Source organism: Telluria sp. BA11 (genome assembly GCF_056680305.1).
Window position 1 is genome coordinate 3149113 of record NZ_CM155275.1, and the last position, 57305, is coordinate 3206417.

Consider the following 57305-nt stretch of genomic DNA (forward strand, 5'->3'; position numbering starts at 1 on the left):
ACCTGGGGGAGCGGGGCGAGGCGCACGCCTGGGGTCACGGTTGTGGCACGTGCCCGGCGTGCGCCCTGCGTGCGCGGGGTTACGCGCAGTACGTGGCGCGCTAGGCTTTTACGCTGCCGCGGCCTTGTCCAGCGTGACCGGGCGCGGCCGGCGCATGGCGTACCACACGAGCGCCACGACAAGTACCAGCGGCAGCAGCAGCGGCGACATCGCGAGCGCCAGCACGAGGGCGCCAATCGCCAGCGAGCCGATCAGGATCACGCCGACCCCGGCAAACACCACCGCCAGCACCGCCACCGTGATCACCGAGATGAACATGGCCAGCAGCATTCCGCCACCCGTGAACAGCGTGGCCAGCAGGAAGCCCAGCGGGCCGTCGATCTGGTCGCCATCGAGATTGACCGTCATGTCGCCGCTCCAGGTAAACAGATTCCACAGCATGGCGGCAAACAGGAACAGGATGACGTAGGGGGCGTATTTTTTCATGGCAGTCCTTGCGAATGGTTGGGTTGAGCTGTTTGGTCTTGCATGCTCGAACTGTATGCGCGGCGCGCGCGTGCAGCCAGCCGCGTGCGACAGGCTGCATGTTTTACGGGATGAAATGTGCATAGGCCGGGTCAACCAGAATCGCCGCGAATTCCGTCCTTGTAATCACGGCAGCGTTTCCTATACTGACAGCCTGCTCTGTTTCAGGGGGACCCCATGTACGCTGTGCCCAATGCCTTCCATGACGTGGCCCATGCATCGGGCGGACCGAAGGATCCGCCCTCGGCGCCACCGGCCATTCCGCCCATCATCATCACGCCGTTCAACCGCGATACGCCGGCGCCCAACGGCGATCCACGCCCGATCCCCGTTGGCCCGCCGATCATGCCGCCACCCGGCCCGTCGTGGCGCTGTCCACGCATCGTCGACGATTGTCCGGCTTAGTTACCGACTATTTCAGCCAATCGCCCGCAGCAGCGTCGTGCGGCCTTTTTCATGGGGCCGGTTTCCTCTATGATCGTGGTTTTGGGCGCGCAAGCGCCGAGGACACCGACCCATGAACGACCAGATGCTGGACCACGACAGCGACGACGGCAGCGAGGACACCGGCCCCGTGCAGCAACCCCGGCTGTGGCAGGGCAATGGCTGGACCGCGCGCGTGATCAAGAACGACGACGATGAAGGCTGGGCCGTGGCGATGTACAAGGATGGCGAGCCCGAACCGGCGCTGGTCGGTCCCTGGACCATGGGCCGCGACAAGAAGAACCCGAAGCCGCTCGACACCAATGCCTTCAATACGCTGATCAAGACGGCGTCCGAAGTCATTCGCCGCCATGAGCAGCACATGCACGCGATCCTGCACAAGAACCTGTACATCTTCACCGAGCAGGGCGAACTGAAGGTCACGCTCGATATCGTCCCGGACGACGATGATCCGTACGCGATGCTGGCCGCCACCGACGAGATGGGCGAGCAGGTGGCGCGCGTGCGCGTGGCGCCGACCTTCAAGCTCACCCCGAGTTCGGCGCAGGCCTGGGTCGAGAACGACTTCCGCGCACCGCGCTAAAAAGCCACAGCCGGGCGCGGCAAGCTGCTGCGTCCGGCCCCAAGCTGCTACTATTTCCCCTACGCATCATCAGATGCATTCTGTGAACAGGTGGGGAAAGTATGGAACGTCTTGACCGGCTGGAAGCGGTGCAGTCGATGTTGCTCGATATCGGGCAACTGTCGACCAGCTGCAGCGATATCACCGCATTCATCCGGGCCGTGCACGGCGCGCTGGGCCGCATCATGTACGCGGCCAACTTCTATGTGGCGCTGGCCGACCGCGAAGACGGCACCGTGCGCTTTCCCTATTTTGTCGACGAAGCCGACGGCGCGCGCGATCCGCTCGAGCGCATCCGGCTGGCCTCGCCCGACCAGTCGCCCACGGCCTGGGTACTGCTCAACCGCCAGAGGCTGGTGCTGACGGCGGCCGATTTCAACGAGCGCCATCGAAAGGCGGCCGGGCGCTGGGGCAATGGCAGCACGCCGGAGCATTTCGTCGCCTGTCCGCTGCTCGACCAGAACCACCAGGCGCTGGGCGCCATCGTCATCCAGAGTTACTCTGCCGACCAGACCTACAGCGAGGAAGACATTGCGCTGTTCGGGCTGATCGCCAACCACGTCTCGAACGCGCTGCAGGGCCTGCAAAGCATGGACCGGCTGGAACGCGCGGTCTCGGCGCGCACGGCCGCGCTGGCGCACGAGGTGGCCGAGCGCCGCCGCGCTGAAAAGATCCAGCACGCGCTGTACGAGATCGCCGACCTGTCGGCGCAGGCGCTCGACACCGACCAGCTCAGCGCCAGCCTGCACCGCATCATCGGCGAGCTGATGGTGGCCGACAACTTCCTGATCGGGCTGTATCACGAGCGCACGCAAGAGATCAGCATTCCGTACTTCGTCGACCAGAAGGACAGCGCGCCACCGCTGCTGCGCTTCCCGTTCGGCAAGGCAATGTGCTCGCACATCCTGTCGACCAAGCAGGCGCAGCTGCACGACGTGGCCAGCTTCAGGGCGCTCGTTGACGCCGGCACCGTGGCCGAGCCGCTGGGCAGCACGGAGATTGCCAGCTGGATGGGCGCGCCGATGCTGGTCAACGACCAGCCATACGGCGTGATCGTGGTGCAGAGCTACGACCCGGCGATCGTCTACAGCAAGGCCGACCTCGACCTGCTGGCGTTCATGGCCAGTCACGTGGCCGTGGCGATTGCGCGCATGCAGGCCGACCGCAGGATCCGCAAGACCAAGGAAGCCCTCGAGCAGCAGAACGCGGCGCTGAACGACGCGCTGCACGCGCTGCAGGAGGCGCAGTCCGAGCTGGTGCGGCAGGAAAAACTTGCCTCGCTCGGCCGCCTGGTGGCCGGCGTGGCGCACGAGATCAACACGCCGCTGGGCATCTGCGTAACGGCCACGAGCCACCTGGTGCAGGAACTGAAACTCACGCGCGAAGAACTGGCGGCGGGTGAGATGACCGCAGAGAGCCTGGAAAGCTTCTTCGACATCGTCGACCAGTCGCTGCGCATCATGACCACCAACACCCAGCGCGCCGCGAACCTGGTGCGCAGCTTCAAGCAGGTGGCGGTGGATCAGTCTTCGGACGATATGCGCAGCTTCAACCTGGGCGCGTACCTGAACGAGGTGCTCCTGTCGCTGCACCCGAAGCTCAAGGGGCGCCCGGTAAAGGTCGCGGTCGATTGCGCGCCCGACCTGATGCTCGACAGCTTCCCGGGCGCCGTGTCGCAGATCCTCACCAATATGGTCATGAATTCGCTGGTGCATGGCTTCGAGCACGAGCAGGCCGGCAACATCACGCTGCGCGCTGCGCAGGAGAGCGATGGCTGGGTGGTGATGGAGTACGCCGACGACGGGGCAGGGATGGATGCAGCGACGCTCGACAAATTGTTCGATCCGTTCTTTACCACGCGGCGTGGGACGGGCGGCAGTGGCCTGGGCGCGCACATCCTGTACAACCTGGTGACCGGTGCGCTGGGCGGGACGGTGCGGGCCACGAGCGCGCCGGGGCAGGGGCTGACGTACCACCTGCGTTTCCCCCGTTCGCAGCGCAAGGAAAAACTGGCGGCCTAAGGCCACGATCGAGCGGGCACGTGCGGCGCCGTACAGATCGGTTGCTGCAGGTTCTCTACGCTTGGCTCCCCATTTGGAGAGTCCATGAACGAAAACAAGCAAGACGCGCCACGCCAGGGCTCGCAAAAAGTCATCTATGCGGCAATCGCCGCCAACCTGGGCATCGCGGTGGCCAAGTTCATCGTCGCCGGCATTACCGGCAGTGCGGCGATGGTGGCCGAGGGCATCCACTCGGCTGTCGACACCGGCAATGAATTCCTGTTGCTGCTGGGCGAACGCCGCAGCGCTCGCGCGCCCGACCGCAAGCATCCGTTCGGCTACGGCAAGTCGCTGTATTTCTGGGCGCTGATCGTTGCGCTGTCGGTGTTTTCGCTGGGCGGTGGACTCTCGATCTACCACGGCGTCGCCGCGCTGCAGAACCCGCCGCCACTGGAAGACCCGATGTGGAGCTACGTCGTCCTTGGCGTGGCTGCCCTGTTCGAAGGGTATAGTTGGAACGTGTCGCGCAAGGAGCTGAACACGGCGCGCAAACCCGGTGCGACGCTGTGGCAGGCCGTTCGTGCGAGCAAGGATGCATCGGTCTTCACGATCTTCATCGAGGATTCCGCCGCGCTGCTGGGCCTTGGGATTGCCGCCGCCGGCATCGGGCTGGGCCACTATTTCAATAATCCGTACCTCGATCCGGCCGCTTCGATCGTGATCGGTCTGCTCCTGATCGGCGCCGCCTTCATGCTGGCGCGCGAAACCGGTGGCCTGCTCGTCGGTGAAGCGATCGACCACGACGAGCTGGCTGCATTGAAGGTGCTGTTCCTGCGCGAGCCGGCGCTGGACAGCGTGGCCAGCCTGCGCACGATGCAATTGGGGCCGGAAGAAGTGCTGCTGGCCGCGTCGGTCCAGTTTCGCCGGGGGCTGTCGATCGACAAGGTGGAAGCGGCGATCGGCCGCATTGAAACCGCAGTGGCAGCCGAACATCCGGTGATCCGTCAAATCTATTTCGATGCGTCGGCGCTGCGCGCTGCGCTCAAGTAAGCGTCAGGCGATCCGGAGTACCGCTCAGTCGGGCCACTGCGCGTTGATTGCCAGCGCCTTGTCCATATTCCGGATCAACAGATCGACATAGGTCGGGTCGAGGTGGTGCCCGGCCACCTCGCGCAGGTGCTCGGTTACCTTGGCGGCCGGCCACGCTTCCTTGTAGCAGCGCGCGTGGCTCAGCGCGTCGAACACGTCGGCCACTGCCACGATGCGCGCGTACGGGTGGATGTCCTGCCCGCGCAATCCTTGCGGGTAGCCGGTGCCATCGAATTTTTCGTGGTGCTGGTGCGCGATCACCGCCGCCGCCTTCAGGATTGGGCGCTGCGAGCCGTCCAGGATCTGCAGCCCTACGGTCGGGTGCTGCTTCATGATGGTCCACTCGGCGTCGGTCAGCTTGCCCGGCTTGAGCAGCACCGCATCGGGCGTGGCGATCTTGCCGATATCGTGCATCGGCGCGGCGTGCATCAGCACCGTCGTCTCGTCTTCGGGCATGCCCGACGCCTGGGCCAGCATGTAGCAGACCTGGGACATGCGGCGCACGTGGTTGCCTGCTTCGTGCGAGCGCGATTCGACGACGTCACCCAGGCGCAGGATCAGCTCGGCCTGGGTATCGGTGATTTCCTGGTTCAGCAGGATGTTGTCGAACGCGATGGCCACGCCCGAGCAGAATACCTCGAGCATTTGCGCATCGATGTCCGAAATCTCGTCCACACCCTTGAGCACCAAGAGCGATGCCTTGCCGCTGTTGTTCGGGAAATAGCCGACATAGGTGTCGCCGTGCAGGCGCGAGATGCGGTTGTGGCGCGCGTCGTCCAGCTGGGCTACCAGTTCCGGGCCGATTTCGTCGCCTTCCATGTCACCGATCTGGGCCAGCACTTCATACTGGCTCTGGCCGGTGATCACGCTGGCAGCCTTCAGGCGCAGCAGCATGCTCTGTTCCAGGCGCAGCAGGGCCACGACCTGCAGCAGCAGGCCGTTGGCGAAGTCCTTCAGGTTGCGTTGCTGGAAGATATGCGCAGATGCGGCGATCACGCGTTCCAGGCCTTCGCGGTAGGTTTGCTGGACGCGGCGCGATTCCTCCACCTTCATGATGTCGCGGTAGGCGCGCAGCGCGGCGAACGTCGTCGTAAACAGCTTGGTGCGATCGAGTTCCGTCTTTTCCTTGTAGTCGTTGATGTCGTAGTCGACGATCACGCGTTCTTCCGGCGCCTGGCCGGGCTGGCCGGTGCGCAGCACAATCCGGGTGAACTGGTTGTCCAGGTCCTGGCGCATCCAGCGCGCCACTTCAAGGCCACTGTCTTCGCGTTCCATCACCACATCCAGGAACACCAGTGCGATGTCTTTCTCGCGCGCCAGGATTTCCTTGGCTTCGGCGCCACTGTAGGCATGCACGAATGCGAGCGCCCGGCCGTCGAGGCGAAAGCGCGTCAGCGTCAGCTTCGTGATGTCGTGGATATCGGGCTCGTCGTCTACCAGCAATACTTTCCAGGGTGCGAGTTTGGGCGCAGCAGACGACAAGAAGGACATGGACGATTCCGATTCGTGGGGGAAGCCAGGGTTAAGCGAGCAGACTATTTTTTTTCACAACAAAAGTAGCTCGGAGTCAAGCCGATTGTAGTACGGCGCATGACCCTTAACAAGAAGCAATATTAAAATTGTGACGGGCGGATGTAACATCTGCCTTGCTGCGTCGGGAATGCTGTTGCAGCGGCGTGACACGGTGCGTCACGTATAGCGTTTTTGGCAACGCTCGCAGTAGAAGCTGCGCCGGTCCGAGGTGCCGAGCTTGGCTTTTGAATAGGGGATGTCGCAGCGCGGGCAGATCTTCTTGGCGTGGGCCAGCCAGTGCTCCTTGAGCGTGAAGGCTTTTTTCCAGCCCAGAAAATCGAAGCTGTATTGCCGCGCTTCGTCCACCAGTGCGCGCAGCTTGGGCGCGGGCAAGGCGCCCATCGTCGAGAGGGGATGCACCCGGATCCTGAACAGCACCTCGTTCTTGATGATATTGCCCACCCCCGAGAAGATCTCCTGATCGAGCAGCGCGTCGCAGGCCAGCATGTCGGGCGCGGCGCGCAGCTTCTTGCGCGCCTTGACCGGGTCCCAGGTCGCCCCCATCACGTCGGCGTTGAAGTCGTAGGCGTCGAAGGTGGCGCGGTCGATCTCGCGGATCGCACAGGCATAGAAGTTCATGGCGCCGCCGTCCTCCACGCCGATGGACAGGCGCGGCGGCTTGTCGCGGTCCTCGTCGATACGGTAGGTGCCGAACAGCAGAAAGTGGATGCGCAGGATGACGTCGGGCGTCTCGATCAGGAAGTGCTTGCCCCACGTGTGCAGGCCGGTGATGCGCTGGCCCACGAGGCGCGCCGGATCGAGCGTCTTCAGATTGCCGCTGGCGCGTACAATTTCTTGTCCCACGAAGCGCGTGGTCTGTTCCTTGAGCATGTACAGCGTTGGACCTTCTGGCATGGTGGCCTCCTTGATGCATTCTTATATGGCACCATCTTTTGGTCATGTTCGGGGCCTAACATTTGGATACAAGTTCCAACGTTTCGCCACGAGCAGAACAGTGCGAAGCGGCGTATATTGGTAAGCGAAGACCGCATACGAGACGCATACAGAAGGAGAGGCAACAATGAAATCCACCCTGATAAAAACCGCCCTGGCAGGCCTGTTCGCGCTGGCCGCCGGCGCCGCCTCGGCGGGCGTGACCGTCACCTACATCGAGTCCGATAAATTTGCCGACCTGCCATTTGCCCCGTGGGAGCGCAAGCAGGTGCTGGAAGAACTGAGCACGTACTTCACCAAGCTTGGCGAGAAACTCCCTGCGGGTCAGGACTTGGTGATCGAAGTTACCGACATCGACCTGGCCGGTCGCGAGTACCCGAATGTCAGCAACGGGCGCGATCTGCGCATCCTGAAAGGCACGGCCGATTGGCCGATCATCAACCTGCGCTATTCGCTGACGCAAAACGGGCAGGTGCTCAAGGGCGGCGACGCACGCCTGGCCGACATGAACTACATGCAGCGCATCGGCCGCTTCAGCGACAACGACAGCCTGCGCGCCGAGAAGCGCATGATCGATGAGTGGTTCGATGAAACGATCATCGGCAAGAAGCGCGGCGGCTGAAGGTTGGCTGTGCACCCTGCGAAATCGTAGGGTGGACGGCTGCGCCGTCCACGCGTTCAAATTAATCTGACACCGTGGTGTGCGAAGTCGAGTTGAACTGGCTCCGTGGTGTGCACAGTTGGGTTGAACGCGTGGACGGGAAACCCGTCCACCCTACGCCAGCTGGTTACCAAGAAAAACGGCACCCATCAGGGCGCCGTTTTTCTTTGGCCTAATCGACCCGGTTGACATGCTCGAACCTGGCGCGAAACTCGTCAGGCATCGGGCATACCCGGCCCGCCTTGTAGTCGTAGAATACAAAGCCGGTCTTGGCCATGGCGATCAGCTTTTCGTCACGCGGACGCGTGATACGGTAGATCAGGTCGCCACCATACTTGTTGAAGTCCATGACGCCCACGTCAAACAGCAGTTCGTCGCGGCGATACGCTTCGGCGCGGTAGATGGTGGCCAGGTCGGTGACAATGATGCCAGGGCCATCGAGGCTGGTTTCCGGCACGCCGAACTCGAACAGGAAGCGCGACCTGGCCTCGGAAACCATCGCGATCATCGATTCGTTGCCAACGTGGTTCGCCGCATTGATGTCGGTGGCCCGCACGGTGAGCACGGTCGAGAAGTAGAACTGGTCGTCGGGAAAGTCGAGCTGTACGCGGGGCATGGGCGCATCCTGGTGATGGGCAGACAGTCGCGTTGGATAGCGACAGAAATGTGGGGATTGTGCCAGTGATCAGCGCTGCGGTCGAGACGGCGCACGCATGCTGCGCCGCCTCGACCGTGGGTGGTGCGGAAGTTAGACTTTCGCTTCCACGCCCGGCGTTGCCGAGCGCGTCAGGAAGGCCTGTGTGACTTGCGGCAGGTGCTCCAGCAGCCAGGCCGCCATTGCTTTTTCTTGCACCAGAATCTGTTCGCACGAAGCGGCAGTGGCGCTGTCGCCAGCCGCCTTGGCCGCTGCGATCAGCGACGTGTAGGTGGCGATTTCGAGGTTCTCGAACACGTAGCCTGCCATCGCGCCCTTGACCACTTCATCGCTGACGGTCATGCCGCCAACAGCCTGACCAAAGGCCATCAGCTTGGCGCCGATATCCTTGACCACCGAATTGCTGATGTCGCGGCGCGCCAGGATCTCGTCCAGCACGCCACGCTGCCAGCGCGTTTCTTCGATGTGCTGCACGATGCGCGCGCGCAGCTCCGGATAGTGTTCGAGGCGGTCCGCTTGCGCGTTGAGCATCTTGTCTGCCTGCTCTTCCATTGCATGGGCGTCACGTAGCCAGTCGTTCAGATTGTCGTCGATTGCAGTTGCCATGAAATTCTCCGCTGGTGAATAGGTGCAACCAGAATGGCAGAATTGATGGATACCGTTTGTTAGCTATGACACATTCGCGCGTTATTGGTTCACAAAAAAGATCAGCGTGCCGGAGCTGGCGCGCGCGTGCGTGTTTTTGCGACCACGCCGGCCGGATCGATCAGCACAACGAACTCGGCAAACTGGCCAGCGCCCGCCGGCGACTGGTAGACCCAAGCTTCAAAGCCGCTGTCGAAGCGCACGTTTTTCGTGGGTCCGAACGCGGCCAGCAATTGCGCCTTGGTGGTCTGGCCGGCGATGACGGTCTGTTGCAGCCGCTCGGCCGGCACTTGCGCGCCGGGCGGCGCGGCATTCTGCGTGGCACAGCCAGCCAGGAGCGCAGCGCACAGGACTAGAAGCGCCCTCATGGCGTCATCCCGGCCGGTGGATCGATCATGTACGTGAATTCAACGAGCGTATCGTCCGGCCAGCTGGCATCCCACAACGGCACGTAATAGGTGTGGTCGAGCAGCACCTGGCAATCGCAGAACGGCAGCATGTCGGGCGTCTGGTCGCCACCGGCATACAGCATCGAAAACGGCAGCGTCTCAATGCGTTCACCAGCGCGCAGCGTGACCGCGAAGATCGGGCGCTCGGCGAAGAACAGGTAATTGCCATCCGGGCTCGTGCAGACGCCTTCGGGTGAGTCGAGCGCGTCGGAGATCCAGCCGAACAACGGCGAGCTGTTGGAGACGAGGCCAGCTTCCTTGCCCACGCGGCATTCCAGGCGCAGGTCGCCCAGGCGGCGCATGCCGGCCGGGACGCCCGGCGTTTCGATGCGCGCGCGCCAGGTCATGCTGGCCGTCTTGCGACTGGCGAGCACGGCCGCGTCTTCCTGCAACGCTTGCGCGTTGCGGGGCAGGACAAAGAAATTGTTGTCGTCGACAGGGACGGGCACCGACACGGTATCGCCCGCCACGCGCAGCGTGATGCCGCGCATGTCGACGTTCGGCAGGCGCGGCAGCAGCTGGAAGCGCAGGGTCGCGTTCGGTGCGAAGGCGCGCTCGCGCTCGAAGCGTTCCATGCCGCGGATCATCTTGCGGTACGACTTGTCGACCGGGTCGCGCGTTGACTTGACGGTGACGGTGCTCTGACCGGCGGCATGCGCCGGCAGGCTTGCGGCCGCAGCCATGAACAGGCCGCTCATGGCCAGTCCGGCAACGACACGGACGATGGACGGCCGCATCAACCGATTACCAATACCGCACGCGGCCGGTATCCATGTGGACGAACTGCGAGCTGGCGTAATAGCCGACGCCGCCGCCCTGGAGCGACATGGCCGCCTTTTGCAGGTGGCGCAGATCGGTGCCCGGCAGGCGGATGTCGATGGCCTTGCCTTCCATGTGCAGGCTGCGCTTGGCGACGCCGCCGCTGCCATGACCACGCAGGAACGCATTCGATTCCGGCGCGCGGTAGCCCGAGATGATGTGCAATTCCTTGCTGTTGCCGAGCTTGCCATTGAGCTGGCCGAGCAGCAGAAGCAGTTCGGGATCGATGTCGGCAATCTTGTTGGTGCGGTGATCGCGCAGCACCTTGTTGATGTCGCCCAGCGCATCAGGGATGAACTCGCCTTGCTCCCAGAACGTGCTCGTCAGCTTTTCACCCGTGTGCGTATTGTAGAAACGCAGACAGCAATCGCCGGTGGCAATCGATGAATTTTTGGCAAGGGTGGGAAGGCTGAGGGAGGATGCTGCGAGGAGGAGACCGCTTTTGAGGATGGTACGTCGTTGAATCATTGAAGGGAGTCCTTGCGCTGGTTCAGTGAGCAATCGATGATACGCCATTTGCCGCAATCGTGCATGCAATGTACAGAAAATCGCGACATTTCAGCTACGATGTCAAGTGTTTAACTGTTTTTGGGAGATTTGCGTATGCTGACGCCGGCAAGCCGGTTGGGAGCGGCGCGGCCGAAGCGCAGCTCAACCGCCTGGCCAGAATGCACAGCCACGGTTACCACACTGTGCAGGGCCTGGCGCTCGATCCGAAAACCGGCCATGTCCGGGCCGACGAACAAGGCCACACGCTGGCGATCCCATGCTCCATGCGTAACGCACGATGCGCCCCGCATGGTTTGTCTCTCCGTGAGACATGCATACGCTGTTTTGTTTGTTGACTAACTGAAACGTGCCTAGAATGGTTCTTTCCCGACCCATTCAGGAGGCGCAGCATGGCAGTTCCCGTTCGTCGCACCACTTACCTCGCGGCAGCGCTTGCGCTGATGTTCGGTGTATCCACGCTGCAGGCCGCGCCAGTCTCCCCAGCCAGCACGCCGGACATCCCGATCCCGGACATCAAGTACACCAAGTTCACGCTCAAGAACGGCTTGACCGTGCTGGTGCACGAAGATCGCAAGACGCCAGTGGTGGCCGTGAATACCTGGTACCACGTTGGCTCGAAGAACGAGCAGCGGGGCAAGACCGGCTTTGCGCACCTGTTCGAACACCTGATGTTCAGCGGCAGCGACAACTTCAAGAAGACCTACCTGAATGCGATGGAGCAGGTCGGCGCGACTGACCTGAACGGCACCACCAGCCAGGACCGCACGAATTACTTCCAGAACGTGCCGACCTCGATGCTCGACTATGCGCTGTTCGCCGAGAGCGACCGCATGGGTTACCTGCTGGGCACGGTCGACAAGACGAAACTCGACATCCAGCGCGGCGTCGTGCAGAACGAAAAGCGCCAGGGCGAGAACCAGCCCTACGGCATCGCCTACGAGCTGCTGGTGGAGAACACCTATCCGGTCGGCCACCCGTATTCCTGGACCGTGATCGGCAAGATGGCCGATCTCGACGCGGCCTCGATGACGGACGTGCAGGACTGGTTCAAGCAGAACTATGGCCCGAACAACACGGTGCTGGTGCTGTCGGGCGATATCTCGCCGGAAGAAGCGCGCAAGAAGGTCGAGCAATACTACGGCGCGATTCCGCCGGGCCCGCCATTGGCCAAGCACGATACCTGGATCGCCAAGCGCACCGGCACGCACCGCACGCTGGCGCAGGACCGCGTGCCGCAAACGCGCATCTACCGTACCTGGAACGTACCGGGCGCGAACACGCCCGAAGAAGCGCTGCTCGACCTGGGCGCGCGCGTGCTGGGCGGCGGCAAGACGTCGCGCCTGTACAAGCGCCTGGTCTACAAGGATCAACTGGCCACCAGCGCTACGGCAAGCGACGATTCGTCGGAAATTGGCGGCCAGTTCGACCTGACGCTGACGGCCCGCCCCGGCGCCGATGTGAAAAAGATGGAACAAGCGGCCGACGACGAACTGCGCGCGCTGATGAAAAGCGGCCCGACGGACGCCGAGCTGCGCCTGGCCAAGACCACGATCCTGGCGCAGTACACGCGCATGATCGAGCGCGTTGGTGGCTTCGGTGGCAAGAGCGACCTCCTGGCCTCGTGCCAGACCTTCACCGGTAACCCGGACTGCTACAAGGTCTATCTGCAGCGCATCAAGGACGCCACGCCGGCCACGGTGAAAAAGGCGATGAACGACTGGCTCAGTGACGGCGACTACGTGCTGCAGATCGATCCGTTCCCGACCGGCCTGGCCGCCACCGACACGGGGCTCGATCGCAGCAAGGAACCGGTCGCCGGCAAGGCGATGTCCCTCAAATTGCCGCCGATGCAGCGCATCACGCTGTCCAACGGCCTGAAGGTCGTGCTGGCCGAGCGCCATGAAGCACCGGTCGTCAATCTGCAGATGATGGTCGACAGCGGTTATTCGGCTGACAGCGCCGCCTTGCCGGGCGTGGCCAGCCTCACGCTGCGCATGCTCGAAGAAGGTACGGCCACGCGCAAGTCGCTCGAGATCGGCGAAGAACTCGAACGCCTGGGCGCGACCTTTGGCGCCAGCATCAATCTCGATGGCGCCTTTGTCGGCATGAATTCGCTCAAGGCGACGCTGCCGCAGGCGCTCGGCCTGTACGCGGACCTGGTGCGCAACCCGGCGTTCCCGCAGAACGAATTTGCGCGCCTGCAGAAAGACCGCCTGGCCGCGATCGCACGCGAGAAGGTCGATCCGCAGGGCATCGCGCTGCGCGTCGTGCCGGCGCTGATGTACGGCCAGGGCCACGTGTATGCGCGCACCGCCAACGGTACCGAGGACGCCGTGGGCCGCATGACCCGGGGCGACCTGGCCAATTACCACGCAACCTGGTTCAAGCCGAACAACGCGACGCTGCTGGTCGTGGGCGACACGACGCTGGCCGAGATCACGCCGCTGCTCGAGAAAACGTTCGGCGGCTGGAAGGGCGGCGAGGTGCCGAAGAAGGTGATCGCCACCGTGCCTGCACCGACCAAGCCGCTCGTGTACCTGATCGACCGGCCGGGCGCGCTGCAAAGCGTGATTGTCGGCGCGCAACTGGCGCCGCCGCGTAACAGCCCCGAGTCGCTGCCGCTGGAAATCGTCAACGACGTGTTCGGCGGCACCTTCAGCTCGCGCATCAACATGAACCTGCGTGAAGACAAGCACTGGTCGTATGGCGTACGCAGCCTGGTGCAGCCGGCCGTCGGCCAGCGCACGTTCATGAGCATTTCGCCGGTGCAGACCGACAAGACCGGCGATGCGCTCAAGGAACTGGTGCGCGAATACAAGGGCGTGGCGGGTGAGCGCCAGATCACCGGCGCCGAGCTGAAATTCGCGCAGGACAACCGCACGCTGCGCCTGCCAGGCAGCTTCGAGACGGCCGGCCAGCTGGGCGGCGCCTACACGACCATCGTGCAATACGGTCTGCCGGACGACTACTACAACACCTACACCGAGAAGGCGCTGGCGCTCACGCCGGAGCACGCCAATACCCTGGCCGCGCGCAGCTTCCTGACCGATCGCCTGGTGTGGGTCGTGGTGGGGGACATGAGCAAGGTCGAGAAGGATGTGCGCGCGCTGAACCTGGGTGAGGTGCGCCGCATCGATGCGGATGGCAAGCCCTTGTAATCACGTGGCATGAACATAAAAAAGCCCACCCGGCACGCGCCGGGTGGGCTTTTTTATCGTTGAAACATCAGCGCTGGTATCAGCTGTTGCGCCGGATATCGGCCGTGATCTCGTACGCATGCAGGCGCGCTGCGTGGTCGTAGATCTGCGACGTGATCATCATCTCGTCCGGCTTGGTCTTGTCGATGAACGCGTGCAGCTGGGCGGCCACGGTGTCGCGCGAGCCGATCGCCGAGCAGGCCAGCACGCTGTCGAGCATCATGCGCTCGGGCGTGTCCAGCGCTTCCAGGTAACCGCTGACAGGCGGCTTGAGTTTGCCCGGATTGCCCGTGCGCAGGGCAACAAACGCCTGCTGCATCGACGTAGCCAGCAGATGCGCTTCTTCGTCGGTGTCAGCTGCGAACACATTAAAACCGAGCATGACGTACGGCTCGGCCAGCTGCGCCGATGGACGGAAGTTGCTGCGGTACATGTCAATCGCCTGCATCATCATCTGCGGCGCGAAGTGCGACGCGAATGCATACGGCAGGCCGAGGTGCGCCGCCAGTTGCGCGCCGAACAGGCTCGAACCGAGAATCCACAGCGGCACGTCCAGGCCTGCGCCCGGCACGGCAAGCACCTGCCGGCGGCTTGAACCGGCGAAGTAATCCATCAGTTCCACGACGTCCTGCGGGAACTCGTCGGCATCCGACGCCAGGTTGCGGCGCAGCGCGCGCGCCGTGGTATGGTCGGAGCCAGGCGCGCGGCCCAAGCCAAGATCGATCCGGCCCGGATGAAGCGACGCGAGCGTGCCGAATTGTTCGGCGATCACGAGCGGTGAATGATTCGGCAGCATGATGCCGCCGGCGCCCACGCGGATCGTGGACGTGCCGGCCGCCACATGGGCGATCAGTACCGCCGTGGCGGCGCTCGCAATGCCCGGCATGCCGTGGTGTTCGGCGAGCCAGTAACGGTTGTAGCCCCAGCGTTCGCCATGCTGGGCGAGGTCGAGGGAGCTTTTGAAGGAAGTTGCCGCATCGCTGCCTTGAACGATCGGCGAGAGGTCGAGTATCGATAAAGGGATCATGGAACAATGATACGCCGATGCGAAAAAACGCGTGCAACGGTGCCCAAAACTGCACTCGTCGCTTGTCAAACCATGTCGTCATGAGCGTGCAAAAAGGCTTCAACAGGCATCATCTGGCTGCAATCGACGCTGCCATCGGTGCTGCCATCGCGGCCCGCTCGCTGCCCGGCGCAGTGTATTGGCTCGAACGCGGCGCCGCACATGTCGAGCGCGCCTACGGGCGGCTCGACTTCGGGCCGGCTGCCGTGCCCGTCACTGTCGACACCGTGTTTGACGTCGCCTCGCTGACGAAAGTGCTGGTGACGGCGCCGGCGATCCTGCTGCTGCACGAAGCTGGCCAGATCGACCTCGAAGCGCCACTGCTGCGCTATCTTCCTGACTGCGCAGGCGGCGGCAAGGACACGATCACGGTGCGCCAGTTGCTGACGCATACGTCGGGCTTGCTGGCTGGGTTACCGGCCAGTCCGGCGTGGCAGGGCAGGGAGGCGGCGCTGCTGCTGGCCTCGCTCGAGCGCGTGACGCATGTGCCAGGCAGTGTCTTTCGCTATTCGGACATCAATTACATCCTGCTTGGCCTGCTGGTCGAACGCGTGGCTGGCATGCCGCTGGATGCGTTTGCCGAGCAACGCATTTTTGCGCCACTGCGCATGCCGGACACCGGCTATCGGCCGCTGGCGCGCGGCGATGGGCGAACGATCGCACCCACCCAGCGTGGTGCGGTAGATGCCAATGCCGTGCTGTCGAAAGCGCAGCGCGGTCTGGCGCCCGGCGCCGTGCTGCAAGGCCAGGTGCATGATCCGACGGTGCGCCGGATGGGCGGCGTGGCCGGCTCGGCCGGTGTATTTTCGACCGCGCGGGATGTCGCGCGCTTTGCCCGCATGCTGCTTGCGGGCGGTGAACTCGATGGCGTGCGCGTGCTGCATGCCGACAGCGTGCGCCGGCTCTGCACCGCGCAGTCGCCACCAGGCGTCGCCGCCCTGCGCGGCATGGGCATGGACATCGATTCGCCATTTGCACGCCGGCCGCGGGGCCGGCATTACCGGCTGGGCAGCTACGGGCACACGGGCTTTACCGGCTGCATCCTGTGGATCGACCCACAATCGCAAAGCTTTTATGTTTTTCTATCCAATCGGGTGTATCCGGACGATCGCAACAGCATCCTGCCGCTCTACGCCGAGCTCGGAACGCTATCGGCAGAAGCCGTATTATCAGCTCAACAATAAACAAAAAAATGCGTGCAATTGGAGGCAATTTGCATGATGTTGGGCGACGATTTAATATTTCCGAGCGGTATTGTGCGCGCCCATATTGACGGTCACCGTACACTGATTTCATGACTTGACGCAATGATGTGTCGGGCACGCGATACAAAACATATTGAGGAGAACACCATGAACAAGCTACTCAAAGGAATGATCGGCGCATCGCTGACGGTTGCCATGCTGGGTGCTACTGCAGTCCATGCACAGACGAGCACCACCGCAGGCGCCACGGGTCGCACCGGCACTGCAACCGGCGCCACCACGGGCACCGGCATGGCAGGCACGTCGGGCCAGGTCGGTAGCCAGACCGGCAGCAGCATGCAGGATTCGACGGGCCGCTCGTCGATGAGCGCCACCGGCACCAGCAGCATGACGCCGCAAAACGATCGCCGCAGCAGCACCAGCCCGATGACGGGCACAACCGGTTCGGCGGGCGTCGTTGACAGCCGCGCAGGCACGGTCGGCGCCACGGGCCGTACCGGCACCAGCGGCACCACGGGCGTGACCGGCAGCACGAGCGGCGCAATGGGTAACAGTGGCATGACCGGCGTGACCGGCAGCGCTACCGGTACCACTGGTACCACCGGCGTGACGGGCAGCACCAGCGGCGCGACTGGCACCACCGGCATGACCGGTACGATGGGCAACGGCACGACCGGCGTGACCGGCAGCACCAGCGGTGCAGCAGGCACTGGTACCACTGGTACCACGGGCACGACCGGTACTGGCACCGGCACGACCGGCACCGGTACGGGCACCACCGGCACCACCGGCCGCGGTTATTGATAGCACCAGCAATGCGTCAGCAATAAGGGTGGCTTAGCCGCCGCCAGCACAACACCGGCCTCGCGCCGGTGTTGTCGTTTCATCTGTGGTATCCGTGCCGCATCGGTTGTCAATATTGTGGTGCGGGTGATTTTCCAAGGATGTTGTGGCGTACCATTCATAATTATTGCTATACGGAACTAATTATGATGCACCCCGACGCGCCGCAGGAGATGCTGGCCCCCAGCGCCATGAAGCTCTCCGAGCTGATTGGCGCGTTGAGCTATGCGCTCGACATTACCGAAGGCCAGCCTGCTGGCCACTGCGTGCGCTGCTGCTGGATCGGAATGCATATCGGCCGTGTTGCGGGCCTGAATGACGACCAGTTGTGGGAGCTGTATTACACGCTGCTTCTGAAGGACCTGGGCTGCAGCAGCAATGCCGCCCGCATCTGCGAGCTGTACCTGACGGACGATCTCGACTTCAAGCGCAGTTTCAAGACGGTGGGTGACAGCCTGCCGCAGGTGCTCGGTTTCGTGCTCAAGCACACCGGCCTGAAAGCCGGCCTGGCAGAACGGTTCCGCAGCGTGATGACCATCCTGCGCGACGGCCCCGAGATCGCCCAGGGCCTGATCGCCACCCGCTGCCAGCGTGGCGCCGACATCGCGCGTCTGTTGCGCTTCCCGGAAGGCGTGGCCGAAGGCATTTATTCGCTCGACGAACACGTGAATGGCAAGGGCAAGCCAGCCCAGCTCGCGGGCGATGCGATCCCCGTGTATGCGCGCATTGCGCTGCTGGCGCAAGTGATCGACGTATTCCACACCGATGGCGGGCGCGAGGCCGCGCTGCACGAAGCCACCGCGCGCGCCGGCAGCTGGTTCGATCCGCGGCTGGTCGCGGCGTTCGAGCAGGTCGCGCTGGAGGATGCCTTCTGGCGCAAGCTGGCCGCGCCGGACCTGGATCGCGCCGTGTTCGCACTGGAGCCGGCCGGCCACGAAGTCGCGCTCGACGAAGACTACCTCGACGATATCGCCACCGCCTTCGGCCAGGTGGTCGACGCCAAGAGCCCGTACACGAGCGGCCACAGTGCACGCGTGGCGCTGTACACCGACATGATCGGCGAGGCGCTCGGGCTGTCGGCGCAGCGGCGTCGCTGGCTCAAGCGTGGTGCGCTGCTGCACGATGTCGGCAAGCTGGGCGTGAGCAACAGCGTGCTCGACAAAGCTGGCTCGCTCGACCGCGACGAATGGACCGCCGTGCGCCAGCACGCCGAATACACCGAAACCATCCTGGGCCGCATCGCGGCGTTTGCCGAACTGGCGTCGATTGCCGGTGCCCACCACGAGCGCCTCGACGGCAATGGCTACCCGCGCGGGTTACATGCCGACGACATCCGGTTGGAGACGCGCATCATCACCACTGCCGACATTTTCGACGCCATCACCGCCGAGCGCCCGTACCGCGGCGCGATCCCGATCCCGCAGGCGCTCGAGATGATGGAAAAGACCGTGGGCACCGCGCTCGACCCGGCCTGCTTCGATGCGCTCAGGCGCGGGTTGGCGCTGGTGCCGTTCCCGACGCCCTGAATCTGCCGCCAGGTTCCGCCTGCCACAGTCACATGTCAGTGTGATGAATTCCTCTTCCGGATAGCAAGATTTGACAAACACGGCATCCCGGATGCCACCACAATGCGCTCACTGAGAGCCTGTCCGGATTGCTTGGGACAGGCTCCAATACCCGATAGCCAACCTGGTTTTTTGGAGCGCACATGAATGAGTTGAAGGCACGGCAGTATCAGCGGACCGCGATCGCAGCGGCAGTGACAATCCTGGCGATGAGCGGGGCAGGCGCGCAGGAAGCGCCGGAGCTGGCGCCGCAGACCGTGGTGGTGACGGGCGTGCGTGCTGCGCTCGAACAGTCGCTGCGCCAGAAGCGCGACAGCGATGCCGTCGTCGAGGTGGTCACTGCGGAAGACATCGGCAAGATGCCCGATAAAAACGTGGCCGATGCCATCTCCCGCCTGCCCGGCGTGAACACGCAATCATCCGCCGGCGGCGAAGGCGGCTTCGGCGAAAACGACCGCGTCAGCCTGCGCGGCACCAGCCCGAGCCTGCAGCAGACACTGTTCAACGGCCACGCGATCAGCACCGGCGACTGGTTCGTGCTGAACCAGATCGGTGGCAATGTCGGTCGCTCGAGCAGCTTCTCGCTGCTGCCGTCCGAGCTGGTCGGCTCGATCGTGGTCCAGAAAAGCCCGACCGCCGATCTGGTCGAAGGCGGCGTTTCCGGCGCCATCAACGTCATCACGCGCCGCCCGCTCGACTTCCGCCAGCAGCTCACCGTCGAAGGCTCGGTCCAGGCCAACTACAACGACTTGTCCGGTGAGACCAAGCCGCATCTGTCGGGCCTCGTGAACTGGAAGAACGCCGCCAACACGGCCGGTATCCTGATCCAGGGGTTCTCCGAGAAATCATCCGTGCGGCGCGATGGCCAGGAAATCCTTGGCTACACCCCGATCAGCGCGACCAGCGCGGCGGCGCTCGCCAACCCGGCGCTGGCCGGCGTGGTCGTGCCGACCTTCATCGGCGCCGCGCTGTTCGAGCAGGAGAAGAAGCGCGAAGGCGGCGCGTTCGACATCGAGGTGCGCCCGAACCGCGACCTGACGCTGGACTTCAATGGCTTTTATTCGAAGCTCGAAGCGCCGCACCAGAACACCAACTGGCTGGCCGCGCCGGCCAACTCGATCAACAGCCTGAACCTGATTCCCATCAATCCGGTCGTGCGCAACAACACGCTGGTGGCGGCCGAATTCACGCGCAACGCGGGCGAGGTCGACAACATCTACCGTCCGGATGCGGGCGGCGAATCGTGGTATCTGGACTTCAATGGCAAGTGGCGCGTCAACGAGCGTTTCTCGCTGTCGGGCAAGCTGGGCAAGACCCACGGCGTGGGCTGGGACCGCGACGACGTCTACTACCAGAACAATGTCGACGGCGGCATGGTGTACGGCTTGAACGGGCTTTCGCCGGCATCGGTCAGCTACCCCGGCGGCAACACGGTCTCGCCCGGCTCGACTGCCTGGGCCGGCGGCGGCGAATCGCAGTCGGTGGACAAGGAACAGTACGCGCAGCTCGACGGCGAACTGCGCCTGGACAATCCAACGTTCCAGGCCGTGCGCTTTGGCGCGCGCTGGACCGATCACCAGCGCACCGCCGAGCATCCACTGGAAACCCGCCCCGGCCCGCTGGGCTTTTCCAATCCGGGCCCGGCCTGGAACGGCCAGCTGTACCCGAGCGACTTCGCCAGTGACCTGGGCGGCAATCTCGCATCGAACTACTTCAAGTACGACGGCGCAGCATTGGGTGCCTGGGGCGCAATCCCCGGCAACCGTCTGCTCGACTACGTGCTGCGCCATAACTGGATGAACGAATTCGAAGTGGGCGAGAAAACGGCGGCGCTGTACGGCATGGTCGACTTTGGCGGCGACGGCTGGAGCGGCAACGTCGGCCTGCGCGCTGTCGAGACGCGCCAGAACACGATCGTCAGTCTGCCGGGCGGTCCGGCGCCGATCACCGGTTCGGCCTTCGGCGCCTACACGCCGACGACGTTCAAGCGCACCTACCGCGACTACCTGCCAAGCGCCAACCTGAAGTACAACGTGACGCCCGACCTGGTACTGCGCACGGCGCTGGCCAAGACCATCGCGCGCCCTGACTACAGCGCGCTAGGTGGCTCGGTGTCGCTGAACGACGACGCGCTGAGCGGCAACGGCGGCAACGTCAATTTAGAGCCGGTGCGCTCGACCAACTTCGACATCGGCGCCGAGTGGTATTACGCGCCAAAGGCGCTGCTGTCGGCGGGCCTGTTCTACATGGACCTGCGCTCGATCGTGGCGCAGGGCACGTCCACCGGCACCTATTACAACAACAAGCGCAGCACGCTGACCGAGTACCAGATCACGTCGCCGTACAACACGAGCGGACGCAATCGCGGCGTGGAGCTGAGTTGGCAGCAGCCGGTGGCGCGCGACTTCGGCTTCCTGGTCAACTACACGTTCGCCGACGGTGAACTCGACGATGGCGGTGAACTCATCAACTCGTCGCGCAACACCTACAACGTGACCGGCTACTTCGAGAACGAACGCTTCTCGGCGCGCCTGGCCTACAACTGGCGCTCGAAGTACAAGGCCGGCGTGGACCGTGGCGCGAGCCAGCACGTGGACGACATGCCGTCGCTGGCCGGCTCCGTCAACGTCAAGCTGAGCGATCGCTTTACGCTCACGTTCGACGCGCTCAATCTCACCAACGAGACCATCAAGATGTACGCCGAAAACGAGGACCGGCCACGCGCCTTCTACTCGAACGGCCGTACCTTCTACCTCGGCCTGCGCGGCAAGCTGTAATCAGCCCAGGGGCGGCTTCGGCCGCCCCGCCTTCACCTGGATACCCATGACGGACCGATCCGATGGCGGCCCGGCGATCCACATCGCCTGGGAATGCCTGAGCAATTTCATACGCGACGACGCGTTCAGCGCGCGTCTCGTGCTGCGCAACGATGGCGGTGCGCCCATCGCACCCGGCTGGACGCTGTGCTTCAACACCTGTCGCAAGATCCTGGCCGAGACAGTCAGTGCCGGTTACACCATCGCGCACGTCAATGGCGACCTGTTCGCGCTGTCGATGCCGGGGGGCGATGCCTGGCTGCCGGGGCAGACACACACGCTCGACTACGAAGCGCTGCACTGGGCGATCAGCATCACCGATGCACCGCTGGGTTTTTACCTGCTGCCGGGGCAGGGCGGCGCGGCCGTCGATCTGGGTGACCCGGCCATTGCGCCGTTCGTGCGGCCCGAACAGCGGCACCGCAAACGGGGTGACACGGTGCCCACCGCTGATGCGGCCTGGCGCTTTGCGCAGAACGCGGCGCTGTCGACTCTGCCCGAGGCCGAGGTCGGGCGCATCACACCGCGTCCACGCTCGGCGCGCTTTACTGGCGGCCAGTATCGTCTGGGGCGCGACGCGTCGATCGTGCATGGAGCAGGGCTGGACAATGAAGTGCGGTTCCTGCGCGCGTTGCTGGCCGACCTGCCGCCGGGGGAGGGCGTGGTGACGCTCGCCATCGGGCCGGTCGCTGAACCCGGGCACGAAGCGTACTCGCTCGAGATCATCGATCAGGGCGTGGCGCTCACGGGTGCCAGCGCGCACGGCGTCTTCAACGGCCTGCAAAGCCTGGCGCAGCTGGCGTCGCCCGATGGCGCGCTGCCGCTGGGCGCGGTGCAGGATGCGCCGCGCTACGCCTATCGGGGCATGATGCTCGACGTTGCCCGCCACTTCTCCAGCGTCGACACCGTGCTGCGCCTGCTCGACTGCATGGCCGCGTATAAACTCAACCGCTTCCATTTTCACCTGACCGACGACGAGGGCTGGCGCCTGGCGATTGCCGCCTTGCCGGAATTGACCGCCATCGGCGCGCATCGTGGCGTCGGAGATTGTTTACCACCGTCGTTCGGCTCTGGCGCCGCCGTCGATACATCCAGCGGCAGCGGCTTTTATACGGCCGACCAGTTCGTCACGATCCTGCGCCATGCGAAAGCGCGCCACATCGACGTCATCCCCGAATTTAATCTGCCGGGCCACGCGCGCGCGGCGGTCGAAGCGATGCGCGTGCGCCATGCGCGCCTTGTGGCAGCGGGCGACCTTGCCGGCGCCGAGGAATATCTGCTCAGCGACCCAGCCGACACGTCCGCCTATGAATCGGTGCAGCTGTGGCACGACAACGTGATGTGCATCGCGCTGCCGTCGGTCGACCGCTTCATCGACACCGTCGTCACTGAAGTGGCGGCGCTGTACCGCGCAGCAGATGCACCGCTGCAGGTGCTGCACACGGGCGGCGACGAAGTCCCTGGCGGCGCCTGGGTCGGTTCGCCCGTCTGCCAGGCCAGCATGCGCGCGCATGGGTGGACGGATGTGCGCGCGTTGCGCGACGACTTCCAGGCGCGCTGCCGCACGATCCTGGCGCGTCATGGCATCGCGTTTGCGGGCTGGGAAGAAACGGCACTGACACCCCGCGCTGATGGCATGCTGGCACCCGACTGGCGCCAGGCCGGGCGTGATTTTCACGTCTACGTCTGGAACAACGGCGGCTTGCCGCACGAACGCGATTGCGCCACCGAACTTGCCGCTGCCGGTTTCGACGTCGTGCTGGCCAATGCCACCAGCCTGTATTTCGATTTCGCCCACGCCAAGCATCCGCTGGAACCGGGCTACTACTGGGCCGGTTTCGTCGGCACGCGCGATGCATTCGACTTGGCCCCAAGCGCCGGCATCACGGGCCTGCAGGGCCAGCTCTGGGGCGAGAACGTGTGCTCGCGCGCGCGGCTCGAGTATCTGGCGATGCCGCGCCTGCTCGGGCTGGCCGAACGCGCGTGGTCGCCACCGGAGAGTCATCCGGACTGGAACGAATTTGCCAATCGCCTTGGCCGGCGCGAATTGCCGCGCCTTGATCGCCATGGCTGGCACTACCGCCTGCCGCCACCGGGCGCCCGCGTGGAGAACGGCATGCTGCAGGCGAATACCGCCTTTCCCGGCCTGGGCCTGCATTACACTGTCGATGGATCCGACCCTGATACCACCAGTCCGCGCTACGCCGACCCGGTGCCTGTGCGTGGCGTGCGCGTCGTGAAACTGGCCAGCATCGACACGCACGGTCGCGTGAGCCGCATCGTCACCCTACATCTGGAATCGCCATGAACGAGACGCTGGTCGCTGCCCCGGTCCACCATGCGCCACGGCGCCATCCGCTGTCGTGGGTACCCACGCTGTACCTGGCGCAGGGCTTGCCGTTCTATGCGGTGGCGCTGGTCGCCGGCCAGATGCTCAAGAGCATGGGCGTGCCGAACGACCAGATCGCCCGCTGGACGGGCCTGCTTGGCCTGGCCTGGGCCTTCAAGGCGCTGTGGAGTCCGTTCCTGGAACTGGCGCCGAGCCGGCGCATGGCCGTCGTCACCTGCCAGATCTTCGGCGGCGCCTGCCTGGCAATGGTTGCGCTGGCCCTGCAACTGCCGATGTGGTTTGCCTTGTGCCTGGCGCTGCTGGCGATCGTGTCGCTGGCCTCGAGCACCCATGACATCGTCGCCGACGGCATCTATATCAGCAGCCTGACAGCGCGCGAGCAGGCGGCCTATGCCGGCTGGCAGGGCGCCTTCTTCAATGCCGCCAAATTTCTCTCGCTCGGTGGCCTCTTGATCCTGGCGGGCGAACTCGAAGAACGGTTTGGCATCGCTTCTGCCTGGACCGTCGTGTTCCTGCTGCTCGGCGGCCTGATGGTGACGCTGGGCCTGTACCACTGGCACGCGCTGCCGGCCACGCCCAAGCTCGCGGGGCGGATCCGTCATGCGCGCGACGTGCAGGCCACGCTGGTCGACGTGTTCAAGACATTCTTTGCCAAGCGCGGCATCTGGATGGCGATCCTGTTCATCATCCTGTTTCGCGCCGGGGAAGGGCAGATCCAGTCGATTGGCCCATTGTTCCTGCGCGACGCGCGCGAGGCCGGTGGCCTGGGGTTGACCACCGCTCAGGTGGGCTGGGTGTATGGCACGGTGGGCACCGCGGCCTTTTTGATTGGCAGCATTGCGGGCGGCTACTTCACGGCCTGGCTGGGTCTCAAGCGCGCATTGCCACTGCTGATCCTGGCGATGAACGTGCCTAATGCCGTGTTCTGGTACCTGAGCGATGCGCAACCCGTCTCGATGCCGCTGATCGTCAGTGCGCTGGGGCTCGAGATGTTTGGCTACGGATTCGGCTTTGTCGGCGTGATCCTGTTCATCATGCAGGTGGTGGCCAGCGGCCCGTACCAGGCGGCGCACTACGCGCTGGGCACCGGTTTCATGCAACTGGGTTTTGTGCTGTTTCGCACGATCAGCGGCGACATCCAGCAGGCGCTGGGTTATCGGGATTTCTTTCTGTGGGTGCTGGTGGCGGCGCTGCCGGTGCTGGTGCTGAGCCGCTTCATGCGCATCGAGGCGCCGGATAACGCGGTGGAGAACAACTAGCGCCGCTTGACCGGCAGGGCCAGCCAGCCCTGCCACCGGCCATCTTCGGTGCGCGCGACCTTCTGGACATGGGGCCGCGTCGCATCGAGCCGCCACACGCTCTGGTGCTCGAGCCAGTCTTCGTACATCGCCCGAAAGCGCGGCCACTCGCCGTGAAATTCAAGGATCGCTACCATCCCGGCCGGCAGCACGCGCAGCCCCAGGCCCGGGTCGGCCAGCACGCCGGCGTCAAAGCCGAAGTCGTAGCAGTATTCGCGCTCGCCCGTAAACCCCGGATCTTCGTCAAATACGCCGTACCACGGCGCCCCGCGTGGAATGCCGGCGCTTTCCTGTGCGCAGATGAAGGCATTGCAGGCCAGCGACAGCGCCGCGCCGGACTGGCCGAAGAAGCGCTGGTAGCGCAGCTGCAGGGCCGGCAACTGGCGCAGCGTGACGCGCGCGGCAACGCTGCCCGGTACGGGCGCGCAGTAAGGGGTGTTCAGCGCGGTGAGTTCCCCCGGCTCGGCGACAAAAAAACTGACATCGCTTTCGCGCCCGACCTGGGCATCCATGTAGATGCGCCAGCCGCCGTCGCGCCAGGATTTGGCCGGCATGCCGAACTGCTGGCGGAAGGCCTTGGCGAACGCTGCATTGGACGGAAAGCCGCAATCCTGCGCGATGCGCCCGACCGGTACGTCCGGCTCGTGGCGCAGCAGGTGGGCGGCGCGGCGCAGGCGCCGCTTGCGCTGGTACTCCACCGCCGAAAAGCCCGTCAGTTCACGGAAGATGCGGTCGAAGTGGTAGCTCGAATAACTGGCTGACGCGGCCAGGCTGCCCAGGGCCAGCGGATCGCCGACCGAGTCGAGCATCAGGTCCATGACTTCGTACAGGCGCGACAGACGCGAGACCGGCACCCGGGGCGCCACGCAGGCGGCAGCAGGTGACATGCGGTGCGTAAGGGTGGCGTGGGCAGCGTGGGTCAGTGGCATATCGAAGATCGTCATGACAGCGTTGATGAATTATGCGACCAAACCCGCTGCCGTGGCGAACTATGTGTAGCCTGGAAAATACAGTCTGCGCCCGCTGCGTCTCATCACTCCCAGGGCTGGTAAGCGATGCCCTGGCCGATCAGGTCTGCCACTGCCGCGACGTTTTCACCGCTTTCGCTGAACGAGGCCAATACGCCTGCCACGTTATCGCGGCCCGAGTCGAGGACGTCGAGCCAGAAGGCGAAGCCACTGTCGTCCGGCGCACGGTCCAGCACATTGCGGTAGAGCAGACCGACCACGGCCGCATTGCTCGGCGCCGCGCCGTACATGTCACGGAACTCCCGCGAATCGGCAAACCCGCCGGCGACGGCGCCGAGCGAAGCGCCGCGATCGAGTGCGGCGATCCAGTAACCCAGGCCAATCTCGTCGGGCGCGCGGTCAAACGCGGCGCGGTAGATGCGGTATGCCTGGCCGGCTGCGCCGTCCAGGTCCAGGGCCAGCGTGCGGTTGGCAAATTGCACACGTTCGATGGACTCGAGCTGGTCGCGGTTGTCGTTCAGGCCGGCTACCCGTTCATGAATGGTCCAGGTGCCGGTCGCGGCCGAGCCGGCAATCGTATAATTGTCGCGCCCGGCCGTGTAACGGACGGTGTCGATCCCGGCGCCGCCATGCAGCAGGTCGTCGCCGGCCCCGCCAATGAGCACGTCGTTGCCGTCGTCACCATACAAGCGGTTGTTGCCCTGGTTGCCGTCCAGGACGTCGTTACCGCCGCCGCCGTGCAATTCATCGTTGCCTTCATTGCCGTTCAGGAAATCCCTGCCATCGCCACCCTCGAGCACGTCGTTGCCAGCGCCACCGTCGATGGTGTCATTGCCAGTCAGGCCGCGCAGGAGATCGTCTAGCCGGCCACCGAAGAGGCGATCGTCGAGCAGGCTGCCAGCGACCGTCTGGCCGCGCGACGAGCCGTCCGGATGGCTGCCCTCATGGAAGTTGTCGGACGTGAACGCACTGACCGTCGTGTTCTCGAGCACAACTTGGGTCGCAAACGTGCGTGGACCGGCCACGCCGTCTGCATCGATCTGGAGCAGCACGTGGCTGCCATACTGCACCATGCGCGCGCCGCCGCCCGTGCCGAAAGGATTGTCGGCGCGGTAGTAAAAGAAGGAGAAAACGTCCAGCATATCGCCGCCGGCGCCGGTCTGGAAATCACGGATCGTGAGCACTGCGGCCGGATCGTTGAATTCGTTGAACCTGTAATGGTCGCTGCCGCTGCCACCCGTGACGTCGATCCGGCGCGACGTGTCCAGGTACTGGAACCTCATCGTATCGTCGCCCTCGCCGCCATCGATCTGCAGGCCTGGCGCGTCGGCGGGTTCGCTGCCGTGACTCAGCGTGATCTCATCGTTGCCGGCGCCGCCGATGATCTTTCTGACCGCGCTGCCGCCGACGTCGATCCTGTCGTCGCCGGCGCCGCCATCGAGCAGCGATCCGGCGCCGCTCAGCCAGAGGCCATCGTCACGCAGCCGGTCGTCGCCTTCGCCGCCGCGCAGGATGTTCGCGCCCTGCGCGTCCCTGAGGTCGTCGTTGCCATCGCCACCCTCGAGGGTATCGTCCCCGTCGCCGCCGGACAGCTGGTCGTTGCCTGCGCCGCCCTGCAGCAGGTCATTGCCAACGTTGCCGTCCAGCGTGTCGTTGCCCGCGCCACCGCGCAGGGTGTCGTTGCCGGCGCGCCCGTCGAGCTGGTCATCGCCATCGCCGCCATCGATCGTATCGTCCTGTGTGTCGCCTACCAGCACATCATTTCCAGCGGTGCCGGTCTGCACGCTGCCCTGGCTGCTGCCATTGGGGTGGTAGCCGTTGACGAACTGCGTGCTGCCGAGCGATGCCAGCGAGACGTTGGCCAGGACGGCCGCCAGCTCGGGCGCATGCGTGCTGCCCGCAACACCGTCAAGATCGATGTACAACGCGACGTCCGCGCCTTCCTGGCGTGCGTTCAGATAACCGGCAGCGCCGAACGGATTGTCCGTCAGGCCATACGGAAGACCACGGCTCAGGTCGATGCGGTCGGCGCCGCCAAAGTCGGTGATGATCAGGTTGGTACCGGTTGCGAGGACCTCGAACAGGTCGGCGCCGGCCCCGCCGCTGGCACGGATCGCCACGGCGTTGCGTGTCTCGTCGAACACCAGGGTGTCGTTCCCATCTCCGCCGTCGACGGTGATGGTGCGGCCCGGTGCACCGGTTCCGCGCAGGTTCAGATAGTCGTCGCCGGCGCCTGCCAGCATGGTGTCGACGCCGCTGCCACCGGACAGATAATCATTGCCGATGCCACCCTCGAGCAGATTGGTGCCTTCCGAGTAGCTCTCGAGCCGGTCTTTGCCTGCGCCGCCGCGCAGGACGTTGTCACCGGCACCGTCGCGCAGCGTGTCATCGCCGTCGCCACCGTCGAGCATGTCGTTGCCGGCGCCCCCGAACAGAGCGTCGTTACCGCCCAATCCCAGCAGCCGGTCGTCGAGGACCGTGCCGTTGAGCGTGTCGTTACCGGCAGTACCGGTCAGGAGCATGCCGGTGGTGCCACCGCGCGGATCGAAACCATCGACGAAATTGGCTGCGCCGACCTGCCCGGGCGTGACGCCCCGCAGGGTGACCAACGTGAGATAGAGCGCAGGATCGCCCGTGCTCTGTTTTTGCAGCAGGGTGTCGGCGCCGGACGCGACCAGTCGCAGGATACCTGTGTCGAAGGGATTGCCGACCGGTTCGAAGTTGAACATTCGGCGGATGTCGATCTGGTCGCCGCCCGCGCCGGTCGTGAAGTCGGTGATCACGATCTCTTGCGCTAAATTAAGCGGACCAAACTGGTTCAGGACGAAGCGATCGCTGCCGGCACCACCGGCCAGGCTGCCGGTGCCGACCATGACGCCCGCGATATCGATTGCAATGGTGTCGTCGCCGGCGCCGCCATCGGCAACGGTTGCCACGCCGTTCGTGAACCAGCTGATCTGGATATAGTCGTTGCCGGCGCCGCCAGCGTAGGTGCTGCCGCTAGAACCGGTCAAGGTATCGTTACCGTTGCCGCCGAAGAAGTGGTTGGCGCCGAGGCTGTCTTCGATCCGGTCATCCCCGTCGCCGCCTTCGATGCGGTCGTCTCCGCCGCCGCCGCGCAGGTCGTCATTGCCACCGTAACCGTAGATCGTGTCATTCCCCTCACCGCCATCGATATTGTCGCGCTGGTCGCTGCCATGGATGGTGTCATTTTGTTCAGTACCGGTCAGGTTGACGGGGACGGGGCCGGGGCCGGTGCTTTGGAGCAGGGCATTGATCATGCGAAAAATCCAGTGAATATCGTAATGGCCGTGACTATTGCGGAACTACACATCCCTGTCCAGATAATTGACGGCCTGATGCGTTTTGCATACAGATCGCGCACGCCATACAGTTGCTGAGCCGCAGCAAATTTACAAATCACTTACAATTGCGTGGTCATTTAACTATCACAACGCCCCGCGCGTTCTGTCTCTGGAGAAACTATGCAGACAGCATTATCGGCGGGCTTCATCCTCGCCATCGTTCTGTGGGGCGTCATTTCGCCCGACACCATGGGTCCGCTGTTCGAGACCGCACTTGCTACCGTCACCCGTAATTTCGGGTGGTTCTACCTCTGGGTCGTGCTGGGCATGGTCGTGTTCGTCGCGTTCCTCGCCTTCAGCCGTTACGGCAACCTGAAACTCGGCGGCGAAGACGACGAGCCGGAATTCGCGCTCGGCAGCTGGTTTTCGATGCTGTTTGCCGCCGGCATGGGCATCGGCCTCGTGTTCTTCGGCGTGGCCGAGCCGATCTCGCACTACATCGAAGCGCCACCCGGCACCGTGTCGAGCACGCCGGAAGCGGCGGGCGCCGCCATGCGCTACACCTTCTTCCACTGGGGTATTCACCCGTGGGCGGTGTACAGCGCCGTGGCGCTGGCCATTGCCTTCTTCCAGTACCGGCGCGGCGGTGTCGCCCTCGTCAGCACCGTGACGGACGCGCTGCCATGGCCGATCGTCAAGCACATGGGCGGGTTCTTCAACGGCCTGGCCGTGGTGGCGACCGCCTTTGGCGTGGCAGCGTCGCTTGGCGTGGGCGCGCTGCAGATCAACAACGGTCTGAATACCGTGTTTGGCCTCGAGGTAAGCGAAGCCTCGCAGATCGGCATCATCGTGCTGGCCACCGTCATGTTCCTGGGCTCGGCCGTTACCGGCGTCGCGCGCGGCGTCAAGATCCTGTCGAACGCCAACATGACCGTGGCCGCGCTGCTGGCGCTGGCAGTGTTCATTCTCGGCCCGACCGTGGCGATCATCGATACGCTGACCAGCACCCTGGGCAACTACGTCACCGAATTCGTCCGCATGAGCCTGCGTGCAACGCCGTTCCGCGACAGCACCTGGGTCGGCAGCTGGACCATCTTCTACTGGGCCTGGTGGATTTCATGGTCGCCATTCGTGGGCCTGTTCATTGCCCGCGTCTCGCGTGGCCGCACGATCCGTGAATTCATCCTGGGCACGATGCTGGCGCCGACATTGGCCGCGTTCATCTGGTTCTCGATCTTTGGTGGCACTGCATTGCACATGCAGATCTGGCAGCAGATTCCGATTGCCGACGCCGTGCGCGCCGACACGGCCACTGCGCTGTTCGCGATGTTCGACGCGATGCCGTTCGGCATGCTGATGTCGGGCGTTGCCACGCTGCTGGTGGTGGTGTTCTTTGTCACATCGGGCGATTCAGCCGTGCTGGTGCTGAGCATGATGAGCAGCGGCGGCAATCCGAATCCATCGACCCGCAGCAAGCTGCTGTGGGGCGGCCTGATCGCCGGTATTGCGATCAGCCTGTTGCTGGCAGGGGGACTAAAGGCGCTGCAGACCGCGACCATCGTGTTTGCCGTGCCGTTCTCGCTGGTCATCATCCTGATGCTGATCTCGCTCTGGCGCGGGGTGCGCGAAGATTGGGCCGCGCACGAAAAGCAGGAGCGCGAACTGCGCCGCCGCGTGCGCCAGATCGTCGAGAAGTAAACGTCAATCTCGTACGACACGAACGGCCAGCCTCACTTGTGGGCTGGCCGTTTTTTCATGCACTAATGCTCCAGCGAGCAGTCAAATTTCCTTTTGTTATCGACTTGGCGTGCTGATGGACAATGTCACGTAGGCGCATGCGCCGCTGCCGCCCGGTTTGTGACCTGGCGAACAGAGCATCAATCGTGCGACTCCCAAAGTAGGTGTTTTATTCACCGAACGCCTCACGAAGGGAACCCAATGAAAGCACTTGTCTACAACGGACCATGCGACGTCCAGATCAAGAACGTGCCGGATGCCACGATCGAGAAGCCGACCGATGTGCTGGTGCGCATCACGACCACCAACATCTGCGGCTCTGACCTGCACATGTACGAAGGTCGCACCAGCATGGAAACGGGCCGCATTCTCGGTCACGAAAACATGGGTGAAGTCATCGCCGTCGGCAAGGCCGTCGACCGCGTCAAGGTCGGCGACATGGTGTGCCTGCCATTCAATATCGGTTGCGGCTTTTGCGAAAGCTGCGAGCGCGGCCTGACCGGCTTTTGCCTGACCTGCAATCCGGGCAGCGCGGGCGCGGCCTACGGCTTTGCCGGCATGGGTCCGTACAGCGGTGGCCAGGCTGAACTGCTGCGCGTGCCATACGGCGATTTCAATTGCCTGGTACTGCCAAAGGATGCACAAGAAAAGGAAAACGATTACGTGATGCTGTCGGATATCTTCCCGACCGGCTACCACGCAACCGAACTGGCGCAGATGAAGCCGGGCGACTCGGTGGCCATCTATGGCGCCGGTCCGGTGGGCCTGATGGCGGCGATGTCGGCCTTCCTCAAGGGCGCAAGCCGCGTGTTCGTCGTTGACCCGAACAAGGACCGCCTGGCGCTGGCCGAGAAGATGGGCGCGATCGGCATCAATGACATCGAAGGCGATGGCGCCGCGCAGATCAAGGAACTGACGGACGGCCAGGGCGCCGACTGCGGTTGCGAATGCGTGGGCTACCAGTGCTGCGACAAGCACGGCAAGGAAGTACCGAACCTGACGATGAACAATCTGGTTGAAGCGGTCAAGCCAACCGGCGGCATCGGTGTGGTGGGTGTGTTCCTGCCGGAAGATCCGGGTGCGAAGGACGAGCTGGCCAAGGAAGGCAAGCTGGCGTTCGACTACGGCAAATTGTGGTTCAAGGGCCAGCGCATCGGCAACGGCCAGGCCAACGTCAAGGCATACAACCGCAGCCTCGCCAAGCTGATCCACGCTGGCCGCGCCAAGCCGTCGCAGATCATCTCGCACGAGCTGTCGCTGGACGAAGCGCCGCACGCATACAAGAAGTTCGATGAGCGCGCTGATGGCTGGACCAAGGTGATTCTCAAGCCGGGCCAGTAAGTTGCAACGTGGGCCGGGGCAGCCCGGCTCACGTCATTGCTGAAAGGAGCACAATCATGACAACGACGTTCAAGGCCGGTGACAAGGTGGAGTGGGAGTCATCCCAGGGCACGGTCACCGGCAAGATCAAGAAGAAGTTGACGGCGCCGACCGACATCAAGAGTCACCATGTCGCGGCGTCCAAAGAACATCCGGAATACCTGGTGGTCAGCGACAAGACCGGGGCGGAGGCGGCGCACAAGGCGTCGGCACTGAAGAAAGCGTAAAGCCTGCGCTAGTCTGCAATTCAGCCCTGTACCGGCGCTGGCTGCTGTTTCGTTTCAGTCTGGACGACGCAGCTGCGCTTGCATTGCTGATACGACTTGTCACAGGTGCCAGTCCGGTCAAGCCGGCGATGCGTGTTGCCGGCAGCCTGCAGGGCGCGCGCACCCTGGCCCGGTACTGCACCCTCGGCCGTTCGCGCCAGCGGATTGCGGGCAGCGGTCTCGGGCGGCGGCACAAAGCGTTCCTTGCCACCCGAACTGGCCTCGACACGGCATTCACGCTGTGTTGATTCGCACATCGATGTACAAAAATTCGTGTCGGCAGCCAGTGCCGGGCCGGTTGCCAGCATGCCGAGGCACGCCATCAGCGACGCGGCCGGCGCAGCAAGGCGGGTCAATGCAAGTCGAAAAGTCATGGCGTGAAGTCCAACGTGGAAAATTGCTAGTCTACGGCATCGGTATCGCTGAAAACTCACGCATTCTCATCCACGTCGCCCATGCTTTAAGATTCGGTTCACCTTGTCGCGCAAGCATGGCAAGGCATTCCATTCACTCATTCCACACCATGCGCATTCTGCTCGTCGAAGACGACCTCTCCCTTGGCGACACCATCCAGGCCTGGTTGCGCCTCGATGGTCACGCTGTCGACTGGGTCCAGCGCGGCGACTCGGCGCAGACGGCCCTGATGACCCATCGCTATGACTGCGTGCTGCTCGACCGCGGCTTGCCGGGCTTGTCCGGCGACGCCTTGCTGGGCCAGTTGCGCGCGGCCGGCAATGGCGTGGCCGTCATCCTGATCACGGCCTTCAATGCGCTGGCCGATCGCGTCGAAGGCCTGGACCTGGGCGCGGACGACTACCTGGTCAAGCCGTTCGAACTCGAGGAAATGTCGGCCCGTATCCGCGCGGCCGTGCGCCGCGGCGCGAACCAGGTGAGCAATGACCTCGTGCACGGCGAGATCGCCCTGAACCTGGACACCAAGGCGGCCAGCCTGCGCGGCGTGCCCGTCGCGCTGACGGCGCGCGAGTACAACGTGCTGTATGCGCTGCTGCTGCGCAAGAACAGCATCGTCACCCGGGCCCAGATCGAAGAGACGCTGTATGGATGGGGCGACGAAGTCGAGAGCAATGCGATCGAGGTCTATGTGCACAATCTGCGCAAGAAGTTCGGCAGCGACAGCATCGTCACCGTACGCGGTCTGGGCTACCGGATGAAGACTGATGGTGAATGATTTGCCGGTGCAGCCGTGGTCACTGCGCCGGCGCCTCTTGATGGCCATCGTGGCCGCCAGCACCGTGCTGTGGCTGGCCAGCCTGGGCATCGTCACCGTGATCGCCTGGCAGGAAACCAATGACGTGTTCGATGACGCGCTCGAGGAATCGGGCCACATGATCATGGCCGCCACCACCGATTGGAACGAGCGCGGCCTGTTGCTGCGGCCGGGGCTCGAGAGCCGGCCTGGCCGCAAGGTCGACATGCAGTACCAGATCGTGGCGGACGGACGCGTCGTCCAGCGCACCGGCGGCGCGCCTGCCCAGCCGTTCGTGACGGATTTCGATGAGCAGGACGGCTTCGCCGACGTGCGCAACAACGGCGATCCGTGGCGCGTGTTTGTCGTGCGCGACGTGGCCCGAAGCGTGGAGGTTCAGGTCGGCCAGCAGCAGAGCAAGCGTTTCGATATTCTCGAAGAACTGGCCGAATCGCTGTGGCTGCCCGTGCTGGGCTTCCTGCTGCTACTGGCGCTCGTGTGCTGGGTGCTGACCGGGCGCGTGCTGAAGCCCTTGCGCCAGACGGCGGCAAGCATCGCGGCCAAGACGCCGCACGACCTGACGCAGGTACCCACCGCCGGCCAGGCGCGCGAAGTGCTGCCGATCGTGCAGGCGCTCAATGACGTGCTGGGGCGCCTGGAAGCGGCGCTGCAGGCCGAGCGTCGCTTTACTGCCGACGCCGCGCACGAGCTGCGCACGCCGCTGGCGGGCCTGCACATGCATGTACAACTGCTGCAGCGCCAGCATCCCGAACTGGCCGCACCGTTCCAGAAGCTGCGCCACGATATCGCGCGCACGACCGGGCTGGTCGACAGCCTGCTCACGCTGGCACGCCTGGACCCGCTGGCGCGCGAACAGCTGGTGCGCCAGCCGGTACCTCTGCCGGCGCTGTTTGAGCGCCTCGTGGGCGCGCATGCGCAGGAAGCGGCGGCGCGCGGCATCCGCATCGCCGTGCACTGCGAGCTCGAACACGTGGAGGCCGATCCGCAGATGCTCGACATCGTGCTGCGCAACCTGCTCGACAACGCGCTGCGCTATTGCCCGGACGGCAGCCGCATCGTCATCGATGCGCGCCGGCACGGCGGATTCGACCGCATTGCCGTGCGCGACAATGGCCCGGGTGTGGATGCAGCCAGCCGCGCGCGCCTGAGCGAGCGGTTCTTCCGCGTGCTGGGGCAGGGCCAGCCGGGCAGCGGACTCGGGCTGTCGATCGTCCGGCGCATCGCCGATCTGCACGGCATCGCGCTGGCCTTTGGTACAGGCCTGGACGGGCACGGGCTCGGTGTCACGCTCGACTTCGATGCACCCTTAAGATCGGTTTAATGTCCCGCCGGTGTAATGCGTCTGTGCCTGCCAACGCTGTGCAGGCAACGACCCACCAACTACCGAGGACTTGACCATGACACGTATTTCGCACATCGCCTGCATCGCCCTGTTGATCACCGGTTCGGCCGCTGCTGTCGCCCAGACCGCGGCAACCCAGACTGCAACGCCGGCTGCAACCGCCACCGTAGCGCCAACTGCCGCCCCGGCCACCAAAGCCGCGCCATCGGGCTATGCCGGCCCATCGGGCGCGCCATTGATGACCGCCAAGGATTTGCTGGCCAATGGCAAGGACGACCAGTACGTGCGCCTCAAGGGCAAGCTCACCAGCCACAAGGGCGACGAGAACTACGAGTTCACCGACGCCAGCGGCAAGATCACCGTCGAGATCGACGCGGACCGTTTCCCGGCCGGCGTGACCGTCGATCACAACACGCTGGTGGAACTCACCGGCGAGTTCGACAAGGAAATGTTTGGCGACTCTACCGTGGACGTCGAGCAGATCAAGGTCGTCGCGCAGTAAGAACTGACGTGTTCGGGCGATAATGGTGGCTTCGCCGCCATGATTGTCCGATTTGCCCATGCATTACGATTACGCCGACCTGACGCACAACTTCGACCCCGGCGCCCTGCAGCGTGGCCACGATTACGCCGATGACGGCCATGTCCTGGTCGCGCAGTGGCAGGCCGACCGGCTGGTTGGCGAAGCCGCCGGCAGCGGCGGGGCGACCTACCATCAGACCATCCGCGTGTTCACGCGCCGCGAGCAAATCAACTTCGACGGTCGCTGCACCTGCCCGGTGGGCTACAACTGCAAGCACGTGGTGTCGGTCCTGATCAAGGACATCGAGTGCCGCGAACGCGAAGCACGGCAAGCGCCCGGCGCGGCCAACGCCGTCGCGCAGCACTGGCTCATGCAGCTCTCGCAGCTAAGCCAGATCACGCAGCCGGCGCTGTCGGGCACGGGCGCCGTGACCATCCTGGCCTGGGTGCTGGTGCCGGATCTGCACGGCCACTCCCGGCTGCATCTGCGCAAGGGCCGCCAGGGCAAGCGCGCCGGCATCGGCGCCAGTTCCAGCGACGTCAACCACCACGGCCTGCTGCGCGATCCACCAGCCTGGATCGCGACCGGCGACGTCGAGCTGCTGCGGCAGTTTGCCGGCCTGGCGGCTGCCTCGGGCGGCCTGGGCGTCGCGCGGCCGCAAGGCGCGCTGGGCGCACGCCTGCTGGCCCAACTCGTCGCGCAAGACCGGCTGCTGCGTGCCCACACGCCAGAGGATCTGGCGCGCGGCCGGGTCACGCCGCTGCTGGCCGGCCCGAAGCGCGCGGCCGTGATCGACTGGCATCCGCTCGATGGCGATCCCGATGCGCTTCAGCTGAGCTGGCAATTTGCCGGTGGCGGCGCACGCGAGCAGCAGATTCCCGACGAAGTGCTGCCAACCGAACCGGCCTGCTACATCGATGGCGACCTGATCGGGGAGCTGACCCTGCCGGCATTGCTGGCGCCCTTGCCGCTGGAGATGCTGCTCGGCGCGGTGGAGCAGGCGCCGCTGCTGTGGCCGGAGCACCGCGCCAGCGTGGCGACGCGCATGGCCGAGCTTGGCCTGGATGGCGTGTTCCCGCTGCCGCAGGTGCTGGAAACGCAAGAGCGCAGCGACGTGGCGCCGGTGCCCCTGCTGGTGCTCGACAGCATGCTGGCCAGGCAGCGCGGCGACTACCGCTGGTATGACCATGCCACGCTGATGTTCGACTACGACGGCTGGATCGCGGAGCCTGACGACGGCCCGGTGCTGCGCCGCGTCGAGAACACCAGGGTCCAGCTCATCGTACGCAATGCCGCGCTCGAGGCGGCGGCGCGGGCGCTGCTGACCGGGCTCGGGTTTGCCGAACCGCCACGCGACTCGCCACTGCTGGATCTGCCCGGCGCCCTGCAGCTTGCCGACGAGGCGGCCTGGGTTGGCTTCGTGCGCGATGCGCTGCCGCGCCTGGAGGCGGCCGGCTGGCAGGTCGAGATCGAAGCCGATTATCGCTACCACCTGGCCGAGGTCGATGACTGGTACGCCGAACTCGATGAAGAAGGTGAGGGCGGGCAAGCCTGGTTCGCGCTCGAGCTGGGCATTGTCGTGAACGGTCAGCGGCACGCGCTGCTGCCCTTGCTGCTCAAGATGATCCGCGCTGCGCCGCAGGAGTTTGATCCGGTGGCCCTGGCCACGCGCGCCGACAATGGCGACCTGGTGATCGAGCTCGACGACGAAACGCGTGTGGCCGTGACCTGGGGCCGCATCAAACCGATCCTGGTCACGCTGGGCGAGCTGTACTTTAATGAGCGCATGGGCAGCCGGGTGCGCCTGCCGGTGATGGATGCGGCGCGACTGGCCGAACTCGAGCGCGCCGCGCACCTGCGCTGGATGGGCGGCGAGCGCCTGCGCGCTTTGGGCCGCAAGCTCAACGATTTCGACGGCATCCGGCCAGTTGAATTGCCCGTTGGCCTGCAGGCCGACCTGCGGCCCTACCAGCGCAGCGGCCTGGCCTGGCTGCAGTTCCTGCGCGAGTACGAATTCGGCGGCATCCTCGCCGACGACATGGGCCTGGGCAAGACGATCCAGGCACTGGCCCACATCCTGGTCGAGAAAGAAGCGGGGCGGCTCGACCGCCCGGCGCTGGTCGTGGCGCCCACGAGCCTGATGCCCAACTGGCAGGCCGAGGCGGCCCGCTTCACGCCCGGCCTGCGCGTGCTGCTGTTGCACGGCAAGGAGCGCACGGCGCTGTTCGATGGCATCGGCGACGTCGACGTGGTCTTGACCACCTACGCGCTGCTCGGGCGCGACGAAGTGGCGCTGCGCGGTCATCGCTATCACCTGTTGATCCTCGATGAGGCGCAGTACATCAAGAACAGCCGCAGCAAGGCGGCGCAGACGGCGCGCCTGCTCGACGCGCGCCATCGCCTGTGCCTGACCGGCACGCCGGTGCAGAACCACCTGGGCGAATTGTGGTCGCAGTTCCATTTCCTGATGCCGGGCTTGCTGGGCGACGAGCGGGGCTTCAACACCGTGTTTCGCAAACCGATCGAGCAGGGCGGTGACATGGGGCGCAAGGACCTGCTGGTGCGACGCCTGAAACCGTTCATGCTGCGCCGGACCAAGGACAAGGTGGCCACCGAACTTCCGCCCAAGACCGAGATCATCCTGCCGGTCGAGCTCGGCGGCGTGCAGCGCGACCTGTACGAAACGGTGCGCGTGGCGATGGACCGCAAGGTGCGCGACGAGATCGATCGCAAGGGCCTGGCGCGCAGCCACATCGTGATTCTCGAAGCGCTGCTCAAGCTGCGCCAGGTATGCTGCGATCCGCGCCTGCTCAAGACGGGCGCGGCCGGTGGCTCGGCCAAGCTCGACGCGCTGATGGAATTGCTCGACACCCTCATCAGCGAAGGCCGCAAGGTGCTGGTGTTTTCGCAGTTCACGAGCATGCTGGCGCTGATCGCCGGTGAACTCAACGCGCGCAGCATCGCGTACGTCGAACTCACGGGCAGCACGGTCGACCGCGCCGCGCCGGTCGCTGCGTTCCAGGCGGGGCAGGTGGGCGTGTTCCTGATCAGCCTGAAGGCCGGCGGTGTGGGCCTCAATCTCACGGCGGCCGACACCGTCATCCACTACGATCCGTGGTGGAACCCGGCCAGCGAAAACCAGGCCACCGACCGCGCCTGGCGCATTGGCCAGACGCAGCCGGTCTTCGTCTACAAGCTGATCGCGCGCGGCACGCTCGAAGAAAAAATCCAGGACATGCAGCGCCGCAAAGGTGATCTGGCCAATGCCCTGCTGGCGGGGGACACCGAGCTGGCGCCGGCCATCGGGGCCGACGACCTGCGCGAGATCTTCTCGCCGGTCGAACACGCACGGCCATAACGCAACAGGCCCGCCGGAATGGCGGGCCTGTCAGGGGTGAAACAACCTTGCGGTCGTTCGACCTCAGGCTTTTTCGAGATGCGCCGCGAGTTGGCCGCGCAGTTCGTGGCCGCTCGAGTGCGTGTAATCCTTGTTGAGCTCATGCGTGATCAGCGCTTTGACCTGCGGATCGATTGCGGTGCGCAGCAAGCCCAGGAACTCGGGCGATGCGGACACGATCAGATGCTGGTACTGGCCTTTCTGCTGGCCTTGCAACAGGTACGCGGCGACGTCCTTGGCAAACTTTTGCGCTTCGTGCTCGGCTGGCGTGACGGCTGGCTGGTAGTCGCTGCCCGGCGCGCCTGCCTGTGCTGCGTGCTCGAAGCCGCCGCCCTGGCCGCCACCGATACTGTGGCCGCTATTGCCGGCCGCCCGCGGGCTCAGCCGGTCGGTCACGATGTCGCTCACGCGCTGCTGCGCAGCAGGATTGACCATGTCTTCCACTTCTTGCAGCGACTTGGCAGATTTGGCATCGGCAAAAATACGTGCACGACCGGCATTGGCCGCGATAATCCAGGTTGTAGGCATAGAGTCCCCTGATTGAATGGTGAGTGGGCGCATCTGGCGCTGCGGAGCCTGGGCCCCGGCTGGCGCGATGCGCACGAAGGCCATCGCCGACAGTAGTGGCCACGAACGATGCACAGCATCGGACCGCGCTCGCTGCCTGGCGACAAGTGATGATTTAAGTATAGCCCTGTCAAAAAATCCACGTCGCACCGCGTTCCTGCCGTGCGCGCCTGGCGAGGTGCCGGATACCAAATGGATCAATTTGCTGGTGGACGTGCAGTAGCGTACTGAACCGGGAGGCTACAGGGCGCAAGATGGATCCATCGACACTGCAAACACGGAAGGAACACTATCATGGGTAAATTTTTCATTGGCTGGCTCCTGGGCATCCCGGTCGTTGTACTGGTCATCCTGTACCTGATCTTCTAATCGACGATCGTTCGCAGCAAATAAAAACGCCACCTTGCAAGGTGGCGTTTTTGTTGGCACGCTTCACGACGCCTGGCGCCGTGAAGCGTTTTATCCAACGATTACCAGCCGATATCCTTCAGCAGTGGCAGCGTCAGATCCTGCGGTGGCGACACCGACAGGGTCAGGTCCGAATTGATGCTTGGCTCCATCAGCAGGTTTGGCGATGCCGTCACGTCCCAGTGCGAGACCGACGAACCCGGTGCCAGCGTAGCTGGGGTGTACAGCAGCGGACGACCAAGGGCATCGGCGCCAGCCTTGCGGGTGTTGTCAACGGCAAACGTTGCAGTGACCGCACCGGCTTGTGCACGCGAGCCGTATGGCTTGGCGGCGGCCACGGCCGCTTTCAGCAGTTCGCCTTCCGCTTGCGTGATACCCACCGACGGGATGGTGACGCTAGCATCGGTGCCGCCTGGAACGAGCGGACCTGGCGCGTTGTTAGCCAGCACGACGCCGATCGCACCGGCGTTCTGTGCATTCTTGACCTTGAGGGCAAAAGCGCAGGCACCGCGATTGATGATCGGTACCTTGCCGCGGACCGCTGCGGTATTGGCTGCATCGAATGGGGAGCATCCAGGCCCGATTTCACCAGCCTGAGGCATGATCGTGGTCAGCACGCCAAGCTTGCCGGAGGTCGGTGCAACTGGGCCGAAGGATGACGCATTGAATTCCATCGTCGGGATGGTGCTGCCCGGGCCGGCTGATTTCAGCAGTGGCGTGCCGCGCAGGATGCTGGCGCCGGCAACCGAGTTGGCACCGGTCCAGGCCACGCCCAGCGGGTTGATCGCCGAGGCGCGACGTTCGGCCGACGTCATGTTCAGCCAGCTCTTCTTGGCGGTGTTGTCGTACATGAACTCTTCCCAGACGCTTGGCAGGCCGCCTTCGGACACATACGCCGTACCCGCCGCATTGATGCGGGCGCCAGTCGACGTGTTCACACTGACGACCGAGAAGCCCAGGCCGTGGCCCAGTTCGTGCAGCAGGGTTGCGGCAAAGTTCACCTGGCCGCCGGCATTGCCGTCCAGGCCCAGGTAGAAGCTGCTGCCTGCGAGGCAGTTCGGCTGACCGAGGTTGACGTTGAACTGGGTCTTGATGTCGACGTTGCCGTAGCCCGTGCCGTCGTCAGGAAAGCCTGCAGTCAGGTTGACACCGGCCAGCTTGTTGGCCAGTGCTGCCGGATACCAGGTGTTTTTCTTGCCGCCTGGGAAATTATTCCAGATATTCCATGCGCCGGCGCTGCCCAGCGTGGCCGAGGTGGCGGTGCAGTTCAGTGCTTCCCAGCCGGCTGACACGGTGATCGTCACGTTGCTCTGGAGATTGCGCTCCCAGATATCGGCGACGTGGCGGTACACGTTCATGCGTTGCTGGCCGAGCGTCGTGCCATTATTGCCGCCAACCGGTGCCACCGGGGTGGCATCGTTGAAGCCGAAGCCGGCTGGATCGCGGCTCTGAATGGTGATGGTTGCAGCTTGCGCGGCGATGCAGGTCAGGATGCTGGCGGTGGCCAGTACGGTGCGTGCGGCGGTGAGCGAGAAGGATGGGGTGCGCATGATTACTCCGTGACAGGCGTAATGGTGTGAACGTGGCCGGTCGAATCGGCATTCTGGGTGTCGCCGTGCGTAACGGTAATGCTGCCGTCGGCGTTACGAACTGCCACTGACGTGGTCATGAATTCGTCGGTCAGACGGGCGCCGCGCGCGCCGCTGCTGTGGGATTTCTGCAGGGTTGCTTTCGGTGCGATGCGCGCGTAGGCCCTGACGGACTGCGCTTTCAGCGCGACTGCTTCGGCAGGGGTGGCGCCGCGCAGCTTGCCGGTTTCGGCATCGCGCACGACGGTCAGGGACTCATTCGAGACGACCGGTGCTTCCTGGGCAATGGCGGACTGGCCGGCGAAACCCATCAGGGCAAAGGCAATGCCGGCGGCGCGCAGCGCGCGCAGGCCGGTTTGTTGTTTCTGGAACATGACACTCTCCTGGAAAAACCTGTTCGATGCAAAAGGTGCGAAGCGTAGTGCGCTTCGGCGGACAACGTGGCGTGGCGCGCTCAGGCGCGTTTGCGGCGACGTGCGGCAACCAGGCCCATGGCGCCAGCGGCCAGAATCAGGATGCTCGACGGTTCAGGCACGTCGACCATGACAGAGTCGAGGCCGACATAGTTCGACTCGGCCGTTTCGCCGGTGTATTGGAAGCCGAAGCGGGCAGAACCCTCGCGTGGGCCGATCCAGGCCGTGTATTGCGTCCAGCCATTCTTGCCAACGGTGAAGCTTGGGACCAGGTCAAATCCGACACCCTTGGTGTCGACAAAACCAAACGCAAACTTGTCGCTAAAGCCTTCTTCGTCGACTGCCCGCAGCCAGAACGAGACGGTTACGCCGAGCACGGTCGAGAATTCAGGGGTGTACAGCCAGTTGTTGAGTGTGCCGCCGTCGACACCGCTGCTGAAACTGGTGGCGACGAACGATTCCGGTGCGCCGCTTTGGGCATCGAATTTCGTTTGATCGCCCTGGAACCAATTGAGAGTACCAAGTGGAGCGCTCTTGTTGTCCACGATCCAGCCCTTGCTCTGGAGCGTGTTGACATTGTCAAAACCTTCATTGACTACGACCGCGGCGGATGCCGAAGCCATCATTCCGGAAACCAGCAATGCGAGTAATGCGTTCTTCATTCTATTGCGCTCCAAGTGTGTACGATGAACGGGGCCGCATTCGTGTCACAGCCCCTGTATCGGATGTCGTAACGATTATTCGACGACCATGGGAGCCAATGCATATTACGTGCCAGCAAAACAAGGCGTTGATTTCTATAAGGAATATTTTTCGAAATGAAAATTTCGTAATTAATTGTAAGATTTTCCGACAAATTTCATACGCTTGTCACATAAATAACGACACTTTATTTTTCAATTTACGGCGTGACGCTATTTTGTTGCCATTGAGTAGGTTTTGTTGATGATCTGGCAGCGTCGCGGCATGCTGTGCTTACAGTGATTTTTCTGGAGCGGGACCACGATGCATCTTCTTTTTTCTTCATTGACGCTCACCTGCCTGCTGGCTGGTTGTGCTGCTGTTCCGGTGCCCTCTGGCGGCGACAGCTTCATGGCCACACTCAGAACCATGTGCGGGCAGCGCTTCGAGGGCGGCCAGACCTATGCGGTCGATCCGGACAACGAGTTTGCCAACAAGACCATCTCGACGGAAGTCATCTGCAACCCGGCCGAGGTGCGCATGCCGGTCAAAGTTGGCGAAGATCGCTCGCGCACGTGGATTTTCACGCGCCCGGCAGCAGGGCTGGAATTGCGCCATGACCATCGTCATGCTGACGGCACGCCAGACAGGGTAACGATGTACGGCGGCATGGCGCAGCCCGGCGGCACTGCGCGCTCACAGGCATTTTTGGCAGACGCTTATACGGCCCGACTGGTTCCCGGTGCCGACACCAATTTGTGGACGGTGACCGTCAGTGAAGACGGCGCTGTGCTCACTTACCGCCTGGAGCGACACGCCAGGCCACGCGCCGAGTTTGTCATGAGACGCGTGCGGGGTTAATTCCGCGTTCAGCGCGTCACGCAAGCCGGCATATCGGGTCAGGGCGTAAGGTGGTAGCGGACCATGACGACCACGATACACAGGTGGACTTTTGCCAGCCAATCCGGCCCCGTTCGACACCGTTGCATGCCATAGCGACAAGATAATTTTTAGATAGCTATAATCAATCGGTCGGCGTCTTCGTCCCATTGAAAGAGCTCCATGCGCTTCAGATCCATTCAATTGTCCCTGCGGTTCATCGTTCCCCTTGCCCTTGTGCTGGCGCTATTCGGGTACTTTGCCATTCCGTGGATGGAAAACCTCACCCAGCGCTGGTTCGTGCGTGACCTGGACACACGGTCGCGCCTGGTATCGAGCACGCTGCAACAACCGTTGCTGACGTATCTCGAGGACGGTACCGGTGAACGCATCAACGACGCATTCGAGCGCGCGATCCAGGACGAGCGCCTGTATGCGCTGGCCCTGTGCTCGACCGACGGGATCCTGCTGTACAAGACCTCGACCTATCCGGCCACGCTCGGTTGCCGTGAGGGGCAGATCAGCAGCGAAGAGGATGGCGCGACGTCCAACCCGGTCGTGCGCCTGGCAGAGGGCCCGGTCCACGTCTCCACGCGCGAACTGATGCAGGATGGCGTGTCTGCCGGCCGCCTGGTGCTGGTGCAGGACATGAGCTTCATCGAGCGCCGCAGCGCCGATACCAAGAAATACATCCTTGGCCTGTTCGTGCTGATGGCCGGCGCGATTTCCATGATCACCGTGATCATCGCTCACCTGAGCTGGCATGGCTGGGTGGCTGGCATGCGTGAAATGCTGCGCGGCGAACTGTTGCCGCGCTCGCCACGCCGCGACGCGGCCCCGGCGGCGCCGGTCGAAGGCGACATGGCGCCGCTGGCCAGCGAGTTTCGCGCCATGCTCAATGATTACCAGCGCGAGCTGGCCGCCAGTCCGGTCGAGTCAACGACCTGGAGTCCGGAAACGCTCAAGCTGCTGCTGAACCAGGACCTGGCCGGCGACCAGATCCTCGTGGTGTCGAACCGCGAACCCTACATCCACGTGGCCACACCTAATGGTGTGAAAGTGCAGCGTCCGGCCAGCGGCCTGGTCACGGCGGTGGAAGCCGTGATGCGCGCCTGCTCCGGTACCTGGATCGCGCACGGCGCCGGTTCGGCCGACCGCGAGACGGTCGACGCCAACGACCACGTGCCGGTCCCGCCCGATAACCCGAGCTATACGCTGCGCCGCGTCTGGCTGTCGAAAGAAGAAGAGCAGGGCTATTACTACGGCTTTGCCAACGAAGGCCTGTGGCCGCTGTGCCATATCGCCCACGTGCGCCCCGTGTTCCGCTCGACCGACTGGGCCGAGTACGTGCGCGTGAACCAGCGCTTTGCCGACGCCGTGATTGCCGAAGCGCGTTCCGACAACCCGGTCGTGCTGGTACAGGATTATCACTTCGCGCTGCTGCCGCGCATGGTGCGCGCAGTGCTGCCAAAGGCAACCATCATCACGTTCTGGCACATCCCATGGCCAAATCCGGAGTCGTTCGGCATCTGCCCATGGCGCGAAGAAATCCTCGACGGCATGCTGGGCAGCACGATCCTGGGCTTCCACACGCCGTTCCACCGCAAGAATTTCCTCGACACGGTCGATCGCTACCTGGAAACCCGCATCGAGGACGAAGCCTCGACCGTCAGCTACGGCAACCAGCTCACGCAGGTCAAGCCGTACCCGATTTCCATCGCCTGGCCTGACGAGATCCCGGGCGAACCCGATATCGCCGCCTGCCGCGCCGAAATCCGCCAGGCGCTGTCGCTGCCGGCCGACCAGTTGCTGGGCATTGGCGTCGACCGCCTCGACTACACCAAGGGCATCGTCGAGCGCTTCGAAGCGGTCGAGCGCATGTTCGAGCTGTATCCCGAAATGATCGGCAAATTCACGTTCGTGCAGATCGCCGCGCCCACCCGCTCGTCCCTCGACGAATACCAGAACCTGGAAACGCGCGTGCGCGGCCTGGCCCAGCGGATCAATGACCGCTACGCCAGCGGCACCTACCTGCCGATCGTGCTGAAAACCGAGCACCACGAACAGCGCCAGTTGCGCACGTACTTCCGCGCGTCGGACGTCTGCAGCGTGACCAGTCTGCACGACGGCATGAACCTGGTGGCCAAGGAATTCATCGCTGCCCGCGACGATGAAGGCGGCGCACTGATCCTGAGCCAGTTCACCGGCGCAGCGCGCGAGCTGCACGAAGCGCTGATCGTCAATCCGTATCACATCGAAGAAGGCGCCGAAGCGCTGTACCAGGCGCTGCGCATGCCGCGCGACGAGCAGCGCGAACGGATGCGCAGCATGCGCCGCCGGGTGCGCGACTTCAACGTGTATCGCTGGGCCGGGCGCATGCTGCAGGATGCAGCGCGCCTGCGCCAGCGCGAGCGCGTCAAGTCGCGCATCGTCTCGCTCAGCCAGGACCGCGTCAGAAAAGGGGAAGCATGAACGACAGCATCAAAGCAGCACTGGATCTACTGGCCGCGCCCGATTGCGCGCTGTTTCTCGACTTCGACGGCACGCTGGTGGATATCGCGCCGCTGCCCGACCAGGTAATCGTCACCGACATGCTGCGCGCTGCGCTGCCGCTGCTGCAGGCACGCCTGCAAGGGCGGCTGGCCCTCGTGTCCGGTCGCCCCATCAACGAGCTCGACAAGCTGCTGGCGCCGCTGACGTTCCCTGCGGCCGGCGTGCATGGCATGGAGCGACGCGGCGTCGATGGCGTCGTGCGCCGCCTGACGCCGCCCGACTTCGCCCTGGTGCGCCAGGCTGCGCAGGGGCTAGCGGCGCGCCATCCCGACCTCTGGGTCGAAGAAAAGCACGGCGCGCTGGCGCTGCATTTCCGCCAGGCGCCCGAGCTGCAGGCGCTGTGCACCGACGCGATGCGCGTGGCGGTGGAGGCCAGCCCGGGCCTGTTGCTCATGGAAGGCAAGATGATCGTCGAGGTCAAGTCGAACGCCGTCAGCAAGGGCACGGCGATCCGCGACTTCCTGGCCGACGCGCCGTTCGCCGGTTACCGGCCCCTGTTCATCGGCGACGACACGACCGACGAAGCAGGTTTTGCACAAGTACAAAGTATTGGCGGGATCGGCCTGAAGGTCGGCCCGGGCCCCACCGTGGCCCAGTGCCGCATCGCGTCGGCGGAACAATTGCGCATCGTACTGTCGCAAGCGGCCGCCGCGCCAACCATTGGAAAGGACATACCCCATGAATGATGATTCCCACGAGTCGACAATGAGTACAGCACTACCGAACGTCCTCGAAGCACGGGGCACCATCGATCCCACCGGTTCGCTCGATTGCGGCGTGATCGGCAATTGCGCCTTCAGCGCCCTGGTCGACCGCATGGGCCGGATGGTCTGGTGCTGCCTGCCGCGCTTTGATGGCGACCCGGTCTTCAATGCCTTGCTCGATCCGAGCGAGAAGGGCAGCCTGTGGAGCGTCGAGCTGGAAGACTTCGCCCGCAGCGAGCAGGTGTATGAGCCGAACACGGCGGTGCTGCGCACGCGCCTGTTCGACAGCGGCGGCAATGGCATCGAGATCACCGACTTCGCGCCGCGCTTTTTGAGCCGCGACCGCATGTTCCGCCCCCTGATGCTGGTGCGCCGCGTGCGTCCGCTGGGCAGTGGCGTGCGCGTGCGCGTGATCATGCGGCCCCGTTTCCAGTATGGCGCCAAGAAGCCCGAGATCACGCAGGGCAGCCACCACATCCGCTACGTCGGTCCTGACCAGACGCTGCGCCTGAACACCGACGCGTCGCTCAATTATGTGATGTCCGAATCGTTCTTCCTGCTCGACCGGCCGCTGAACTTCATGCTCGGACCAGACGAAACGCTGGCCGACGGCATCAAGGACACCGCGCACCGCTTCGAGCTCGAGACGATTTCGTACTGGCGCACGTGGTCGCGCCGCCTGGCGCTGCCGCTCGAGTGGCAGGACGTGGTCATCCGCGCCGCGATCACGCTGAAGCTGTCGCTATACGAAGACACCGGCGCGATCATCGCCGCGATGACGACCAGCATCCCGGAAGCACCGGGAAGCGAGCGCAACTGGGACTACCGCTACTGCTGGCTGCGCGACGCGTTCTTCGTGATCCGGGCGCTGAACAGCCTGTCGGAAGTCGGCACGATGGAAGACTATCTGCGCTGGCTGAGCAATGTCGTGGCGCGCGCCAAGGGCGGGCATATCCAGCCGCTGTACGGCATCGGGCTCGAAGAAGAACTGCCCGAATCGATCATCGAGCACTTGCCCGGCTACCGCAACAACGGGCCGGTGCGCGTGGGCAACCAGGCGCAGGAGCACTTCCAGCACGACGTGTACGGCAATATCGTGCTCGGCGCGGCGCAGGCATTCTTTGATCACCGCCTGTTCCGCCGTGCGGGGCATGCCGAGTTCGTGCAACTCGAAGCCGTGGGTGAACAGGCATTCCGCCTGTACGACGAGCCGGACGCGGGCATGTGGGAGCTGCGCACGCGCGCCCGCGTCCACACCTCGTCGGTGCTGATGAACTGGGCGGCGTGCGACCGCCTGGCCAAGATCGCCGAAGAACTGAACTTGCCCGAGCGCGCCACGTTCTGGGGCGAGCGCGCGGAAATTATCCGCAATCGCCTGTTGACCGAAGCGTGGAGCGAAGAGCGCCAGGCGTTTGCCGAAAGCCTGGGTGGACGCGACCTCGATGCCAGCGTGCTCCTGATGGCCGAGATCAACTTCATCGATCCGATGGATCCGCGCTTCGTCGCCACGGTCGACGCGCTGGAAAAATCGCTGTGCGACGGCCCGTACATGCGCCGTTACGAAGCGCCGGACGATTTCGGCAAGCCCGAAACGGCCTTCAATATCTGCACGTTCTGGCGCATCGATGCGCTGGCGCGGATCGGCCGCGAGGACGAAGCACGCGCCGTGTTCGAGGCGATGCTGGCGGCGCGCAATCACCTGGGCCTGCTGTCGGAAGATACACATCCGGACACCGGCGAAATGTGGGGCAATTTCCCGCAGACGTATTCGATGGTTGGCCTGATCAATTGCGCGATGCGTCTGTCCAAGCCGTGGAACAGCGTCGTGTAACTGCATAGGCGTCATGGCCGGGTCATAATCGGCCTTCACACTCTGTCGCATCACGTTGCGATGGAGTGTGCATGAAGCAGAAATCTTCGCCTGACCGGATGGCAGCGTTGGCGCAGGCCGGAAAGCGCCCCTCGTGAAAGAGGGCGAACTCCAGCGCAGCATGGCCGGCAAGACCATCGTCCTGCTCAGCGTCCCGGCTGGCGCCGGCCACACCCGGGTCGCCGAGGCCATCCGCGCCTGCGCCGCAGCCGAACACCCGGGCGCCACCGTCATCCACCTGGATGCGATGGCGTTTGCCACGCCGCTGCTACGCAAGGTTTATACCGACTTCTATCTGCGCCTGATCACCCGCGCGCCGGGCTTGTGGCGTTACATCTACCGCTGGACCGATGCGGCCAGCCCGGATGGCCTGGTCAGCCGACTGCGGCGCCGGATCGAACGGCATGCGTGCCGCGCCCTGGCCGATGAAATCGCGGCGCTGCAACCCGACGCGATCATCTGCACCCATTTCCAGCCGGCCGAAGTACTGTCGCAGCAGATCGCCGCCGGAAAAATCACGTGCCCGCTGTGGGTACAAGTCACCGATTTCGACCTGCACCGCATGTGGCTGCAGCCGCACGTCACCGGCTATTTTGCCGCCAACGACGAAGTGGCGTTTCGCATGCACGAGCAGGGCGTCGCCGCGCATGCCATCTACGTCGCCGGCATTCCCACGATGCCGGCGTTTTCGCTCACCCACGATCGCGCCGACTGCGCCAGAGCACTGGGCCTGAATCCGGCGCTGCCGACCTTTCTTCTGATGGGCGGGGGCGCCGGCCTGGGCGGCTTGCACCGCGTGGCGCAGCAGTTGCTGGCGATTCCAGGTAATTTTCAGCTGATCGCGCTGGCCGGCAAGAACGCCGCCGAACTGGCCGCGCTGCAGCGCCTGGCCGTGCGCTTCCCGGGCCGGCTGGCGCCGCAGGGCTACACGGACCGCGTCGAGCGCCTGATGGCGTGCGCCGACCTGGTGATCACCAAGCCGGGCGGCGCGACCACAGCCGAATGCCTTGCGATGGGCGTGCCGATGATTGTCAACGCGCCGATCCCGGGCCAGGAAGAACACAACGCCAATTATCTGCTCGAGCATGGCGCCGCGCTCAAGGCGGTCGACCTGGCCACGCTCGACTACCGCATCCGCTACCTGATGGCGCACCCGGAAAAACTGGCCGGAATGGCAGCCTGTGCACGCGCCCTTGGCCGCCCGCAGGCTGCGCGCCATGTCGTCGAAACCGTTCTGGTGCAAGCCGCCCGCAAAAGTGATGTTGCCCATGTTTGAATTAGCCGATGGCGCCAGGCTCGTGGCGACCGTGTGCGCCGTGCTGGCGCTGGCGTATCTGTTCGCGCGCGTGGAAGTGGAAATCGAAGGCGAGGCCGGCTGGGCGGCGAACCTGCCGACCTGGCGCATCGAGGAGCATCTGCTGCTCGACATCTTCTGGGGCGGGCGCGCGCTGACCGGCTACCACCTGTGGATGTTTTCGTTCATCGGCCTCGTGTTTCACTTCCCGCTGTTCTTCATGGGCCAGTGGTCGTGGCAGCTCGAGGCGACGACCATGGCGTCGATCATGCTGTTCTGGATCGTCGAGGATTATCTGTGGTTCGTCATCAATCCGGCCTTCGGCTGGCGCCGCTTCAAGCAAGTCCACGTGGCGTGGCACAAGCGCTGGGCGCTGGGTGCGCCCATCGATTACTGGCTGTTCGGCGCCGCCAGCGCGGTGCTGTTCTGGTACGGCGCCTGAGCCAGGTCCAGCGCATGGCGCACGCGATCGCATAACTCGCCCGACGTGCGCGAAATCAGTTCCGGTGGAATGGCGAACTTGTTGGTCAGGCGATCGTAGTCTTCAAACCCGTACGACACCATGAACGGGTGCATGCCGGTATGGGCCGCCGCCGTGAAATCCTTGTGCTCATCGCCGCAGATATAGCCGCGCGCCGGATTGACACCGAAGCGCTCGCGCACGGCGCGAAACGACGCCGTCTTCTTGTCCTTCAACGGAATATGCTCCAGAAAATCCAGTGCCCCGATATCGATATCGTGGCGCAGGAACAGCTGGCGCAGCGTTTCCAGGGGCTCGATCGTGATGTTGCGCGTGACGATGCCCACCGTGATGCCGGGCGCGGCGATCAGTTCGCGGATCAGGTCGGGGATGCCGTCATACAGCCGGGCTTCTTGCCGGTAGATGTCGGTCAGCGTGTCGACCAGTTTGGCGCGGCTGTTCTTGCGCAGGTTTTTCTTGATAATCGACGGGAATTGCTTCAGGCCGCCCACGTACTTGAGCAGGTGGTGCCGTTTCTGGAATGCCGTTTCGGCGCCGAGCACGCAGCCGTGCTGGTTGAAGGCCATGGCGATCGCGGAAAATGCATCGATGGTGGTGCCGTCCGCGTCGAGAATGAGAAGCCGTTTATCGCTGTTGTACATGTGTAGCGCTCCCGATGCCGTTGACCGGACCGGCATGCCAACCCTGCCGGTGCTCACTGTGCACCATCATCGGATGCTGTCATGACAGGGGTATGACAAACGGCGCAGTTACGTGGCTGCGAGGTAACGGTCCAGTTCTGCGTTATCCAGCAGGCTGTCGCCCAGGCGTGTCGTGGCGATCAGGCCGCGTGCCTGGGCCAAGTCGTACCGCAGGCAGGCGCGCAGGGTGTCGAACGCGGGGTCGTTGAAATCGGGCCGTGCTTCGTCGATGGCAATCTCGCTGCTGGTGAAGACGACGGGAACGGGCGGCGTGTCGACCGATTTCTCGAATACGGCGTCGACGAAACGGCGGCGCGCGTCGGCATCGGCCAGTTGATGCACCGAGATGACGGCGATATCGGACGGCAGGTATTTGGCCAGCAGCGTCTTGAGCGGTGTGTAATAAAAGCTGCTGGAAAGGGCCGAGAAAAACGGGAAATGCCGGCGCGACAGGTAAAACGCCAGCTCGTACTCGAGGCGCTGCATGAAGGTGTGCGTGCGAATATGTTCCAGCTCCTGACGCGCGTAGCCTTCCACGATCAGGTGCGAGCGCCGCGGGTAATGCTTTCGGCAGATATCGATCAAAAAATCCGAAAAGTCGTGCGAGTCGCGGGGCCTGCGGCCCGTGCTGCTGCCTTGCGCCTGGAACGACAGAAAATAATCCTGCACCTGCGGGGTATCCATGCGGTCGATCTTGAACATCTTGTAGGTGCTCCACATCCGGTCGAACTGGTTGCGAAGACACAAGACGAGGCGGGTGTCGCGTTCGGGCAGGCGCTGCACGGCGGCCGGATCGGTGGCGTACCCCACGCTGGCATCAAGTAAAGGCAAGTCGCCGCTGCGCAGGCGCGCAGGGTGTGCCTCGTCGTTGGAAAACAGATACGGTTCTTTTTCGCCGGGCACGCGGTCTTCGGCCAGGCCATTGACGACCATCCATTCCGATAGCGCGGTGGTGCCGCACTTTGCCATGCCGGCAATGAATACATTCTTGATTGTCATTGTCCATTCCTGAGGAAGCACGTGTGTCACGAGGACGATAGTCTCACACCCCCACTGCTGGCCAGCGTGTAGCGAACGCCAATCGGTGTATTGGCATCCTTCAGACTTTACTGCGGTTGCACGATTACCCGGTCACGAGGTAACGGTCTAGTTCTGCGTTATCCAGCAGGCTGTCGCCCAGGCGTGTCGTGGCGATCAGGCCCCGTGCCTGCACCAGGTCGTACCGCAGGCAGGCGCGCAGCGTGTCGAACGCTTGGTCGTTGAAATCGGGCCGTGCTTCATCGATGGCAATCTCGCTGCTGGTGAAGACGACGGGCACGGGCGGCGTGTCGACCGATTTCTCGAACACGGCGTCGACGAAACGGCGGCGCGCGTCGGCATCGTCAAGCCGGCTGACGCAGATGACGGACAGGTCGGACGGCAGGTAGCGTTCCAGCAGCGTGCGCAGCGGGGTGTAGTAAAAGCTGTTGGAGAGGATGGAAAAAAATGGAAACTGTTTACGCGACAGGTAGAACGCGAGTTCGTACTCGATGCGCTGCATGAAGGTATGCGTGCGAAGATGTTCCAGTTCGTGCCGCGCATAGCCTTCGACGATCAGGTGCAAACGCCTTGGAAAGTAGGCCTGGCAGATATGGATCACGGTGGCCGAAAACGTGCTGGTCTCACGCGGCGCGCGGCCTGTCCCGCTGTGTTCGGATTGATACGATGAAAAATAGTCCCGTGCCTGGTCCCCGCCCAGCGAGTCGAGCTTGAACATCTTGTAGAAGCTCCACATCCGCTCAAACCCATTGCGCAGGCACACGACCAGGCGCGTGTCGTGCTGCGGCAAGCGCTGCACGGTGGCCGGATCGAAGGCATAACCGGCGCTGGCGTCGAGCAGCGGCAAACTGGCACTGCGCGAACGCGCCGCATGTGGCTCGTCGTTCGCATACAGATACGGTTCTTTCTCGCCCGGCACGCGGTCTTCGGCCAGGCCGTTGACGACCATCCATTCCGACAGCGCCGTGGTGCCGCATTTTGCGACGCCGACAATGAATACATGCTTGATCGTCATCGTTCATCTCCCGGAAAGCGGTTATGTCACCAGACGATAGTCTCACACACGCACTGCTGACCGGCGTGTGAAGAACGCCGACTCGGTACACTGGCATTCTCCAGACTTTGTCGAGGCAAGCATGCGTTCCATGGATTTCAGTTCGTGGCAAGGTGCGATGACGACCATCATCGGACTTGCCGTCATCACCTTGCTGGGTGTGGGCATTCGCCTCATCATCATGCAGACGATCCAGCAGCGGCGCGAGCGCATGAACCGCCAGATCAACGAGCGGCTCAAGACGCTGATCGCAGCCTACCGCACGCTGGGCGGCTCGTTCACGGGCCAGCTGACGGTCGACCCGACCCATTTGCGCGACCTGCATGAGCGCGCCCGGGCCGGGGAGGGCGACATGGCAGTGGCTGAGGAAACCTTCAGCTCCGAACGGTCACGCCGCATGCGCGACGCCGTCGAGGCCGCGCTGGCGGACATCCTGCTGCTGGGCACCGAGGAGCATTGCCGGCTGGCGGGGCAGGCTGCGGCCGACATGGCCGCCGGCCGGCCGATCCACACGGCGGATCTGGTGATCAGCCTGCGCGGCTTCATCCGCAGCGCGCTGGACCTGGGGCCGATGCCGGCCGATGTACTGATTCCGCTGCAGGGACCGACGCGCACCCAGGGCGGCGCGGCGCGTGGCAAGGGCGAGGCGGGCGGTAACCGGGGCGGTGGCAATGGTGGCGGCAATGCCGATGGCGGTGGCGGCGGTGGCATGGCCATGGGGCTGGCGCCAGGCCTGGGCCGCAGGGATGCCGATCACGCCGGCTGATGCGCCCCTGATCCGGCAAGCGCTGCGACCGCCTTGGCGGCATACATCGCCTGGTCCGCATGCGCGATGAGTTCTTCACGGTTGCCGCCGTGCTCGGGATAATGTGCGACACCGACGCTGACGGAAATCTGCAGCCAGTGCCCGTCGCCCAGATCGACCGGCGCCGCCAGCGCCAGGTGAATCTTGTCCAGGACCAGTCCTGCATCGGCCGCCAGCACGATGTCTTCCAACAAGACGACGAATTCATCGCCGCCCAGGCGCGCCAGCGTATCGCTGTTGCGCAGGCAAGCCGAGACACGGCGCGCGACCTCCTGCAACAAGCGGTCTCCACAGGCGTGACCAAAGCTGTCGTTGACCTGCTTGAAGCGGTTCAAGTCAATGAACAGCAGCGACAGGCGCTCCTGCTGGCGCCGGGCATGCGCGAGCGCGGTGTCGAGGCGGTCGTGGAACAGGCGCCGGTTGGGCAGGCGGGTCAGCTCGTCATGCAGGGCCATGAAACGCAGTTGCGCATGGAGTTGCTTGCGGCCGATGGCCGCGGCGAGCTGATCGGCCACGAATACCAGTAAATCGCGGTCCTGCGTCCGGTATGGCGCATCATCCGGGCCATTGCGCAACGCGATGACGCCGACGACGCCGTCGGGCGTGGTCATTGGCACGGCCAGTGCGCCGCCTGCCAGGGTTGCCGCTGCGGCCTGCAATGGCGCCGGCAGACCATCCTGGGCATCGGGGGCGAGCAGCAGTGGCGCAGCACACTGCGCCACTGTCTCGCACAGCAGCGGCATCAGCGCTGCGTCACACGGGGCGCCGTCGTCCACGAGGTAGGCGAAGGCAATGTCCTGGCCGGTCGTGTCGCACAAGGCGACCGCAAAGCAGCAGGCTGGCAGGAGCTCGTGAACAATGGCGTGGCTGCGCTCGAACAGGTCTGCCAGGTCATCGCTTGCGTGGGCCGCTTCTGAAATCGCGTACAGCACCGACTGCATCGCCTGCGCCTTCTTGAGGGCGGTCACGTCGCGCGCAACGGCCACGCGCAGCTGGTCGGCCTCGGACCAGCGCGCCGACCACATGATATGCACGATGTCGCCATTCTTGCGCACATAACGGTTTTCAAAATTGGTATGGACCTGGCCATTCATGACCTCTTGCGCCACAGCGAGCGTACGCGCGCGGTCGGCCGGTGCGACCAGGTCGATCATGGTCATGCCAATCATTTCCTGCTGCGTATAGCCGAAAATGTTGACACAGGCGGCACTGACGTAGACGAACCGGCCGCCGGCGTCGACCATGCAGACGGCGTCGAGCAGCAAGTCCGTGAAGTTGGCAATCGGGGCGCTGAGAGGGTATTCCATCAACATATTCTAAATGACATTTGATTTGAAATCCGGTCCATCAGTCCGGGCGCGGCGTCATGCCCACAGGGTGCACTTTTGGGAAACAGGGAAGCACATCCGTAGGATTATTCCGGTTTCAGAAAACTTGCTCGTCTGATAGCAATTCGGGCAGCTGACTAGCGCAAAATAAAGTTCTCTCAGGTTGTTTATCCACTTCAAAACTACACCATCGACAGGATCGTCAGGCGCAGCCGGCCTGCGCATCATCGGGGCAGCGCCGTTCTGCTGCGCAGTCAAGAAGGAGTCAGGCATGTCCAAAACAAGCAAGGCCACGAACAATCTGCACCATGTGCAGAACCAGTGGGGCGGGACCTCCGCGCAGTGGCATGAAGGCGGCATGTGGATCATTGGCGCACGGCCCGGCCAGCACGTGGTGGCGCTCGATCTCATTTCGAGCGACAACGGCAAGACGCTCACCGGACAAATGAAATACGCAGGTGAAGGCGCGATCGGCTTTCGCGCCACTCTGACCCAGAGCAACACGTACATCGTCGAAAACCAATGGGGCGGCTCGTCGGCGCCATGGCATCCGGGCGGGACCTGGGTCATCGGCTGCCGTCCTGGCCAGAGCGTGGTCGCCATCCATGTCGAATCGGGCGACAACGGTGCCACGCTGAAGGGGACGATGACCTACAGCGGCGAAGGCCCGATCGGCTTCCAGAGCCAGGCGAGCGATGGTGCCGTGTACGCTGTCGAAAACCAGTGGGGCGGCGGGTTCGCGCCCTGGCACCAGGGCGGCATCTCGGTGCTCGGTTGCCGCGACCAGGCCGTGCTCGCGGTCGACCTGACGTCGACCGATGGCGGCAAGACCCTGACCGGCACCATGACGTATGCGGGCGAAGGCCCCATCCGCGTGCGCGCCACAGCGGTCGCCGGCAACAACTACCAGGTCGAAAACCAGTGGGGCGACACGTCGTCCGCATGGCATCCGGGCGGTATCTGGCTGATCGGCTGCCGCGCCGGCCAGCACAGCGTGGCGCTCAATGTCACGTCCGGCAACCAGGGTAACAACCTGCATGGCGGCATGACCTACAGCGGCGAAGGCGCGATCGGCTACCGCGGTACGGAACTGCCGATGTAAAGACCCTGCAGCGGCCATGTCCACCAGGGGAGCCTGGCCGCTGCCTTCCTCACATCACGCCGCGCCGGGCAGCAGCATCACTGTAACCCACAATCGGGGTCAGGTCTGACATTCGGACACGAGCTCGACAAAAATCTCTCTATAAAATCCCAGACGAAGCGATCAAGGAAGAGTCCGTGTCCAAATGTCAGACCTGACCCCGGCTGTGACCCCGGCTGTGCGGTTGTGCTGGTTGTGACCCTCGCGTCATGCCGCGCCGGGCAGCGGCAGCGGCGTCACTGTCACTTGCACGTCGAGCTCCTGTTTGCCGCCACCCAGCACGATGCCGCGCATCGGCGTCACGTCGCTGAAGTCGCGCCCCCAGCCCAGCGTGATGTGTTCATGCTGCACGAGACAGCGGTTGGTCGGATCGAAATCGACCCAGCCCAGCGCCGGACAAAACACCGACACCCATGCATGCGACGCATCGGCCCCGATCAGGCGCGGCT

General features: G+C 64.0%; 49 protein-coding genes (2 of these 49 only partly in view). 28 read left to right on the forward strand and 21 right to left on the reverse strand.

The features are described 5' to 3' along the window. Positions 1 to 104: the 3' portion of a 7-cyano-7-deazaguanine synthase QueC gene (gene queC, locus AC1MGT_RS13855; protein WP_499500650.1), read on the forward strand. 604 nt of this gene lie to the left of the window's left edge; only the last 104 of its 708 coding nucleotides appear in the window; its start codon lies off the left edge, out of view; its stop codon occupies positions 102 to 104. A gap of 4 nt (positions 105 to 108) precedes the next feature. Here the strand turns inward: queC and AC1MGT_RS13860 are convergent, their stop codons facing one another. Next, the gene (locus AC1MGT_RS13860; RefSeq protein WP_499500652.1) at positions 109 to 486 is read right to left on the reverse strand and encodes a hypothetical protein; all 378 of its coding nucleotides are present in this window, start codon (positions 484 to 486) and stop codon (positions 109 to 111) included. 216 nt (positions 487 to 702) lie between these two features. On the opposite strand from AC1MGT_RS13860, the gene AC1MGT_RS13865 reads away from it, so the two are divergent. The 4 genes from AC1MGT_RS13865 (at position 703) to AC1MGT_RS13880 (ending at position 4641) form a co-directional block, all read left to right on the forward strand. Then, on the forward strand, positions 703 to 930 hold the full coding sequence (locus AC1MGT_RS13865; protein ID WP_332530535.1) for a hypothetical protein: 228 nt from the start codon (positions 703 to 705) through the stop codon (positions 928 to 930). Between the two features lie 112 nt (positions 931 to 1042). Then, a complete protein-coding gene (locus AC1MGT_RS13870) occupies positions 1043 to 1552 on the forward strand; it encodes a hypothetical protein (RefSeq protein ID WP_499500654.1) in 510 nt (169 codons plus the stop codon). Positions 1553 to 1653: 101 nt separating this feature from the next. Continuing rightward, positions 1654 to 3612, forward strand: coding sequence for a GAF domain-containing sensor histidine kinase (locus AC1MGT_RS13875; RefSeq protein ID WP_499500656.1), 1959 nt, complete (start codon positions 1654 to 1656; stop codon positions 3610 to 3612). Positions 3613 to 3696: 84 nt separating this feature from the next. After that, positions 3697 to 4641, forward strand: a complete 945-nt coding sequence (locus AC1MGT_RS13880) for a cation diffusion facilitator family transporter (protein ID WP_499500658.1) — start codon at positions 3697 to 3699, stop codon at positions 4639 to 4641. Between the two features lie 24 nt (positions 4642 to 4665). On the opposite strand, the gene AC1MGT_RS13885 is transcribed toward AC1MGT_RS13880, so the two are convergent. Then, a complete protein-coding gene (locus AC1MGT_RS13885; protein ID WP_499500660.1) occupies positions 4666 to 6171 on the reverse strand; it encodes a DUF3369 domain-containing protein in 1506 nt (501 codons plus the stop codon). Between the two features lie 198 nt (positions 6172 to 6369). Beyond that, complete coding sequence (locus AC1MGT_RS13890) at positions 6370 to 7107, reverse strand: DNA-formamidopyrimidine glycosylase family protein (protein WP_499500661.1); 738 nt, start codon at positions 7105 to 7107, stop codon at positions 6370 to 6372. 166 nt (positions 7108 to 7273) lie between these two features. Between AC1MGT_RS13890 and AC1MGT_RS13895 the strand changes: the two genes are divergently transcribed. Next, the gene (locus tag AC1MGT_RS13895; protein WP_499500662.1) at positions 7274 to 7768 is read left to right on the forward strand and encodes a DUF3016 domain-containing protein; all 495 of its coding nucleotides are present in this window, start codon (positions 7274 to 7276) and stop codon (positions 7766 to 7768) included. 211 nt (positions 7769 to 7979) lie between these two features. Here the strand turns inward: AC1MGT_RS13895 and AC1MGT_RS13900 are convergent, their stop codons facing one another. The 5 genes from AC1MGT_RS13900 to mepK form a co-directional block, all read right to left on the reverse strand. After that, the gene (locus tag AC1MGT_RS13900) at positions 7980 to 8423 is read right to left on the reverse strand and encodes a thioesterase family protein (RefSeq protein ID WP_499500663.1); all 444 of its coding nucleotides are present in this window, start codon (positions 8421 to 8423) and stop codon (positions 7980 to 7982) included. A 132-nt stretch (positions 8424 to 8555) separates the two neighbouring features. After that, entirely contained in the window at positions 8556 to 9068 is a 513-nt protein-coding gene (locus AC1MGT_RS13905) for a ferritin-like domain-containing protein (RefSeq protein WP_258837317.1), read from the reverse strand. Positions 9069 to 9169: 101 nt separating this feature from the next. Beyond that, positions 9170 to 9475, reverse strand: coding sequence for a hypothetical protein (locus tag AC1MGT_RS13910; protein WP_499500664.1), 306 nt, complete (start codon positions 9473 to 9475; stop codon positions 9170 to 9172). After that, complete coding sequence (locus tag AC1MGT_RS13915; protein WP_499500665.1) at positions 9472 to 10293, reverse strand: hypothetical protein; 822 nt, start codon at positions 10291 to 10293, stop codon at positions 9472 to 9474. Before AC1MGT_RS13915 ends, AC1MGT_RS13910 begins: the two co-directional genes overlap by 4 nt. Positions 10294 to 10300: 7 nt before the next feature. Continuing rightward, complete coding sequence (mepK, locus tag AC1MGT_RS13920; RefSeq protein ID WP_499500666.1) at positions 10301 to 10843, reverse strand: peptidoglycan L,D-endopeptidase MepK; 543 nt, start codon at positions 10841 to 10843, stop codon at positions 10301 to 10303. Positions 10844 to 11274: 431 nt separating this feature from the next. On the opposite strand from mepK, the gene AC1MGT_RS13925 reads away from it, so the two are divergent. Next, positions 11275 to 14043: a M16 family metallopeptidase gene (locus AC1MGT_RS13925; RefSeq protein ID WP_499500667.1), complete on the forward strand. Its 2769-nt coding sequence runs from the start codon at positions 11275 to 11277 to the stop codon at positions 14041 to 14043. Positions 14044 to 14122: 79 nt separating this feature from the next. Here the strand turns inward: AC1MGT_RS13925 and AC1MGT_RS13930 are convergent, their stop codons facing one another. Then, positions 14123 to 15109, reverse strand: coding sequence for an LLM class flavin-dependent oxidoreductase (locus tag AC1MGT_RS13930; protein ID WP_258837322.1), 987 nt, complete (start codon positions 15107 to 15109; stop codon positions 14123 to 14125). 80 nt (positions 15110 to 15189) lie between these two features. Between AC1MGT_RS13930 and AC1MGT_RS13935 the strand changes: the two genes are divergently transcribed. The 6 genes from AC1MGT_RS13935 to AC1MGT_RS13960 all read left to right on the forward strand — a co-directional run bounded on the left by AC1MGT_RS13935 (position 15190) and on the right by AC1MGT_RS13960 (position 25186). Continuing rightward, the gene (locus tag AC1MGT_RS13935; protein ID WP_499500668.1) at positions 15190 to 16332 is read left to right on the forward strand and encodes a serine hydrolase domain-containing protein; all 1143 of its coding nucleotides are present in this window, start codon (positions 15190 to 15192) and stop codon (positions 16330 to 16332) included. Positions 16333 to 16500: 168 nt separating this feature from the next. Beyond that, the gene (locus tag AC1MGT_RS13940; protein WP_499500669.1) at positions 16501 to 17157 is read left to right on the forward strand and encodes a hypothetical protein; all 657 of its coding nucleotides are present in this window, start codon (positions 16501 to 16503) and stop codon (positions 17155 to 17157) included. Between the two features lie 185 nt (positions 17158 to 17342). Then, positions 17343 to 18722 (forward strand): HD-GYP domain-containing protein, encoded by a 1380-nt coding sequence (locus tag AC1MGT_RS13945; protein WP_499500670.1) that lies wholly within the window; start codon positions 17343 to 17345, stop codon positions 18720 to 18722. A gap of 182 nt (positions 18723 to 18904) precedes the next feature. Next, positions 18905 to 21538, forward strand: a complete 2634-nt coding sequence (locus AC1MGT_RS13950) for a TonB-dependent receptor (protein WP_499500671.1) — start codon at positions 18905 to 18907, stop codon at positions 21536 to 21538. 46 nt (positions 21539 to 21584) lie between these two features. Beyond that, complete coding sequence (locus tag AC1MGT_RS13955) at positions 21585 to 23885, forward strand: family 20 glycosylhydrolase (RefSeq protein WP_499500672.1); 2301 nt, start codon at positions 21585 to 21587, stop codon at positions 23883 to 23885. Beyond that, positions 23882 to 25186, forward strand: a complete 1305-nt coding sequence (locus tag AC1MGT_RS13960; RefSeq protein WP_499500673.1) for an MFS transporter — start codon at positions 23882 to 23884, stop codon at positions 25184 to 25186. Before AC1MGT_RS13955 ends, AC1MGT_RS13960 begins: the two co-directional genes overlap by 4 nt. Here the strand turns inward: AC1MGT_RS13960 and AC1MGT_RS13965 are convergent. Next, positions 25183 to 26169: a helix-turn-helix domain-containing protein gene (locus tag AC1MGT_RS13965; protein ID WP_499500674.1), complete on the reverse strand. Its 987-nt coding sequence runs from the start codon at positions 26167 to 26169 to the stop codon at positions 25183 to 25185. The genes AC1MGT_RS13960 and AC1MGT_RS13965 overlap by 4 nt on opposite strands. Before the next feature lie 89 nt (positions 26170 to 26258). Beyond that, the gene (locus tag AC1MGT_RS13970; protein WP_499500675.1) at positions 26259 to 29474 is read right to left on the reverse strand and encodes a DUF4214 domain-containing protein; all 3216 of its coding nucleotides are present in this window, start codon (positions 29472 to 29474) and stop codon (positions 26259 to 26261) included. A gap of 204 nt (positions 29475 to 29678) precedes the next feature. On the opposite strand from AC1MGT_RS13970, the gene AC1MGT_RS13975 reads away from it, so the two are divergent. The 3 genes from AC1MGT_RS13975 (at position 29679) to AC1MGT_RS13985 (ending at position 32842) form a co-directional block, all read left to right on the forward strand. Continuing rightward, complete coding sequence (locus AC1MGT_RS13975; RefSeq protein WP_499500676.1) at positions 29679 to 31196, forward strand: BCCT family transporter; 1518 nt, start codon at positions 29679 to 29681, stop codon at positions 31194 to 31196. A 240-nt stretch (positions 31197 to 31436) separates the two neighbouring features. Then, on the forward strand, positions 31437 to 32576 hold the full coding sequence (locus AC1MGT_RS13980) for a glutathione-independent formaldehyde dehydrogenase (RefSeq protein ID WP_183553909.1): 1140 nt from the start codon (positions 31437 to 31439) through the stop codon (positions 32574 to 32576). Positions 32577 to 32632: 56 nt separating this feature from the next. Then, a complete protein-coding gene (locus tag AC1MGT_RS13985) occupies positions 32633 to 32842 on the forward strand; it encodes a hypervirulence associated TUDOR domain-containing protein (protein ID WP_332530512.1) in 210 nt (69 codons plus the stop codon). Positions 32843 to 32862: 20 nt separating this feature from the next. Here AC1MGT_RS13985 and AC1MGT_RS13990 read toward each other — a convergent pair whose 3' ends face one another. Next, positions 32863 to 33255, reverse strand: coding sequence for a hypothetical protein (locus AC1MGT_RS13990; RefSeq protein WP_499500677.1), 393 nt, complete (start codon positions 33253 to 33255; stop codon positions 32863 to 32865). A gap of 149 nt (positions 33256 to 33404) precedes the next feature. Between AC1MGT_RS13990 and AC1MGT_RS13995 the strand changes: the two genes are divergently transcribed. The 4 genes from AC1MGT_RS13995 (at position 33405) to AC1MGT_RS14010 (ending at position 39332) form a co-directional block, all read left to right on the forward strand. Then, entirely contained in the window at positions 33405 to 34070 is a 666-nt protein-coding gene (locus AC1MGT_RS13995; RefSeq protein WP_183553903.1) for a response regulator transcription factor, read from the forward strand. Beyond that, positions 34060 to 35430 (forward strand): ATP-binding protein, encoded by a 1371-nt coding sequence (locus AC1MGT_RS14000; RefSeq protein ID WP_499500678.1) that lies wholly within the window; start codon positions 34060 to 34062, stop codon positions 35428 to 35430. The genes AC1MGT_RS13995 and AC1MGT_RS14000 overlap by 11 nt, the downstream gene beginning before the upstream one ends. 76 nt (positions 35431 to 35506) lie before the next feature. After that, positions 35507 to 35953: a YgiW/YdeI family stress tolerance OB fold protein gene (locus AC1MGT_RS14005; RefSeq protein ID WP_499500679.1), complete on the forward strand. Its 447-nt coding sequence runs from the start codon at positions 35507 to 35509 to the stop codon at positions 35951 to 35953. A 58-nt stretch (positions 35954 to 36011) separates the two neighbouring features. After that, a complete protein-coding gene (locus AC1MGT_RS14010; protein WP_499500680.1) occupies positions 36012 to 39332 on the forward strand; it encodes a DEAD/DEAH box helicase in 3321 nt (1106 codons plus the stop codon). A gap of 63 nt (positions 39333 to 39395) precedes the next feature. Here the strand turns inward: AC1MGT_RS14010 and AC1MGT_RS14015 are convergent, their stop codons facing one another. The 4 genes from AC1MGT_RS14015 to AC1MGT_RS14030 all read right to left on the reverse strand — a co-directional run bounded on the left by AC1MGT_RS14015 (position 39396) and on the right by AC1MGT_RS14030 (position 43010). Continuing rightward, the gene (locus tag AC1MGT_RS14015) at positions 39396 to 39899 is read right to left on the reverse strand and encodes a host attachment protein (protein WP_499500681.1); all 504 of its coding nucleotides are present in this window, start codon (positions 39897 to 39899) and stop codon (positions 39396 to 39398) included. 509 nt (positions 39900 to 40408) lie between these two features. Continuing rightward, positions 40409 to 41896, reverse strand: a complete 1488-nt coding sequence (locus AC1MGT_RS14020; RefSeq protein ID WP_499500682.1) for a PA domain-containing protein — start codon at positions 41894 to 41896, stop codon at positions 40409 to 40411. Between the two features lie 2 nt (positions 41897 to 41898). After that, on the reverse strand, positions 41899 to 42309 hold the full coding sequence (locus AC1MGT_RS14025; RefSeq protein WP_499500683.1) for a post-PEP-CTERM-1 domain-containing protein: 411 nt from the start codon (positions 42307 to 42309) through the stop codon (positions 41899 to 41901). 80 nt (positions 42310 to 42389) lie between these two features. Beyond that, a complete protein-coding gene (locus AC1MGT_RS14030; protein WP_499500684.1) occupies positions 42390 to 43010 on the reverse strand; it encodes a choice-of-anchor J domain-containing protein in 621 nt (206 codons plus the stop codon). Positions 43011 to 43353: 343 nt separating this feature from the next. Between AC1MGT_RS14030 and AC1MGT_RS14035 the strand changes: the two genes are divergently transcribed. From AC1MGT_RS14035 to AC1MGT_RS14060, 6 genes are all read left to right on the forward strand, one after another. Then, the gene (locus AC1MGT_RS14035; protein WP_499500685.1) at positions 43354 to 43890 is read left to right on the forward strand and encodes a hypothetical protein; all 537 of its coding nucleotides are present in this window, start codon (positions 43354 to 43356) and stop codon (positions 43888 to 43890) included. A 201-nt stretch (positions 43891 to 44091) separates the two neighbouring features. Then, positions 44092 to 46380 (forward strand): alpha,alpha-trehalose-phosphate synthase (UDP-forming), encoded by a 2289-nt coding sequence (locus AC1MGT_RS14040; protein ID WP_499500686.1) that lies wholly within the window; start codon positions 44092 to 44094, stop codon positions 46378 to 46380. Continuing rightward, positions 46377 to 47147, forward strand: coding sequence for a trehalose-phosphatase (otsB, locus tag AC1MGT_RS14045; RefSeq protein ID WP_499500687.1), 771 nt, complete (start codon positions 46377 to 46379; stop codon positions 47145 to 47147). Before AC1MGT_RS14040 ends, otsB begins: the two co-directional genes overlap by 4 nt. Before the next feature lie 19 nt (positions 47148 to 47166). Next, positions 47167 to 48996, forward strand: a complete 1830-nt coding sequence (locus tag AC1MGT_RS14050; RefSeq protein WP_499500688.1) for a glycoside hydrolase family 15 protein — start codon at positions 47167 to 47169, stop codon at positions 48994 to 48996. Between the two features lie 160 nt (positions 48997 to 49156). After that, complete coding sequence (locus AC1MGT_RS14055; protein WP_499504289.1) at positions 49157 to 50311, forward strand: MGDG synthase family glycosyltransferase; 1155 nt, start codon at positions 49157 to 49159, stop codon at positions 50309 to 50311. Next, positions 50304 to 50771, forward strand: coding sequence for a hypothetical protein (locus AC1MGT_RS14060; RefSeq protein ID WP_499500689.1), 468 nt, complete (start codon positions 50304 to 50306; stop codon positions 50769 to 50771). The genes AC1MGT_RS14055 and AC1MGT_RS14060 overlap by 8 nt, the downstream gene beginning before the upstream one ends. On the opposite strand, the gene AC1MGT_RS14065 is transcribed toward AC1MGT_RS14060, so the two are convergent. The 3 genes from AC1MGT_RS14065 to AC1MGT_RS14075 form a co-directional block, all read right to left on the reverse strand. Then, positions 50720 to 51451: an HAD family hydrolase gene (locus tag AC1MGT_RS14065; RefSeq protein WP_499500690.1), complete on the reverse strand. Its 732-nt coding sequence runs from the start codon at positions 51449 to 51451 to the stop codon at positions 50720 to 50722. The two genes, AC1MGT_RS14060 and AC1MGT_RS14065, sit on opposite strands and share 52 nt — an antisense overlap. Positions 51452 to 51559: 108 nt before the next feature. Then, positions 51560 to 52489 (reverse strand): sulfotransferase family protein, encoded by a 930-nt coding sequence (locus tag AC1MGT_RS14070; RefSeq protein WP_499500691.1) that lies wholly within the window; start codon positions 52487 to 52489, stop codon positions 51560 to 51562. 124 nt (positions 52490 to 52613) lie between these two features. Next, the gene (locus AC1MGT_RS14075) at positions 52614 to 53543 is read right to left on the reverse strand and encodes a sulfotransferase family protein (protein WP_499500692.1); all 930 of its coding nucleotides are present in this window, start codon (positions 53541 to 53543) and stop codon (positions 52614 to 52616) included. 121 nt (positions 53544 to 53664) lie between these two features. Here AC1MGT_RS14075 and AC1MGT_RS14080 point away from each other — a divergent pair, with 121 nt between their 5' ends. Continuing rightward, a complete protein-coding gene (locus AC1MGT_RS14080; RefSeq protein ID WP_499500694.1) occupies positions 53665 to 54348 on the forward strand; it encodes a hypothetical protein in 684 nt (227 codons plus the stop codon). On the opposite strand, the gene AC1MGT_RS14085 is transcribed toward AC1MGT_RS14080, so the two are convergent. Then, positions 54336 to 55694, reverse strand: coding sequence for a diguanylate cyclase domain-containing protein (locus AC1MGT_RS14085; RefSeq protein ID WP_499500696.1), 1359 nt, complete (start codon positions 55692 to 55694; stop codon positions 54336 to 54338). The genes AC1MGT_RS14080 and AC1MGT_RS14085 overlap by 13 nt on opposite strands. A gap of 292 nt (positions 55695 to 55986) precedes the next feature. Here AC1MGT_RS14085 and AC1MGT_RS14090 point away from each other — a divergent pair, with 292 nt between their 5' ends. Further along, positions 55987 to 56817, forward strand: a complete 831-nt coding sequence (locus tag AC1MGT_RS14090) for a lectin OAA family protein (protein ID WP_499500697.1) — start codon at positions 55987 to 55989, stop codon at positions 56815 to 56817. A 246-nt stretch (positions 56818 to 57063) separates the two neighbouring features. Here AC1MGT_RS14090 and AC1MGT_RS14095 read toward each other — a convergent pair whose 3' ends face one another. Beyond that, positions 57064 to 57305: the end of a transglutaminase family protein gene (locus tag AC1MGT_RS14095; RefSeq protein ID WP_499500698.1), read on the reverse strand. 694 nt of this gene lie beyond the right edge of the window; 242 of the gene's 936 nt are visible here — the last part of the coding sequence; its start codon lies beyond the right edge, outside the window; it ends in the stop codon at positions 57064 to 57066.

Bases quoted from the DNA above. Each gene is read 5' to 3' on its own strand.
- AC1MGT_RS13945 (WP_499500670.1), top strand. From the start codon at position 17,343: ATGATGCACCCCGACGCGCCGCAGGAGATGCTGGCCCCCAGCGCCATG.
- AC1MGT_RS13870 (WP_499500654.1), top strand. From the start codon at position 1,043: ATGAACGACCAGATGCTGGACCACGACAGCGACGACGGCAGCGAGGAC.
- AC1MGT_RS13975 (WP_499500676.1), top strand. From the start codon at position 29,679: ATGCAGACAGCATTATCGGCGGGCTTCATCCTCGCCATCGTTCTGTGG.
- AC1MGT_RS13910 (WP_499500664.1), bottom strand. From the start codon at position 9,475: ATGAGGGCGCTTCTAGTCCTGTGCGCTGCGCTCCTGGCTGGCTGTGCC.
- AC1MGT_RS14060 (WP_499500689.1), top strand. From the start codon at position 50,304: ATGTTTGAATTAGCCGATGGCGCCAGGCTCGTGGCGACCGTGTGCGCC.
- AC1MGT_RS13930 (WP_258837322.1), bottom strand. From the start codon at position 15,109: ATGATCCCTTTATCGATACTCGACCTCTCGCCGATCGTTCAAGGCAGC.
- AC1MGT_RS14070 (WP_499500691.1), bottom strand. From the start codon at position 52,489: ATGACAATCAAGAATGTATTCATTGCCGGCATGGCAAAGTGCGGCACC.
- AC1MGT_RS13880 (WP_499500658.1), top strand. From the start codon at position 3,697: ATGAACGAAAACAAGCAAGACGCGCCACGCCAGGGCTCGCAAAAAGTC.
- AC1MGT_RS13890 (WP_499500661.1), bottom strand. From the start codon at position 7,107: ATGCCAGAAGGTCCAACGCTGTACATGCTCAAGGAACAGACCACGCGC.
- AC1MGT_RS13995 (WP_183553903.1), top strand. From the start codon at position 33,405: ATGCGCATTCTGCTCGTCGAAGACGACCTCTCCCTTGGCGACACCATC.
- AC1MGT_RS13970 (WP_499500675.1), bottom strand. From the start codon at position 29,474: ATGATCAATGCCCTGCTCCAAAGCACCGGCCCCGGCCCCGTCCCCGTC.
- AC1MGT_RS13965 (WP_499500674.1), bottom strand. From the start codon at position 26,169: ATGACGATCTTCGATATGCCACTGACCCACGCTGCCCACGCCACCCTT.
- AC1MGT_RS13985 (WP_332530512.1), top strand. From the start codon at position 32,633: ATGACAACGACGTTCAAGGCCGGTGACAAGGTGGAGTGGGAGTCATCC.
- AC1MGT_RS13955 (WP_499500672.1), top strand. From the start codon at position 21,585: ATGACGGACCGATCCGATGGCGGCCCGGCGATCCACATCGCCTGGGAA.
- AC1MGT_RS14080 (WP_499500694.1), top strand. From the start codon at position 53,665: ATGCGTTCCATGGATTTCAGTTCGTGGCAAGGTGCGATGACGACCATC.
- AC1MGT_RS14030 (WP_499500684.1), bottom strand. From the start codon at position 43,010: ATGAAGAACGCATTACTCGCATTGCTGGTTTCCGGAATGATGGCTTCG.
- AC1MGT_RS14025 (WP_499500683.1), bottom strand. From the start codon at position 42,309: ATGTTCCAGAAACAACAAACCGGCCTGCGCGCGCTGCGCGCCGCCGGC.
- AC1MGT_RS14020 (WP_499500682.1), bottom strand. From the start codon at position 41,896: ATGCGCACCCCATCCTTCTCGCTCACCGCCGCACGCACCGTACTGGCC.
- AC1MGT_RS13980 (WP_183553909.1), top strand. From the start codon at position 31,437: ATGAAAGCACTTGTCTACAACGGACCATGCGACGTCCAGATCAAGAAC.
- AC1MGT_RS13960 (WP_499500673.1), top strand. From the start codon at position 23,882: ATGAACGAGACGCTGGTCGCTGCCCCGGTCCACCATGCGCCACGGCGC.
- AC1MGT_RS14015 (WP_499500681.1), bottom strand. From the start codon at position 39,899: ATGCCTACAACCTGGATTATCGCGGCCAATGCCGGTCGTGCACGTATT.
- AC1MGT_RS13865 (WP_332530535.1), top strand. From the start codon at position 703: ATGTACGCTGTGCCCAATGCCTTCCATGACGTGGCCCATGCATCGGGC.
- AC1MGT_RS14090 (WP_499500697.1), top strand. From the start codon at position 55,987: ATGTCCAAAACAAGCAAGGCCACGAACAATCTGCACCATGTGCAGAAC.
- AC1MGT_RS13875 (WP_499500656.1), top strand. From the start codon at position 1,654: ATGGAACGTCTTGACCGGCTGGAAGCGGTGCAGTCGATGTTGCTCGAT.
- AC1MGT_RS14000 (WP_499500678.1), top strand. From the start codon at position 34,060: ATGGTGAATGATTTGCCGGTGCAGCCGTGGTCACTGCGCCGGCGCCTC.
- AC1MGT_RS14075 (WP_499500692.1), bottom strand. From the start codon at position 53,543: ATGACGATCAAGCATGTATTCATTGTCGGCGTCGCAAAATGCGGCACC.
- AC1MGT_RS13950 (WP_499500671.1), top strand. From the start codon at position 18,905: ATGAATGAGTTGAAGGCACGGCAGTATCAGCGGACCGCGATCGCAGCG.
- AC1MGT_RS14005 (WP_499500679.1), top strand. From the start codon at position 35,507: ATGACACGTATTTCGCACATCGCCTGCATCGCCCTGTTGATCACCGGT.
- AC1MGT_RS13990 (WP_499500677.1), bottom strand. From the start codon at position 33,255: ATGACTTTTCGACTTGCATTGACCCGCCTTGCTGCGCCGGCCGCGTCG.
- AC1MGT_RS14065 (WP_499500690.1), bottom strand. From the start codon at position 51,451: ATGTACAACAGCGATAAACGGCTTCTCATTCTCGACGCGGACGGCACC.
- AC1MGT_RS13915 (WP_499500665.1), bottom strand. From the start codon at position 10,293: ATGCGGCCGTCCATCGTCCGTGTCGTTGCCGGACTGGCCATGAGCGGC.
- AC1MGT_RS14085 (WP_499500696.1), bottom strand. From the start codon at position 55,694: ATGGAATACCCTCTCAGCGCCCCGATTGCCAACTTCACGGACTTGCTG.
- AC1MGT_RS13940 (WP_499500669.1), top strand. From the start codon at position 16,501: ATGAACAAGCTACTCAAAGGAATGATCGGCGCATCGCTGACGGTTGCC.
- AC1MGT_RS13925 (WP_499500667.1), top strand. From the start codon at position 11,275: ATGGCAGTTCCCGTTCGTCGCACCACTTACCTCGCGGCAGCGCTTGCG.
- AC1MGT_RS14040 (WP_499500686.1), top strand. From the start codon at position 44,092: ATGCGCTTCAGATCCATTCAATTGTCCCTGCGGTTCATCGTTCCCCTT.
- AC1MGT_RS13895 (WP_499500662.1), top strand. From the start codon at position 7,274: ATGAAATCCACCCTGATAAAAACCGCCCTGGCAGGCCTGTTCGCGCTG.
- AC1MGT_RS13860 (WP_499500652.1), bottom strand. From the start codon at position 486: ATGAAAAAATACGCCCCCTACGTCATCCTGTTCCTGTTTGCCGCCATG.
- mepK (WP_499500666.1), bottom strand. From the start codon at position 10,843: ATGATTCAACGACGTACCATCCTCAAAAGCGGTCTCCTCCTCGCAGCA.
- AC1MGT_RS14010 (WP_499500680.1), top strand. From the start codon at position 36,012: ATGCATTACGATTACGCCGACCTGACGCACAACTTCGACCCCGGCGCC.
- AC1MGT_RS13885 (WP_499500660.1), bottom strand. From the start codon at position 6,171: ATGTCCTTCTTGTCGTCTGCTGCGCCCAAACTCGCACCCTGGAAAGTA.
- AC1MGT_RS13905 (WP_258837317.1), bottom strand. From the start codon at position 9,068: ATGGCAACTGCAATCGACGACAATCTGAACGACTGGCTACGTGACGCC.
- AC1MGT_RS14050 (WP_499500688.1), top strand. From the start codon at position 47,167: ATGAGTACAGCACTACCGAACGTCCTCGAAGCACGGGGCACCATCGAT.
- AC1MGT_RS13900 (WP_499500663.1), bottom strand. From the start codon at position 8,423: ATGCCCCGCGTACAGCTCGACTTTCCCGACGACCAGTTCTACTTCTCG.
- AC1MGT_RS13935 (WP_499500668.1), top strand. From the start codon at position 15,190: ATGAGCGTGCAAAAAGGCTTCAACAGGCATCATCTGGCTGCAATCGAC.
- otsB (WP_499500687.1), top strand. From the start codon at position 46,377: ATGAACGACAGCATCAAAGCAGCACTGGATCTACTGGCCGCGCCCGAT.
- AC1MGT_RS14035 (WP_499500685.1), top strand. From the start codon at position 43,354: ATGCATCTTCTTTTTTCTTCATTGACGCTCACCTGCCTGCTGGCTGGT.
- AC1MGT_RS14055 (WP_499504289.1), top strand. From the start codon at position 49,157: ATGGCCGGCAAGACCATCGTCCTGCTCAGCGTCCCGGCTGGCGCCGGC.